This window comes from Chimaeribacter californicus (assembly GCF_002858675.1).
In the GTDB taxonomy this organism is placed as follows: domain Bacteria; phylum Pseudomonadota; class Gammaproteobacteria; order Enterobacterales; family Enterobacteriaceae; genus Chimaeribacter; species Chimaeribacter californicus.
On sequence record NZ_PJZF01000013.1, the window covers coordinates 57,672 to 113,925 of the forward strand.

General features: G+C 57.4%; 57 protein-coding genes, 2 pseudogenes and 1 riboswitch (2 of these 60 only partly in view). Of the genes and pseudogenes, 30 read left to right on the forward strand and 29 right to left on the reverse strand.

The window, feature by feature from the left end; genetic code table 11:
• On the reverse strand, positions 1–803 hold the 5' portion of the coding sequence (gene ilvD, locus CYR55_RS14775) for a dihydroxy-acid dehydratase (RefSeq protein WP_101817111.1). Its footprint begins 1,039 nt before the window's first position; only the first 803 of its 1,842 coding nucleotides appear in the window; it begins with the start codon at positions 801–803; its stop codon lies off the left edge, out of view.
• Between the two features lie 106 nt (positions 804–909).
• On the opposite strand from ilvD, the gene CYR55_RS14780 reads away from it, so the two are divergent.
• On the forward strand, positions 910–1,827 hold the full coding sequence (locus CYR55_RS14780) for a LysR family transcriptional regulator (RefSeq protein ID WP_101817112.1): 918 nt from the start codon (positions 910–912) through the stop codon (positions 1,825–1,827).
• 173 nt (positions 1,828–2,000) lie between these two features.
• Here the strand turns inward: CYR55_RS14780 and CYR55_RS24225 are convergent, their stop codons facing one another.
• From CYR55_RS24225 to CYR55_RS14790, 3 genes and pseudogenes are all read right to left on the reverse strand, one after another.
• On the reverse strand, positions 2,001–2,246 hold the full coding sequence (locus CYR55_RS24225) for an IS3 family transposase (protein WP_420912736.1): 246 nt from the start codon (positions 2,244–2,246) through the stop codon (positions 2,001–2,003).
• Positions 2,204–2,717: pseudogene (locus tag CYR55_RS14785) on the reverse strand (transposase); the annotation flags it as partial. The gene CYR55_RS24225 and the pseudogene CYR55_RS14785, both read right to left, overlap by 43 nt.
• Before the next feature lie 86 nt (positions 2,718–2,803).
• Positions 2,804–3,373, reverse strand: a complete 570-nt coding sequence (locus tag CYR55_RS14790; protein ID WP_101817114.1) for a DUF4142 domain-containing protein — start codon at positions 3,371–3,373, stop codon at positions 2,804–2,806.
• Between the two features lie 375 nt (positions 3,374–3,748).
• On the opposite strand from CYR55_RS14790, the gene CYR55_RS14795 reads away from it, so the two are divergent.
• Positions 3,749–4,063: a DUF6678 family protein gene (locus CYR55_RS14795; RefSeq protein ID WP_101817116.1), complete on the forward strand. Its 315-nt coding sequence runs from the start codon at positions 3,749–3,751 to the stop codon at positions 4,061–4,063.
• Positions 4,064–4,225: 162 nt separating this feature from the next.
• Positions 4,226–4,462 carry a hypothetical protein gene (locus CYR55_RS14800; RefSeq protein ID WP_101817118.1) on the forward strand — a complete coding sequence of 79 codons (237 nt, stop codon included), beginning with the start codon at positions 4,226–4,228 and terminating at the stop codon, positions 4,460–4,462.
• A gap of 169 nt (positions 4,463–4,631) precedes the next feature.
• Here CYR55_RS14800 and CYR55_RS14805 read toward each other — a convergent pair whose 3' ends face one another.
• Both CYR55_RS14805 and CYR55_RS14810 read right to left on the reverse strand, forming a co-directional pair.
• A complete protein-coding gene (locus CYR55_RS14805) occupies positions 4,632–5,105 on the reverse strand; it encodes a hypothetical protein (protein ID WP_101817120.1) in 474 nt (157 codons plus the stop codon).
• 252 nt (positions 5,106–5,357) lie between these two features.
• Positions 5,358–5,606, reverse strand: a pseudogene (locus tag CYR55_RS14810) (MFS transporter); the annotation flags it as partial.
• A 311-nt stretch (positions 5,607–5,917) separates the two neighbouring features.
• Between CYR55_RS14810 and CYR55_RS14815 the strand changes: the two are divergent.
• Positions 5,918–6,937, forward strand: a complete 1,020-nt coding sequence (locus tag CYR55_RS14815; protein ID WP_101817122.1) for an alpha/beta hydrolase — start codon at positions 5,918–5,920, stop codon at positions 6,935–6,937.
• Positions 6,938–7,224: 287 nt separating this feature from the next.
• On the opposite strand, the gene CYR55_RS14820 is transcribed toward CYR55_RS14815, so the two are convergent.
• The 3 genes from CYR55_RS14820 to CYR55_RS14830 form a co-directional block, all read right to left on the reverse strand.
• Positions 7,225–7,770 carry an immunity 42 family protein gene (locus CYR55_RS14820; RefSeq protein ID WP_101817124.1) on the reverse strand — a complete coding sequence of 182 codons (546 nt, stop codon included), beginning with the start codon at positions 7,768–7,770 and terminating at the stop codon, positions 7,225–7,227.
• A gap of 66 nt (positions 7,771–7,836) precedes the next feature.
• Positions 7,837–8,064 carry a hypothetical protein gene (locus CYR55_RS14825; RefSeq protein ID WP_101817127.1) on the reverse strand — a complete coding sequence of 76 codons (228 nt, stop codon included), beginning with the start codon at positions 8,062–8,064 and terminating at the stop codon, positions 7,837–7,839.
• A 281-nt stretch (positions 8,065–8,345) separates the two neighbouring features.
• Positions 8,346–9,704: an esterase-like activity of phytase family protein gene (locus CYR55_RS14830; protein WP_146000990.1), complete on the reverse strand. Its 1,359-nt coding sequence runs from the start codon at positions 9,702–9,704 to the stop codon at positions 8,346–8,348.
• 208 nt (positions 9,705–9,912) lie between these two features.
• Here CYR55_RS14830 and CYR55_RS14835 point away from each other — a divergent pair, with 208 nt between their 5' ends.
• Positions 9,913–10,365, forward strand: coding sequence for an acyltransferase (locus CYR55_RS14835; RefSeq protein WP_101817131.1), 453 nt, complete (start codon positions 9,913–9,915; stop codon positions 10,363–10,365).
• 89 nt (positions 10,366–10,454) lie between these two features.
• On the opposite strand, the gene CYR55_RS14840 is transcribed toward CYR55_RS14835, so the two are convergent.
• The 3 genes from CYR55_RS14840 to CYR55_RS14850 form a co-directional block, all read right to left on the reverse strand.
• Positions 10,455–11,351, reverse strand: a complete 897-nt coding sequence (locus CYR55_RS14840) for a dihydrodipicolinate synthase family protein (RefSeq protein WP_101817134.1) — start codon at positions 11,349–11,351, stop codon at positions 10,455–10,457.
• A gap of 41 nt (positions 11,352–11,392) precedes the next feature.
• Positions 11,393–12,265 carry a 23S rRNA pseudouridine(2604) synthase RluF gene (gene rluF / locus CYR55_RS14845; RefSeq protein ID WP_101817136.1) on the reverse strand — a complete coding sequence of 291 codons (873 nt, stop codon included), beginning with the start codon at positions 12,263–12,265 and terminating at the stop codon, positions 11,393–11,395.
• Positions 12,266–12,373: 108 nt separating this feature from the next.
• Positions 12,374–12,949, reverse strand: a complete 576-nt coding sequence (locus CYR55_RS14850) for a CGNR zinc finger domain-containing protein (protein ID WP_101817138.1) — start codon at positions 12,947–12,949, stop codon at positions 12,374–12,376.
• A 143-nt stretch (positions 12,950–13,092) separates the two neighbouring features.
• On the opposite strand from CYR55_RS14850, the gene CYR55_RS14855 reads away from it, so the two are divergent.
• Together CYR55_RS14855 and CYR55_RS14860 are read left to right on the forward strand one after the other, a co-directional pair.
• A complete protein-coding gene (locus tag CYR55_RS14855) occupies positions 13,093–14,004 on the forward strand; it encodes an alpha/beta fold hydrolase (protein ID WP_101817140.1) in 912 nt (303 codons plus the stop codon).
• 80 nt (positions 14,005–14,084) lie between these two features.
• Positions 14,085–15,074, forward strand: a complete 990-nt coding sequence (locus CYR55_RS14860) for an aldo/keto reductase (RefSeq protein ID WP_101817143.1) — start codon at positions 14,085–14,087, stop codon at positions 15,072–15,074.
• A 26-nt stretch (positions 15,075–15,100) separates the two neighbouring features.
• Here CYR55_RS14860 and CYR55_RS14865 read toward each other — a convergent pair whose 3' ends face one another.
• The gene (locus CYR55_RS14865; protein WP_101817146.1) at positions 15,101–15,565 is read right to left on the reverse strand and encodes a RidA family protein; all 465 of its coding nucleotides are present in this window, start codon (positions 15,563–15,565) and stop codon (positions 15,101–15,103) included.
• A gap of 145 nt (positions 15,566–15,710) precedes the next feature.
• Between CYR55_RS14865 and CYR55_RS14870 the strand changes: the two genes are divergently transcribed.
• A complete protein-coding gene (locus CYR55_RS14870) occupies positions 15,711–16,298 on the forward strand; it encodes a TetR/AcrR family transcriptional regulator (protein WP_101817149.1) in 588 nt (195 codons plus the stop codon).
• Positions 16,299–16,443: 145 nt separating this feature from the next.
• On the opposite strand, the gene CYR55_RS14875 is transcribed toward CYR55_RS14870, so the two are convergent.
• The 11 genes from CYR55_RS14875 to CYR55_RS14925 form a co-directional block, all read right to left on the reverse strand.
• A complete protein-coding gene (locus CYR55_RS14875) occupies positions 16,444–17,598 on the reverse strand; it encodes an alpha-hydroxy acid oxidase (RefSeq protein WP_101817152.1) in 1,155 nt (384 codons plus the stop codon).
• A 117-nt stretch (positions 17,599–17,715) separates the two neighbouring features.
• Positions 17,716–19,500: an ABC transporter permease subunit gene (locus CYR55_RS14880; RefSeq protein WP_101817154.1), complete on the reverse strand. Its 1,785-nt coding sequence runs from the start codon at positions 19,498–19,500 to the stop codon at positions 17,716–17,718.
• Between the two features lie 18 nt (positions 19,501–19,518).
• Positions 19,519–20,850, reverse strand: a complete 1,332-nt coding sequence (locus CYR55_RS14885) for an LLM class flavin-dependent oxidoreductase (protein ID WP_101817156.1) — start codon at positions 20,848–20,850, stop codon at positions 19,519–19,521.
• A 26-nt stretch (positions 20,851–20,876) separates the two neighbouring features.
• Entirely contained in the window at positions 20,877–21,941 is a 1,065-nt protein-coding gene (locus CYR55_RS14890) for an extracellular solute-binding protein (RefSeq protein ID WP_101817159.1), read from the reverse strand.
• 66 nt (positions 21,942–22,007) lie between these two features.
• The gene (locus tag CYR55_RS14895; RefSeq protein ID WP_101817161.1) at positions 22,008–23,099 is read right to left on the reverse strand and encodes an ABC transporter ATP-binding protein; all 1,092 of its coding nucleotides are present in this window, start codon (positions 23,097–23,099) and stop codon (positions 22,008–22,010) included.
• A 543-nt stretch (positions 23,100–23,642) separates the two neighbouring features.
• The gene (locus CYR55_RS14900) at positions 23,643–24,722 is read right to left on the reverse strand and encodes an ABC transporter ATP-binding protein (protein ID WP_101817220.1); all 1,080 of its coding nucleotides are present in this window, start codon (positions 24,720–24,722) and stop codon (positions 23,643–23,645) included.
• 25 nt (positions 24,723–24,747) lie between these two features.
• Positions 24,748–25,587 (reverse strand): carbohydrate ABC transporter permease, encoded by an 840-nt coding sequence (locus tag CYR55_RS14905; RefSeq protein WP_101817163.1) that lies wholly within the window; start codon positions 25,585–25,587, stop codon positions 24,748–24,750.
• Complete coding sequence (locus CYR55_RS14910) at positions 25,577–26,485, reverse strand: carbohydrate ABC transporter permease (protein ID WP_101817165.1); 909 nt, start codon at positions 26,483–26,485, stop codon at positions 25,577–25,579. Before CYR55_RS14910 ends, CYR55_RS14905 begins: the two co-directional genes overlap by 11 nt.
• 9 nt (positions 26,486–26,494) lie before the next feature.
• Positions 26,495–27,736: an extracellular solute-binding protein gene (locus CYR55_RS14915; RefSeq protein ID WP_101817167.1), complete on the reverse strand. Its 1,242-nt coding sequence runs from the start codon at positions 27,734–27,736 to the stop codon at positions 26,495–26,497.
• Positions 27,737–27,820: 84 nt separating this feature from the next.
• The gene (locus CYR55_RS14920) at positions 27,821–28,753 is read right to left on the reverse strand and encodes an ROK family protein (protein WP_101817170.1); all 933 of its coding nucleotides are present in this window, start codon (positions 28,751–28,753) and stop codon (positions 27,821–27,823) included.
• On the reverse strand, positions 28,750–29,769 hold the full coding sequence (locus CYR55_RS14925; RefSeq protein ID WP_101817172.1) for an SIS domain-containing protein: 1,020 nt from the start codon (positions 29,767–29,769) through the stop codon (positions 28,750–28,752). Before CYR55_RS14925 ends, CYR55_RS14920 begins: the two co-directional genes overlap by 4 nt.
• Before the next feature lie 186 nt (positions 29,770–29,955).
• Here CYR55_RS14925 and CYR55_RS14930 point away from each other — a divergent pair, with 186 nt between their 5' ends.
• The 7 genes from CYR55_RS14930 (at position 29,956) to uca (ending at position 38,936) form a co-directional block, all read left to right on the forward strand.
• Complete coding sequence (locus CYR55_RS14930) at positions 29,956–30,717, forward strand: DeoR/GlpR family DNA-binding transcription regulator (RefSeq protein WP_101817175.1); 762 nt, start codon at positions 29,956–29,958, stop codon at positions 30,715–30,717.
• A gap of 224 nt (positions 30,718–30,941) precedes the next feature.
• Positions 30,942–31,041: riboswitch (guanidine-I (ykkC/yxkD leader) on the forward strand.
• 57 nt (positions 31,042–31,098) lie between these two features.
• The gene (locus tag CYR55_RS14935; RefSeq protein ID WP_101817177.1) at positions 31,099–32,157 is read left to right on the forward strand and encodes a putative urea ABC transporter substrate-binding protein; all 1,059 of its coding nucleotides are present in this window, start codon (positions 31,099–31,101) and stop codon (positions 32,155–32,157) included.
• Between the two features lie 24 nt (positions 32,158–32,181).
• Entirely contained in the window at positions 32,182–32,997 is an 816-nt protein-coding gene (locus CYR55_RS14940; protein WP_101817178.1) for an ABC transporter permease, read from the forward strand.
• Entirely contained in the window at positions 32,994–33,773 is a 780-nt protein-coding gene (locus tag CYR55_RS14945; RefSeq protein WP_101817179.1) for an ATP-binding cassette domain-containing protein, read from the forward strand. The genes CYR55_RS14940 and CYR55_RS14945 overlap by 4 nt, the downstream gene beginning before the upstream one ends.
• Before the next feature lie 3 nt (positions 33,774–33,776).
• Positions 33,777–34,505: an urea amidolyase associated protein UAAP1 gene (locus CYR55_RS14950; protein ID WP_101817180.1), complete on the forward strand. Its 729-nt coding sequence runs from the start codon at positions 33,777–33,779 to the stop codon at positions 34,503–34,505.
• 12 nt (positions 34,506–34,517) lie between these two features.
• Positions 34,518–35,153, forward strand: coding sequence for an urea amidolyase associated protein UAAP2 (locus CYR55_RS14955; protein WP_101817181.1), 636 nt, complete (start codon positions 34,518–34,520; stop codon positions 35,151–35,153).
• A gap of 177 nt (positions 35,154–35,330) precedes the next feature.
• Complete coding sequence (gene uca / locus CYR55_RS14960; RefSeq protein ID WP_101817182.1) at positions 35,331–38,936, forward strand: urea carboxylase; 3,606 nt, start codon at positions 35,331–35,333, stop codon at positions 38,934–38,936.
• Positions 38,937–38,978: 42 nt separating this feature from the next.
• Here uca and CYR55_RS14965 read toward each other — a convergent pair whose 3' ends face one another.
• Positions 38,979–39,896: a DMT family transporter gene (locus CYR55_RS14965; protein ID WP_101817183.1), complete on the reverse strand. Its 918-nt coding sequence runs from the start codon at positions 39,894–39,896 to the stop codon at positions 38,979–38,981.
• Between the two features lie 274 nt (positions 39,897–40,170).
• Here CYR55_RS14965 and CYR55_RS14970 point away from each other — a divergent pair, with 274 nt between their 5' ends.
• From CYR55_RS14970 to CYR55_RS14985, 4 genes are all read left to right on the forward strand, one after another.
• Positions 40,171–41,010: a transporter substrate-binding domain-containing protein gene (locus CYR55_RS14970; RefSeq protein WP_101817184.1), complete on the forward strand. Its 840-nt coding sequence runs from the start codon at positions 40,171–40,173 to the stop codon at positions 41,008–41,010.
• Positions 41,011–41,090: 80 nt separating this feature from the next.
• Complete coding sequence (gene pxpB, locus CYR55_RS14975) at positions 41,091–41,720, forward strand: 5-oxoprolinase subunit PxpB (RefSeq protein WP_101817221.1); 630 nt, start codon at positions 41,091–41,093, stop codon at positions 41,718–41,720.
• Positions 41,717–42,703: a 5-oxoprolinase subunit C family protein gene (locus tag CYR55_RS14980; protein ID WP_101817185.1), complete on the forward strand. Its 987-nt coding sequence runs from the start codon at positions 41,717–41,719 to the stop codon at positions 42,701–42,703. The genes pxpB and CYR55_RS14980 overlap by 4 nt, the downstream gene beginning before the upstream one ends.
• Before the next feature lie 12 nt (positions 42,704–42,715).
• The gene (locus CYR55_RS14985) at positions 42,716–43,486 is read left to right on the forward strand and encodes a 5-oxoprolinase subunit PxpA (protein WP_101817186.1); all 771 of its coding nucleotides are present in this window, start codon (positions 42,716–42,718) and stop codon (positions 43,484–43,486) included.
• Positions 43,487–43,541: 55 nt separating this feature from the next.
• Here the strand turns inward: CYR55_RS14985 and CYR55_RS14990 are convergent, their stop codons facing one another.
• The gene (locus CYR55_RS14990; RefSeq protein ID WP_101817187.1) at positions 43,542–44,744 is read right to left on the reverse strand and encodes a pyridoxal phosphate-dependent aminotransferase; all 1,203 of its coding nucleotides are present in this window, start codon (positions 44,742–44,744) and stop codon (positions 43,542–43,544) included.
• A gap of 317 nt (positions 44,745–45,061) precedes the next feature.
• Here CYR55_RS14990 and nac point away from each other — a divergent pair, with 317 nt between their 5' ends.
• From nac to mdtI, 8 genes are all read left to right on the forward strand, one after another.
• Positions 45,062–45,985 carry a nitrogen assimilation transcriptional regulator NAC gene (nac, locus tag CYR55_RS14995; RefSeq protein ID WP_101817188.1) on the forward strand — a complete coding sequence of 308 codons (924 nt, stop codon included), beginning with the start codon at positions 45,062–45,064 and terminating at the stop codon, positions 45,983–45,985.
• A gap of 132 nt (positions 45,986–46,117) precedes the next feature.
• Positions 46,118–46,564 (forward strand): acetyl-CoA carboxylase biotin carboxyl carrier protein, encoded by a 447-nt coding sequence (locus CYR55_RS15000; RefSeq protein WP_101817189.1) that lies wholly within the window; start codon positions 46,118–46,120, stop codon positions 46,562–46,564.
• Positions 46,565–46,688: 124 nt separating this feature from the next.
• On the forward strand, positions 46,689–47,441 hold the full coding sequence (locus tag CYR55_RS15005; RefSeq protein ID WP_101817190.1) for an SDR family oxidoreductase: 753 nt from the start codon (positions 46,689–46,691) through the stop codon (positions 47,439–47,441).
• Between the two features lie 15 nt (positions 47,442–47,456).
• On the forward strand, positions 47,457–48,152 hold the full coding sequence (locus CYR55_RS15010; protein ID WP_101817191.1) for an amino acid ABC transporter permease: 696 nt from the start codon (positions 47,457–47,459) through the stop codon (positions 48,150–48,152).
• A gap of 5 nt (positions 48,153–48,157) precedes the next feature.
• Positions 48,158–48,913, forward strand: a complete 756-nt coding sequence (locus tag CYR55_RS15015) for an amino acid ABC transporter permease (RefSeq protein ID WP_101817192.1) — start codon at positions 48,158–48,160, stop codon at positions 48,911–48,913.
• Positions 48,914–48,922: 9 nt separating this feature from the next.
• A complete protein-coding gene (locus tag CYR55_RS15020; protein ID WP_101817193.1) occupies positions 48,923–49,660 on the forward strand; it encodes an amino acid ABC transporter ATP-binding protein in 738 nt (245 codons plus the stop codon).
• A gap of 450 nt (positions 49,661–50,110) precedes the next feature.
• Entirely contained in the window at positions 50,111–50,461 is a 351-nt protein-coding gene (gene mdtJ, locus CYR55_RS15025; RefSeq protein WP_101817194.1) for a multidrug/spermidine efflux SMR transporter subunit MdtJ, read from the forward strand.
• Complete coding sequence (mdtI, locus tag CYR55_RS15030; protein WP_101817195.1) at positions 50,448–50,777, forward strand: multidrug/spermidine efflux SMR transporter subunit MdtI; 330 nt, start codon at positions 50,448–50,450, stop codon at positions 50,775–50,777. Before mdtJ ends, mdtI begins: the two co-directional genes overlap by 14 nt.
• Positions 50,778–50,853: 76 nt before the next feature.
• Here mdtI and CYR55_RS15035 read toward each other — a convergent pair whose 3' ends face one another.
• Entirely contained in the window at positions 50,854–51,741 is an 888-nt protein-coding gene (locus CYR55_RS15035; RefSeq protein WP_101817222.1) for a LysR family transcriptional regulator, read from the reverse strand.
• A 105-nt stretch (positions 51,742–51,846) separates the two neighbouring features.
• Here CYR55_RS15035 and CYR55_RS15040 point away from each other — a divergent pair, with 105 nt between their 5' ends.
• Positions 51,847–52,716: an SDR family oxidoreductase gene (locus tag CYR55_RS15040; RefSeq protein ID WP_101817196.1), complete on the forward strand. Its 870-nt coding sequence runs from the start codon at positions 51,847–51,849 to the stop codon at positions 52,714–52,716.
• A 45-nt stretch (positions 52,717–52,761) separates the two neighbouring features.
• On the opposite strand, the gene CYR55_RS15045 is transcribed toward CYR55_RS15040, so the two are convergent.
• Positions 52,762–53,181 (reverse strand): MarR family winged helix-turn-helix transcriptional regulator, encoded by a 420-nt coding sequence (locus CYR55_RS15045; RefSeq protein WP_101817197.1) that lies wholly within the window; start codon positions 53,179–53,181, stop codon positions 52,762–52,764.
• Positions 53,182–53,427: 246 nt separating this feature from the next.
• On the opposite strand from CYR55_RS15045, the gene CYR55_RS15050 reads away from it, so the two are divergent.
• A complete protein-coding gene (locus CYR55_RS15050; protein ID WP_101817198.1) occupies positions 53,428–54,855 on the forward strand; it encodes a non-oxidative hydroxyarylic acid decarboxylases subunit C in 1,428 nt (475 codons plus the stop codon).
• Positions 54,856–54,865: 10 nt separating this feature from the next.
• Entirely contained in the window at positions 54,866–55,096 is a 231-nt protein-coding gene (locus tag CYR55_RS15055; protein ID WP_101817199.1) for a non-oxidative hydroxyarylic acid decarboxylases subunit D, read from the forward strand.
• Between the two features lie 147 nt (positions 55,097–55,243).
• On the opposite strand, the gene treA is transcribed toward CYR55_RS15055, so the two are convergent.
• Positions 55,244–56,254, reverse strand: the 3' portion of a protein-coding gene (gene treA, locus CYR55_RS15060; RefSeq protein WP_101817200.1) for an alpha,alpha-trehalase TreA. It continues 660 nt past the right edge of the window; 1,011 of the gene's 1,671 nt are visible here — the last part of the coding sequence; the start codon falls outside the window, past its right edge — the gene reads right to left on this strand; its stop codon occupies positions 55,244–55,246.

Consider the following 56,254-nt stretch of genomic DNA (forward strand, 5'->3'; position numbering starts at 1 on the left):
GCCATCGCATTTTCAAAGGCTTTAAAACCGGCGATTGAACGCGGCAGTACGCGGGTATCGTTTTGCTCATAATAACGGCGGCAGAGATCAACAATATGGCGGCCGGAATCGAGAAAGAGTTGTTTACGCAGCGCATGCGTAGCCAATAACGACCCGTTCCCGGGCAGGGCCAGCCCCATTGCTTCGGTAAGACAATTCATTGAATTGGCGGTAAACATGCCGGAGCAGGAGCCACACGTCGGGCACGCCACATTCTCGACCGCTTTGACTTCTTCATCGGTCATGCTGCTGTCAGCTGCCACGACCATGGCATCGATCAGGTCGAACGCGCGTTTTTCACCCCTTAAGGTCATCTTACCCGACTCCATAGGGCCGCCGGAAACAAAGATGACCGGGATATTCAGGCGCAATGCCGCCATCAACATGCCCGGCGTAATTTTGTCGCAGTTAGATATGCATACCATGGCATCCGCACAATGGGCATTGACCATGTACTCAACGCTGTCGGCAATTAATTCCCGGGAAGGCAGGCTATAAAGCATCCCTTCATGTCCCATGGCAATACCGTCATCGATAGCAATGGTATTAAATTCTTTCGCTACGCCACCGGCTTCTTCAATCTCACGTGCCACCATCTGACCAAGATCTTTAAGGTGCACATGGCCCGGGACAAACTGGGTAAAGGAATTCACCACGGCGATAATCGGTTTATCAAAATCGGCATCCGTCATGCCGGTTGCGCGCCATAAGCTACGGGCGCCTGCCATATTACGGCCATGTGTTGAAGTGCGGGAGCGATACATTTATCAAAAGCCTTAAAAGAACAGATAGGGCCTGATAATAGAATGGACAAAAATCACAGTGAAATATATTCTTCTGTAGCCATTAAGTCGTCAGGGATATTAAAACATGAATGTTCAACAACTGAAACATTTCGTTACTGTTGCGGAGACGCTGCATTTCGGGAAAGCGGCTGAGCGGCTCAATATGACGCAGCCGCCGCTGAGCCAGTCAATAATGGCGCTGGAGAGGGAAATTGGTCATGCCCTGTTTTCACGGACAAAAAGAAAAGTTGAGCTGACGCCTTTTGGTGAGCAGTGGTTATTTCACGTAAAGAATACGTTAAGCAGCCTTAATGCCTTACCGGACATCGCCGACAGGTTAAGTAAAGGCGAGTCCGGCACTCTGTCCCTCTCTTTTATCAGCTATGCGGGATATAATATTCTTCCCCGGATAGTCAGCCATTTCCGGCAGCGTTTCCCCGCGGTAGAACTGGTACTACAGGAAGCCACCAGCGACCTTCAGGTAACCGCCCTGCTTAATGAGAAGATTGACGCCGGCATTATCATACCGCCGGGCGAGGGGAAATTGCCCGCCGCGCTGGAGTACCAAAATATTATGTCGGAGCCGTTGATTGCCGCCGTCCCGCAATCATGGCTGGACGACGGCAAAATCTGGATGACGCAGGGCAAGCTCTGCCCCCGGTTCGTCATCGACTCCCCCCTGATTATTTTCCCTCAGAAAGCGGCCCCCTCGTTTTACGAGCTGGTCATGAATTATTATCAGGAAAACGGCGCACAAGCCAACATCATTCAGGAGGCGATCCAGATGCAAACTATTATCAGTTTAGTCTCATCAGGTATTGGTATTGCTCTGGTGCCGGATTCATTACGTCATCTGGCACGCAGTGGGGTGGTCTATCTTGATTTGCTGGAACATCCGCCGAAACTTGATATCGGTTTTATATGGCGCAAAGATAATAAGTCACCGTTATTAAAAAGACTGCATTCACTGAATGAACAGGGAAATAATTCAGAACTTTTATAAATTCGCAGATCTACACTATTTATATGTGAAATTATCACTATAGTTTATATCAGGCTTGGTTCGCCTGTTTTTCATTTTAGGGACACCAGGTGAGTTTGAAAATTACTCTCTGAAGAGTGCTGAACGCCACGAAATGCTTCAGGAGCAGGTGTTTTAATCCGCAAATTTACTTTTTAATATTTATATAAGCTAATGTATTTAGAATCGCTATGCATAATCCAGACACTTCCGGGCCGTTGGAAATAGTGATGTCCATATTCCGCCGATGACATCTCAGCACCCGAGCCATGCTGACGCTTACTGTTATAAAACATTTCGAAGTAATCAAAAATATCGCGCCGGGCTTCTTCCCGCGTTCCGTAGATCTTTTTCTTTATCCGTTCCGCTTCACCAGCCGCCAGACCCGGTTCACTCCGCACTGCTGACCGCTATCTCGCAGGCTCAGAGGGATCTTGCGATAGCCATAAACGCATCCCGGTTCCAGCCAGAACTGGTTGATCTGTCCCGTCAGTCTCAAATCTGCCTGATGGCGTGGTGAAAACGGCTGCTGAAGCCAGGCGGAAAACCCACCCGGATGAACATCCAGCACCCGACAGAGCAGGCGGACAGGTCGGCAACCATTGTTGTCACGGATAAAGGCGTACCTCGGCCGAACAGCTTTACGAAGTACGCCGCGGCTTTTTTAATATGTCCTGTTCGTCAGTCACCCGCTTCAGTTCCTTCTGAAGACGGTGGATCCCGGCCTGAGCATCTGACGGTTCTTTGTTGGTGGAAGAGGCCGGGCCATACTTCTTTATCCAGGCGTAAAGACTGTGGGTGGAGATATCGAGACGTGTTGCAACGCTGGAAACAGAATGACCACGATCAACCACCTGTTTGACTGCTTCAATTTTAAATTCTTCAGGACAACGCTTACCGCTATGGGCACCTCTCTTTACACCATCTTAAATGGCTCTGAGGTGCGTAGCGATTCAGGTTACATCGACATCTGCTGGGCGGCCTTCAGGTGCTGCTCAACGACCGGGGTATGCGCGTCAGCCAGGGCCTTTACATCCGGATCCTTGATATTCTTGGCGTCACTCTGCAGTTTCGACAGCACCATCTTGTGGTCTTTGGTGCCGGCGTTTTCCATATACATCTTGTCAAATGCGCTGCCGCTCTGCTTCTCTAGTTTGGCTGCCATGGTTTTGTGTTTAGCGTCCGGCTCAGTCGGCAGTGTGACGCCTTTTTGCTGGGCGACCGTCTGTACTTTGGTCAGGGCACTACCGTGGTCTTCGACCATTTTCTGAGCGAAGGCTTTGACGTCGCTGCTTTGGGCCTTGCTCAGCGCGATTTTGGCGGCGGCGATTTCATTGATATTGGCCTGCGCCATGTCTTTCAACGCTTTTTCATCGCCGGAACTGAGTTTGGCGCCCGATGCAGTCTGGCCTGCGGCACTGGTCTGCGCGGCGCTTGCCGGCGTCTGGGCTTGCACGCTGCCAATGCTGAACATCGCTGCCACTGCTGATACGGCCAGCATCCCTTTCAAGGTTTTATTCTTTTGCATGTTGTTCTCCTGACGGTCATAGGTAGGGTAGGGGTTAGGTCATTCCCCGTGCGCAGCCTCGTAGGTAAATGACGGCTGCACTGGTCAGTATAGATGAACGATTTGAGACAGCAGAAATGACGGAAGTGGGGGCTGAAGAACGCGGACCGGACTTAATTGCCGGGCTAAACCTCAGCGATAATCATCCGGCAATAGGGCAGTCAGACGAGTTGCGGCGCGCTTACTCCCTTCACCGGCATTACTACCCGGGAAGAACTCATGCCGAACGTCCGCGTGTCGCACATAGCGGACTGCGCGCCTGCGTCGTGCCAGAGGCGGACGTTGCTAACCTGCGTAATATGTTAATCTGTAGGGAGCGGATCCTGGGAGGTTCGAATGCTCTATAGCTGCATGAATAATACAAAATGGAATGAGATCCGTCAGGCGATGGTTAACATGGCATCGCCTCCTTTATGGAAAACTACCTCTCTTAATGGCTACGAATCCGCAGTTGATGGCGAGTGGTTTTACCATTTCAGTGAAGGTGGCTATTCGGATATCCAGTATCTTGATGTTTTGACAAATTCAATTGAGCAGCACGCGGCAGTTGGAGCACTTCTTCGGGCTATTCATCTCCCGGGCATTGAAATTTCAACCGGTTATAGAATTTTTGGATACACAGATTCGGCCAGCTATGTGGGTTATCTTTAACTGGATAGAATCATTAAGCGGCCCACGGAATTACTTTAATAATAGTGTGAAGTTTAAGTTCGGTTCTCGCTCAACACTACCGAAAAATCAACGTGCGATAGTTAGTATGACTAAATTGCGATTGTCAGTTGATGAGAGGAAAATTTATTTGAGAGCAAAATTATGAAACATGAGCTTTGGACAAATGAAGATGGTTTGGATTTCTTTTGTCTTGCAGGTCCGCAGGGGGACGCTGCTCGTAAATTACTGGAGCCGTGCTACAGATTAGTGTGGACATGTGATGCAGATTCTCACCTTGAAGCAATGACAAGATATTATGCGTTTCGTAATTGGGGCGAATATCAAGCTGATTTCCCTGAACAAGATAGTAAGACCTACAAAGAAATGGGGTGGGAATAAAAAAGCATGGCAGCTATAACATAGGGACTCGGTGTTCTAATGTCTCTATGACGCCCGCTCCTTGCTCAACGCGGACATCACTCTGCGAGCCAGTCCGCTCTATACCAGAAGCAACCACTGACCCCTTCATGATTGCTTGCCGAGATCATCCTTTGAAGACTAAGTGCGTTTAAAGACGATGTGGGCGCGTTGCGAAGAAGACCACTGCTGCTCCGAGAGCGACGATGAGCGTATCTTCAATCAGGCCACTCTTGGTCTGCCCCATCCCTGCCATGGCCTTTTTGCGTGCCGCAAGCGTGACATAGGCAAGCGGCACAGCGGCAGAGATAGCGACCGCTGCCCCGGTTTTTTCTTCTCCGCGGGGTGCCAACGCGGCACCCGCAATCCCTGCACTGGCCACGCGTGCTGACAAGCCCAAAAACACGGTGCGGTCTGGCGCTGACTTCATCTTGTCGCCAACGAGTTCACCCACACCCATCGCTAACGCGCCGTATTTGAATAGCGGCCGGTCCAGCAGCAAGAGACTGCCTGATGTGTCGCGCCCGGTAACGCGTGCTGCAGCGATGGCCGCCATCGGCGTCATGGAACGGCAGCTGGCGACAAGGCCAATTAAGGCAGAATAAACAAAATCGGTTATTTTCATTAGTTATCTCCCGGCTAAATAAAATTTTTTAATTCTTTACGCTTTATTAGGGTGTGAACCAGGAACACGCTGTTTAATTAACGCATTTACACAATCACGTCATTTAAACGCGTTTCCTTTGAGCGCTGAGCCGCATCTTGCAATGCCACAAGGATTTTTGCGGCCGGTGCGCAGCCTCACAGGTGAATGACGACTGCTCTGGCCAGTATAGATGAACGATGTAAGAGAGCTGAAATGACGGAAGTGGGGAGCTGAAGAGAGATCAGCGGCGCGCCGGATAAGCCGGATACTTAACCCGGCGCCGGCGGCAAGGCATCCCGCCATCGCAAGAAGCGCGACGATAAAGGCATGTGTGATATCTGCTCCGCTGTCACTGTTGCCCAACATGCTGTAAAAAATCCCGCCGATGACGGCGACGCTCAGCGCAGTGCTGATTTGTAATGCCGAGCTGGTCACGCCGGCAATCATACCTGAAAACGCTGGCGCAACCCGGCCGGTCACGCCGCCTGGCAGGTAATCACGAACGTCTTGAAGGATTATTGCGGATATCTTCAGCAGAGTGGTTTGCTAACTATGTTCTGGCACCTGTTCTGGGCGAACTGACGCGCTGCCATCCGGCGATTGTGCCCAAGCTATCGCTTGATCAATCTGTCGCGCCTGGATGCCCTCTCAATGTCACCTCAACACGAAGACCACTGAAAAAAATAATAGATAGCTTGCGATATAATAGTTTACAAAGGTTTATTTACGTGACACAGTGGCCCTCATCATATAGCGCACTACTTAATAGCGAACACCACAGGAGCCATGTTATGAAACTGAAACTCATCGCCAGCGCATTGCTGTTAGCTTGTCAGGCCACGACGGCTTTTGCCGCACCCACTGAAAACCTGCCTGCCCCTACGGCCGGAGTAGCCGGCTTTCTGAAAGTGCTGAACAGCGGCAATGGCAAACCGATTGAACAGCTTTCGCCAACCGATGCCCGCGCGGTACTGGCCGGTGCGCAGAAGGGGGCCGTGCTGCCGCCCGCACAGGTCTCAGAGAAAATCATTACGGTACTGGGTAAGCCATTGACGCTCACTGTCGTAAAACCTGCGAACGCCACCGGTACGCTGCCGGTGTTTATGTTCTTCCACGGGGGCGGCTGGGTACTGGGCGATTTTCCGACGCATGAGCGCTTAGTACGCGACCTTGTTAATGAGTCAGGCGCTGCTGCGGTGTTCGTTAATTACGATCCGTCACCGGAAGCCCATTATCCTGTCGCCATCACACAGGCTTATGAAGCAACGAAATGGGTGGCCGGGCACGGTGCGGAAATTGGCGTAGACGGCAAACGTCTTGCCCTGGCAGGCAATAGCGTGGGTGGGAATATGGTGGCTGCTGTGGCGCTACAGGCAAAACAGTTTCATACGCCGGCCATCCGCTATGATGTGATGTTGTGGCCGGTGACCGATGCGCGTTTTGATGACGCGACCTACAACCAGTTTGCGCAAGGCTATTTCCTCACAAGGAACATGATGAAATGGTTCTGGGACAGCTACACCCCTTCTGAGAAAGATCGTAATAACATTCTGGCATCACCCCTGCGTGCGACCACTGAACAGCTGAAAGGGCTGCCGCCGACGCTGATTCAAACGGCGGAACTGGATGTGCTGCGCGATGAGGGAGAGGCCTTTGGCCGCAAGCTTGACGCCGCGGGCGTACCGGTGACGGTGACGCGCTACAACGGGATGATTCATGACTACGGCCTGCTCAATGCCCTCAGTCAGGAGCCCACGGTGCGAACGGCTATTCATCAGGCTTCTTCTGAATTGAAGTCTCACCTTGAGTAATCCCCTCAGCCAGCCATCGGGGCTGGCTTTTTTCTCCCGCGTTGGCCGGCCAGTGGTTGCGCGATCGGCTCTGTGCGCCACACGGGAGAAAAGGGTTTGCGTATATGGTGTGCGAACTTCCGGTCTGTGCCAGAAGCGGACGTTTGCCACATGGTTCAAGCCCATTGAGTGGGAGAAATTCTTGCACATATGAGCTGAATACTGGACGTTACAAACGTCCTTGTTGTGATCTTCTCAGATGAGGGTATAAGTGTTTTAGATACTAAATCCCTGCCCTTTGAACATCATTAACTATTTAAATGTAATAAAGAAGCAGTGTGCTCCCTAAAGCTTGAGATTATTTCATTAATTTCCTTTTTCGCTAGAGTTATATCTTCTATAACAGGATGCTTTATGTCTTGCCAATTGCGTCTCTCGCCACAATCAACTAATTCAGACACTTTACCACCTAATACTCTAACAAAATCTTTATTCGAAACGGCAAAAAAACATGCTCCAGATTCTAAAATTATTGTGGGTGAAGCTTTGAACTTGCCAATACCCTCAGGATATTCATCTTCTGGCGTGGGCTGTGGATAAGCTATTTCATACAGATATTTAAAAGCTTTATCTGTTGGTGCATTAAATATTTCGTCATCGAATGGCATAGCTACAAGAGCATTTTCATGATCAATAACATCATCATAATCAACGAATAAGGTCGATGTGCGGATGTCATTAGGATACATATTGCCGTTCAAAAAGAAATAAAAGAAACCATTCTTTATAGACTCGCCCCACTGCGGAACATGTTCAATCCAGATTGCAAAGCGATAGGGATCACCGAAAATCATAATATTCCTCTTTCGAATCGCTTACCGATTTCGAGAATTTCTGCTCGCAGCACATCAATACTCCCCCTAATTCTTAGTGTTTTTATATAGTAACCACTCATTCCAAACATTTTCTGCATCAATATCGGGATAGCCTCGGCTTTTGATCATGTCTCTGGCAATCTCTGCAGGTAACTCAATAGCAGTAGCATTATCTCGTATTGACTCAACATCCTCTCGGGTCAATTCTCGTCCGGAGTCCATCTCTTTAGCTTCAAGCAGCGCAGCAAGAGCAGGAATAAAAACAATAGCCATGATTTGCCAGACTTCATAAATGATTTAATTTGTTCAATTTTGGCACAGATAACATGTCAATGCATACCCTCAGAGCCACTACATAATTGAAAAAAATTCATATTTAAGTCTGTTCGTGGGGTGCAAATGTCCGCTTTTCGCTCTAAGCGGACGATGTCTGGCCCGTAGCCGCTGTAACCAAACGCCGGGGAATGATCTGTCGATGGCAAAACTGGGCTGCATCCGGCTCTTTTACAAAAAGTGATGCAATTAAGGGATGCAGCCTGGGGTGGGGAGAGCGTTTATTTCAGCGGTGCCGCCAGCGTGATAATCCACAACTCGCTGTCCGACTCAGGTTTCTTCAGCGGCTTTATGCCGATAGTCGTTGCAACCGGCTTATCATCTACCGTAAGCGTCCCCTGTTCGGTCACCCGATAATCCTTACGCTTCTTACCTTCAACCGGATTTTGCATGACCGTTCTCACGCCGAAGTCATTGTCATTGGTGACGGCCAGCGTTTTATTGTCGATCAGCGCCAGACCTTCGGCCTTCTCCTGCTGCCAGCCGAGTTGACGTAAATCGACCACCAGCGTTTTAGCGGCGAGCTTAATGCCGCGCTGCGCCAGCGCTTTCTCGTCGTCAAACTCCGGATACTCGCCAGGCTTATCGAACGCTGTAAGCTCGGTAGCCGGGCTAAGATCCACCTTATAGATAAGATTGCGCATCGCATCGTCTTTGTCGCTGCCTTGTTCAATCAGCAGGATATGCTGATTGTCGAGCGCCACGATATCGCCGATTTTTGCGTCGCTGTTTTTACCGTAAGCGGCGCTGTCGATAGGGTAACCATACATCGCGGTTTTCCCGGTCGCCGGATCGAAGCTCACCAGGCGGGTAAAGCGCGCCTGCTTTTTACTTTTACCGTTGATATCCAGCGTGCTCTGCACCGCGGCGATGATACGCCCGTCCGGCATGCGGGTGAGCCCTTCAAATCCACGATTTGGCTGACGCCATTTGAGAACGTTCGGCAGACCGCCCGCGATGGATTTCTCCCCCTCTGCTGCCTGCGGCCCGTGAATTGTCAGGATCTTGCCGCGCGCATCAACGTTAATCAGGAACGGACCATACTCATCGCACAGCCAATACCCTCCCTTGCCGTCCGGCGTAATGCCTTCCGTATCCAGACCGCGGTTATCGCCATGCAGCACTTTCAACGTATCGTTTAGCGCGATTTCATTGGTTGCTCCGATGACGCCATCCTGCAGCGGCAATCCGTTAATATTGCCCTTATCGTCATGCAACGGTCGGGCGTCCGTGGCCTCCGCTTTGCCGTTCTGCACCCGAATATTCATCAGCAGTGGGGCGAACTCTGGCGTGACGAAAATTTTTGCCTCTCTCTTACCCACATCAGGCGAGTCAGCATTCGGCCCGCGATCGGTGACGGTTGCGAAGGTGAACGCATCCCCCTGCTTGCCGGTAAACAGCAAACCGGAGCCAATCCCCACCGGCAAACCATTTGGAAACGCGCTGGCAAACGCGCCGTTGTAGCTTACGCGTGTACCTTCGGGAAAACTGACGATATAGCGCTCGACCTGCGGCTGCGCCGCGAGCGTTGATGAAGAGAGCGCACAGCCGACAACCAGAGAAATCGCTTTTATTTTCATATTGTTACTATCCATATAGGGGAGCTAACAGCGTAAAGAACAAAAATGACAGAAAAATGAAATCTCCGGGAAATAGTGGCGGTTAACAGATTGATTTCTCCACCGTTGAGAAAGTGGGTGGTAAGAGAATGGCCTGTATGTTGAGATATTGCTCAGACCTTTTTAAGCTACGCTGAACCGAATTATCTTGAGTAAGGACACAACTGATATGAAAGTTATTGAAAGCGGCATTCGTGACGTAGAACAAGGTGAAAATGTGAAAGTAGTCATGCCGGTAAACATCTATGAATGTGAGCTAGGCGATGATGTTTTTATAGGGCCATTTGTAGAGATACAAAAGGGATGCGTTATAGGCGACAGAACCAGAGTGCAGTCCCACACGTTCATCTGTGAGAACGTTACCTTAGGCAATGACTGCTTTATAGGTCATGGCGTAACCTTTGCTAATGACCTTTTCAAAAGTGGTGGTCCTGATGCTTCTGCAGACAGCTGGATACATATTGTATTAGGCAACGCAGTAACAGTGGGCAGTGGAGCAACAATTTTAACAACGAAAATTTGCAGTGGTGCCGTGATTGGTGCAGGCAGCGTGGTTACAAAGCCTGTGCTGGTAAAAGGGGTGTATGCAGGGAACCCGGCCAGACTTTTAAGAAAACTTTAAGCATTACTTTTGCAAATTCTTAGCCCAAACTGATGTTCCTCTTAGGCCGGTAACGTCCGCTATTCGCTCATAGCGGACGCTGAACCGGGCTAACGCAGCCCGAGCGCCTCAACCACCGTGGCGATCTCCGCGCAATACGCTGCGGAGAGCGGTTTCAGCGGGCGGGGTAAGCAGGCGGGGCCGGTCAGCCCTAAAATACCTGCCGCCGCGGCCATCACGCGGATGCTGCCGCCATGCCGGCGGAACAGCGCCCACAACGGCGCAAGGCGCTCCGTGAGGACGGTCACCTGCGCGTTGTCACCCCTGGCAGCAGCCTCGGCGATCGCTTTTGCCGTATGGGGGAACAGCCCGCCACACACCGAGTACCAGACGTCACAGCCCGCATTCAGCCCCAGCCCGGCAAAGGCATCCCCGCTGACCCCGATGGTGACGCTGGCCGGTATCTTTTTACGCAGCTGCTGCACGCGGGCGCTGGCCGCCGCAGGGTCTGCCGGCACGCCGGGGATCTTGATAGAACCGATGCGCGGCAGCGCGGCAATACGGCCATGCAGCTCATCGGAGAAGGTGAAATGGGTGGTGCCGGGGTTGTCATAGACGCAAACCGGCACGGAAACATGACGCGAGACGGTGTCAAACAGCTCGTAAACCTCATCTTCCGTCAGCGTCTGGTAAGACATGGCCGGCAGCAGCAGGCCATCCGCCCCGGCGTGCTGGGCATCGTCCGCCAGATCCAACACCTGGCGGGTGCTGATTGCGCCGACAGAGACCATCATCGGGATCGCCCCGGCCTGCGCTTTTGCCAGCGTTGCCACCCGCTTGCGCTGTTCACGGGTCAGGTAGGCGTAGCTGCCGGTCGAGCCGAGCACACCCAGTGAATCTACTTCCGCACTGACCAGGCGTTCCAGAATGCGCAGGAACGCGGCCTCATCAATGTCGCCGTCCGGCGTGAACGGCGTCAGCGGAAAGGCACTTAACCCTTTGAACATGGCAAATTCCTTCTTTTCAGTGGGCGGGGCGCGGGCGCAGATCAGCGCCCTTTTTTCTTGCGGCCGGGCTGGGCAAAGCGCTTGCGCCCGGCCGGAGCACCGCCGGATTTCTCCGCGCTTTTCGGCGCACCGGTGGCGGGCCTTTTGGCGGCCTGCGGTTTGGCCGGGGCTTTTTTCGCCGGTTTATCTTCGGAAGAGGAGTGCTCAAGCAGTTTGAAGAGGTCGATCAGCTCATCGTCGGTTAAATCGCGCCATTCGCCCAGCGGCAGCCCTTTCAGGCTGATGTTCATAATGCGCGTGCGTTCCAGTTTGGTGACTTCATAGCCAAAATGTTGGCACATGCGGCGGATCTGGCGGTTAAGCCCCTGCACCAGTGTGATGCGGAACACCATCGGGGCTTCTTTTTTCACTTTGCACTTTTTGGTGACCGTGCCGAGCATCGGCACCCCGGCACCCATGCCGCGGATAAACTCATCAGTGACCGGCTTATTCACCGTGACCAGATACTCTTTTTCGTGATCGTTCCCGGCGCGCAGGATCTTATTGACCAGATCGCCGTGGTTGGTCAGCAGAATCAGCCCCTGCGACTCTTTATCCAGCCGCCCGATAGGGAACACGCGTTTGCTGTGGTTCACAAAATCAACGATGTTGTCCTGCTCACCCTCTTCGGTGGTGCTGACGATCCCCACGGGTTTATTCAGCGCGATCAGCACCAGATCTTCTTCATTGCGCGGTTCGATAAGCTGGCCGTTCACTTTCACCACATCCCCGGCCGAGACCTGATCGCCAATGCCCGCCCGTTTGCCGTTGATAAACACCAGCCCTTGTTCGATGTAGCGATCGGCTTCGCGACGGGAGCAGATACCGCTCTCGCTGATGTATTTGTTAAGACGCGTGGTTGAGTGGGTCAGCATGGTTCCTCCGAAAAAAACGGACTATACCTCACCCCCGGCAGGTTGCGAAGCCTGGCCGGGGGGAAATCCGCGCAGGCGGCTGAAGCGCATACAGGCGCGGCCGCCCGCTTATTTTTGCTGTTGCCGGAAGCGGGCCACTTTGGCGCGGTTGCCGCACAGCGCCATGCTGCACCAGCGGCGGCGGTGCGCTTTGGTTTTGTCATAAAACCACAGCGTGCATTCCGGGTGCTCACACTCCCGCACCCGTTCAAAATGCGCGTCTGCCAGCAGGGAGGCCGCCAGTTCCGCCACCGGCCCCAGCTGTTGCGCCGGGGCCTGGCCCGGATACGCGCGCGTGATACGCAGTGCGCCGTCTTCACCGGCCACCAGCTGGTTTACGCCCCCGGCGGCGGCCAGCGCCCGGTTCAGCGGCGTGACGTCCAGCGCGCCGCCGGCTTTTTTCTGCGCCACCAGCGCGCGGATGCTGCTGCGCAACTGCCGCGCTTCATGCAGCAGTTCACCGGCGGGGCCTTTTGCCGCGGTGCCGGTAGCCAGCCCGGCCTGTGCCAGCCAGCGGCGCACATCCTCATCGGACTGCCAGACGTCATGGGGCGCGCCCCCGGCCTGAGCCACGGTGTTTATGAAATCCAGCGCCGGGTGGTCGGCCAGAAACCAGGGGCCGGTGGTAGTGGGTGAAAGAGACATGGGGTTCCTCGGAGAGAAGCGAATACAGTGACTGTAACGGATAATGTAACCGTTTAAAAGAGTGTTGACAGGTTACGAGATATCGCCATACTGAAAATGTAACCTGTAAAACGCATTTTAACCGTTACTCTCTGGAGCCGCTTATGACCACGCCTGATGACTTCCCTGTTCGTTACCGGTTTGCCGACGCTGATGGCGTCCGGGTGTTTTACCGTGAAGCCGGTAACCCGGCTAACCCCACGCTGCTGTTGCTGCACGGTTTCCCCAGTTCGTCGCACCAGTTCCGTGACCTGATCCCGCTGCTGGCAGACCGTTTTCATCTGGTGGCGCCTGACCTGCCCGGATTTGGTTTCACCGAGGTGCCGGAAGCGCGCCACTACCGCTACCGGTTCGATTCGCTGGCGGAGACGCTCGCGGCGTTTGTGGATGTGCTGGGGCTGGAGCGCTATGCGCTGTATGTGTTTGATTACGGTGCGCCGGTGGGGCTGCGGCTGGCGCTGAAATACCCGGAACGGGTGACCGGGCTTATCTCCCAGAACGGCAATGCCTACCTGGAAGGTCTGGGCGAGGCGTGGGCACCGGTGCGTGCCTACTGGGCCGAGCCCTCAGACGAGAACCGGCAGGCGATGAGCGAGGGGATGCTGACGCTGGAGGCCACGCGGTGGCAATACCTGCATGGCGTAAAAGACCCGGAGCGCGTGGCCCCGGAGGGGTACTACCTCGATACGCTGCTGATGGAACGCCCCGGCAACCAGGCGATTCAGCTGGATCTGTTCCTGGATTACGCCAACAACCTCACCCGCTACCCGGAGTTCCAGGCGTTTTTCCGCCAGACCCAGCTGCCTATGCTTATTATCTGGGGCGAGCATGACCCGTTCTTTATCCCACCCGGCGCGCACGCCTACCAACGGGACAACCCCAACGCGGTGGTGGAACTGCTGGACACCGGCCACTTTGCGCTGGAAACCCATGTGCATCATATCGCTGCCCGCATCCGCGCCGTGATCGGCAGCGCGATCACAAACCCGCGCACCGGAATCCAAAATGCGCCGTAATCCGCTATGGTGTGTGAAGGGCGAAAAACACGCCGTTTCACACCAGGCCGGGTTGCGGCCGTTACTTGGGAGAATGAGCGTTGAAACAGAGAACATTCGGCAACACCACGCGCAGTGTGTCAGAAGTGGGCTTCGGGGCCTGGGCGATAGGCGGCACCTGGGGCGAAGTCTCCCATGCGGATGCCAAACAGGCGCTGAACGCCGCGCTGGACGCCGGGATCACCTTTATCGACACTGCGGACGTCTATGGCGATGGCCGCTCGGAGAAGATCATCGCGGAAGTGCTGCGCGAACGGGGTGGGGCATCACCGTTCATCGCCACCAAACTTGGGCGGCGGCTCGACCCGCATGTGGCCGCGGGTTACAACAACGCGCAGCAGCTCAACGACTTTGTGGATCGCTCACGCGAGAATTTGCAAATCGAGACGCTGGATATGGTGCAACTGCACTGCCCGCCGACCGAGGTCTATTACCAGCCGGAGGTGTTCGGCATCATGGATGAGATGGTGGCCGCCGGGAAAATCCGCGCGTATGGCGTCTCGGTGGAGAAAGTGGAGGAGGGGCTGAAGGCGATTGAGTTCCCGAACGTCTCCTCGGTGCAGATTATCTATAACCTGTTCCGCCAGCGCCCGGCGGAGCTGTTTTTCCGCGAGGCGCAACGGCGTAACGTCGCCATTATTGCGCGGGTGCCGCTCGCCTCCGGCCTGCTCACCGGCAAAATGCGCGCCGACACCGCATTCTCCGCAGACGATCACCGCGCCTTTAACCGCAACGGTGAAGCCTTTGATAAAGGGGAAACCTTCTCCGGGGTGCCGTTTGAGGTGGCGCTGGAGGCGGTGGAGGCTGTCCGCCGTTATGTGCCGGGTGACGCGACGATGGCGGAGTTCGCCCTGCGCTGGATCCTGATGGAACAGGCGGTGACGGTGGTGATCCCCGGTGCGAAAAACGCCCAGCAGGCCGCCACCAACGCCCGCGCCAGCACGCTCCCGGCGCTGGATGAGCCGACCCTGGCCGCCCTGCGCGACCTCTACCAGACGCAAATTGCCCCCTGGGTGCATCAGCGCTGGTAACCCGTCCCGCCAGAAGGCAACGCGCGTTAGGCTGAGGTGCTGGGCGCGTTGCCTTCGGGTATCCGGGCAATCACTTTGATTTCAAAATCGAAACCGGCAAGCCAGGTGACGCCTACCGCTGTCCAGTTAGGGTAGGGCGGTTGCGCAAAGATCGCCTGCTTGACCGCCATGATCGTGGCAAACTGATTTTCCGGGTCAGTATGGAACGTGGTCACATCAATCAAATCATCAAACCCGCACCCCGCCGCCTTGAGGGTCGCCCCGAGGTTGTCAAATGCCAGCCTGACCTGCGCCGCAAAATCGGGTTCCGGTGAGCCGTCCTCCCGGCTGCCGACCTGGCCGGAGACAAACAGCAAATCACCGGATCGAATGGCCGCCGAGTAGCCGTGCTCTTCGTACAATTTATGGCGGTTCGCCGGGAAAATGGCATGGCGGTTCGCTGGAAAAATAGCCTGGCGATTCGCCGGGAAAATCGTTTCACGTTCAGTCATGGGTCACCTCATTTTTGCGGGTACAGGGCGGATGCGTAAAACACGCCATTCATTTAATATACAGGGCGTATGTCAAATTAATCACAGATACGGCGCGTATGTCAAATTAATATACGCGGCGTATATGAAATAAGGAGGAGCGGGGATGGCAGTCGGGCGTCGTGCGGAAATGATGGAAGAGAACCGGAATAAACTTATCGCGGCGGCGCGTAAGGCCTTTGCGGAAAAGGGATTTGCCGCCGCGTCGATGGATGAGCTGACGGCCAGCGCAGGGCTGACCCGTGGCGCGCTGTACCATAATTTCGGTGATAAACGCGGGTTGCTGGCCGCGGTGGTGGCGCAGGTGGACGGCGAAATGGCACAGCGGGCAAAAGAGATGGCCGGTGCGGCAGAAGAGGGCTGGGATCGTTTACTGGCGGAAGGGATTGCCTATATAAAAATGGCCTGTGAACCCGAGGTGCAGCGCATCGTGCTGCTGGACGGCCCGGCCTTTTTGGGTGATCCCTCCGGCTGGCCCAGCCAGAACGCCTGTTTTAATGCCACCAGCAGCACGGTGGCGGCGCTGATTGAAAAGGGCGTACTGAAGCAGGTTGATGTGGAAGCAGCCGCCCGGTTGCTTAACGGTGCGGCGCTGAATGCGGCCTTGTGGGTGGCGGCGGCTGAACAACCCGATATCACCCTGCCCAAAGCCATCGAGGCCTTTGTGCTGATGGCCGGGGGCCTGCGCCGCTGACGGCCATCGGTGTAGCGGGCAGTGGTCATTCACCGGCACAAGGGCCGCGCATTATTGCCGGTGCCCCCTGTGTCAGGCAGCCGGGATGCCAGTAACGGGTGAGGAAATACCGGGGCAGCCAGAGGTTATTTCGCTCCGTGCACCTTTACCCTGCTGGGTCACTACGGTGGCATAGCAGGCTCACCTGTCTGAGTTCCTGTAGCGAACGGCATCCTAATTGCGCGACGGTCCGGTCGATCTCCTCTATAAGCGTATGTAGTGTTGAATCGACACGCGGTTCCCCGCCACAGGCCACGGCATAAAGCAGGGGGCGCCCGAGCAGAACCGCATCCGCGCCCAGGGCCAGCGCCTTCACCACATCGGTGCCGCGTCGGAAGCCGCTGTCAATCATCAGCGTAAAGTCTGGCCCTGCCGCGTGGCGGGCCGCCTCCAGAATCAGCATGGGGCTGATGCAGCCGTCCAGCTGCCGGCCGCCATGATTGGAAAGCACCACGCCATCTGCCCCGGTCTGCTTAGCCGCGATGACATCTTCAACGTGGGTTATGCCTTTTACGTAGAGCGTGCCCGGCCACAGGTCGCGTATCCACGCCAGCGTCTCCCAGCTCAATGTCCTGTCCATTTGGCTGGCGAAATAGGCCGCCGCACCCATGCCTTTTTGGTATTCCGGCGGCAGATAGCGCGTTAAGTTGCCGAAGCCCGGCATACCGTGCGGAATCAAGGTACGGCATAGCCAGCCGGGATGGCAGGCGATATCGAACAGGGAGGTGTACGAGAGCTTCATCGGGCGGCGATAATGCGCCTTATCGCGCTCCCGGTTGCCGAAATGTACCGCATCCACAGAGAGCACCAGCGCCTCGCAGCCTGCCCTGAGCGCCCGTTGCAGCAGATCCCGGGTGACGTCGCGATCCTTCAGAACATAGAGCTGAAACCAGCGCGGCCCGCTGGAGGCCGCTGCCACGTCTTCAATAGACGCGGTTGATACTGTGCTCTGAATATGGCCGATGCCGTGTTTTGCGGCCGCGCGCGCCAGCATCAAATCCGCCTGATGGCGCAACATGCCGTTGTAACCGGTGGGGGCCACCAGCAGCGGCGCGTTCAGCTGGCTGGTGCCCAGCCGGCAACGGAGGTCGCGCCGGCTGGCATCTTTCAGCACTGACGGGGCAAACTGCCAGCGGTCAAACACCGCCAGATTGTGCGCCAGCGTTTTCTCATCATCCGCGCCGCCATCGACGTAACTGAACGCGAACGCCGGCAGCGCGCGCTGCGCCTGGCGGCGCAGTTCCTGCCAGTTATGCATCATGGCGGCGCAGCCCCCTATACCCGTTAGCTAGGCTGCATAGCCCTCTGACCGTTATCGCTTGCGCCAACCTGCGAAACGTGGCGGCCAAATCGGCGCGGCGCTGTTTTTCACTTATCATCATTGACCTTCGTGGGGGAGGGGCTTATTACGCGGTTTTACCAGCTGCATCGCGGAGAACAGCACAATCACCACCAGCAAGACGACGGTAGAGGCCGCGGCCAGCGTCGGGCTGACCTGCAGCAAAATGTCATCCCACATCTGTTTAGGGATCGTGGTTTTCATGCCGCCGCCCATAAAAAGTGCCACCGTCAGTTCTTCGAACGACGTCAGAAAACCGATCACAAATGCCGCCGCTAAACCGCCTTTGATTGAGGGCAGCGTGACGCGCCACATCACCTGCCATTTCCCGGCACCGAGCGTTGCGGCGGCATGATCGAGCCGCCAGTCGTGCCCCTGAAACGTGGTAAGCAGGATGATGAACACCATGGGCAGCGCAATCACCACATGACCAATGGCAATACCGGTATTGGTCGCCACCAGGCCAAGCTGGGCCGCGAAGTAAAACAGGGCGATGGCTATCACAATCGACGGAATCATCATCGGCAGCAGGAAGAGAAAGAACAGCACGCCGCGCGCCCGGCTCTGTGAGCGCGACACACTAAACGCCGCCAGCGTGCCGAGCAGGCAGGTGACTAACCCGACCACGATGCCGATACCGAACGAGCGCAGGGTGGCGCCCACCCACAGCGGCGAATCCAGCCACACTTCAAACCATTTCAGGCTGAAGCCTTGCGGCGGAAACGTCAGGAAACTGGCGCTGGTGAAGGACATCGGGATCACCGCCAGCACCGGGAAGAGCAGCACAAAAATGATCAGGCAGGCGTAAACCGTCAGCAGATTGATGCGCAGCAGGCGGCCCAGCGTGCGGTCATACCCCGCCATCACCCGCGAGGAGATCGTCGCCAGACTGTTGACCAGCCACAACCCGATGCGGCGCAACACGCGGCTGTGTGAAGAGCGCGTCTGGTGGCTTTCCCCCGCCAGCGATGACAACCCAAAGATCAGGTTATAAAGAATACAGCTGATCAGGGCCGCCAGTACCAGCACCACCGCCAGCGCACTGCCCAGCTGCCAGTTCTGGAGTTCGTTAATCTGCATGATGATCATCTGGCCAAGCATCATTTCATGTGGGCTGCCGAGGAAGGTCGGCGTGATAAAGAAACCGAGGCTGCTGATAAACACCAGTAACCCTGCCGCAGCCACACCGCGCATCGACTGCGTGAAGAACACGCGCCAGAACGCCTGTGCCCGGTCGGCCCCCAGCGTCGCCGCCGCCAGGGTTAAACCGCGATCGAGCTGGTTCATCACCGGCAGCATGGTCACCACGGCCAGCGGCAGCAGGGTATGCACCATAGCAAAAATAACGACACCGCGATTAAACAGCAGATGAAGGTCGTGAAACCCTACCGCCTGCAGAATGTTTTCGGCAAAGCCGTTGCGGCCCAGCAGAATTAACCAGGTGAAATTTTTTACCAGCGTGCTGCTCCAGAAAGAGAGCAACACAAACAGCGACAGGATTTGCTGGCTGCGCTTCGGCAGGCCCGCCAGCCAGTACGCCAGCGGGTAGCCCAGCAGCAGACACCAGGCGGTGGTCCAGAAGGCGATGTTAAAAGTGTTGAGAAGCACCCGGTTATACACGCCCGGGCCAAAGAACCGGGCAAACGCGGCAAACGACAGCGCACCGCTGCGATCAAACAGGCTCAGGCTGAAGATGCGCAGGGTGGGCCAGATGAGGAACAACAACAGGAACAGCACGCCGGGCAGCGCCAGCCATAATGCGCCCAGCCGCGGCAGGTGCAGCATTCTTTGCTCTTTCTTGCTGATTTCAACCAGGCTGGTCACAAAGGATTCCTCCAGAGGTTAACGGCTGTGGCGGTTAACCGGACGCGCTAACCCCAGATTTTCACGGAGTGTGCTGCCGGTGTATTCCGTGCGATAGATGCCGCGACGCTGCATCTCCGGTACCACGTGCGTGATGAAATCAGACAGATCGTCCGGAACGACATGGAAGCTCATCATGAAGCCATCTGCCGCGTCGCTCTCCATCCACTCCATCATGTGATCGGTGATCTGGTTTGCCGTGCCGCACAGCGTCACTTTGCCGCGCTCGTAGCTGGCGTAGAGCTGGCGCAGCGTGAGTTTCTGTTCCCGGATCAAGCCGGCGATCTGGTTAAAGTAAGCCTGGTGAAAATTGGCTTTTGCCGGGATCATCTCCACAGGGACGGGTTCATCAAGCGGCAGTGCGCTGAGATCGGTTTCCAGATCGGCGCTGAGGCGCATACGGCCCACATCCGGATGAATCAGACGCTGTAATTCCTGATATTTATCCTGCGCTTCAGCCTCGCTCTCACCCACCATCACCGACAGGCCCGCCATGATTTTCAATTCACTCTGGTCACGGCCAAACTGCGCCATACGGCCTTTCAGGTCTTTATAGAATTTTTTGCCCGCCTCCAGCGTCGGATCAGACGCGAACACGACTTCCGCGGTTTCGGCCGCGAAGTTTTTCCCGGTTTCGGAGGAGCCCGCCTGAATAATCACCGGGCGACCCTGCGGCGTGCGGCGGATGTTCAGCCCGCCGTATACTTTAAAATATTTGCCGTTGTGATCGGTGATGTGATATTTGCCCGGATCGTAATAGGTCACCGATTCCTGATCATAAAGAAACGCATCGTCTTCCCAGGTATCCCACAGGCTTTCGACCACCTGGTAGAATTCACGCGCTTTAACGTACCGTTCATCGTGCGGCGGTAATTTATCCAGCCCGTAGTTGCGCGCGGCGTAATCGTTGGCGGAGGTCACAATATTCCAGCCTGCCCGGCCATGAGAAAGATGGTCGAGCGACGCGAACAGGCGCGCGATGTTATAGGGCTCGTAAAAACTGGTGGAGGCCGTTGCGCCAAGGCCGATATGTTTTGTCGTGCCGGCAAGGGCGGAAAGCAAGGTAATAGGTTCGAAGCGGTTATTGTATTCCGGGTTACGGCTGTGAACGTGCAGGTTGTCAGTGCGTGTTGCCGGCGTATCCGCAATAAAGAAGAGATCAAATAACCCCTGCTCGGCAAGTTGGGCCACTGAGCGGTAGTAGTCAATATTCGTTGCCGCATCCAGAGGCGCGCTGCTTTTCAGCCAGCATGCCGGATGATCGCCGTGCGGCTGGGCCAGCAGGCCCAGGTGAATTTGTCGATGAGTCATGGTTCAATTCCTGAATTGATGATGAATCAGCCCTCAAGGAGCCACTCCTGAAAACGTTCGTTGACGGCGTCGTAGTTTTTCGACCACCACACTTCATCACGACGTTGCAGACCTTCGAGGTTTTTTGGATAGGTGGTAAGCAGTTCAGCCTTGCTCTGCTCGATTTTCTGCAAAGCATTGGCGTTGCTTGGGCCGTTACTGGTCATCGCGGAATAGACCGCCTGACGATCCGGATGCATACAGAAGCGCACAAACGCCTGCGCCTGTTTGAGCTTTGGCGTACCGGCAACAATCGACCAGCCATCCACGCTGTAGGTGCCTTGCCAGTCAATCTTCACCGGTGCCCCCGCCTTAATCGCGGCGATGGCGCGCGCATTCCAGGTGTCGGACATATCCACTTCGCCGCTCTGCAGCAATTGGGTGTTTTGCGCCCCGTTGGACCACCATACGGACACTGACTGGCGGATCTTGCTCATCGACTTCATGGCACGTTCAATATCCAGCGGGTAGAGGTCTTTGGGTGCCACGCCATCGGCCAGCAGCGCCATCTCCAGCGTGCCGCTCGGCGAGCGGTACAGTGCGCGACGTCCGGGGAATTTCTCGGTATCCCAGTAATCTGCCCAGCCTTTCGGTGCTTCGCCTTTGAATCTGTCAGTACGGTAGGCCATCACCGTTCCCCACACTGAGAAACCGAACCAGTTCCCGGTCAGCATGCCCGGCAAAATGTCTTTACTGTCAGTGATATCCAGCGGGGCGATGTAGTTTTTATCCTGCGTCAGGCGCTGTACGTTGTCCGGCGTGACCATGGCCAGATCCCAGATGTGCGAACCCGCATCTACCGCGACTTTGAACTGGGTCACCGGCTCGGATTCATGTGCCACATTGGTGATACGGATGCCGGTCTCTTTCTCGAAAGGATCGTAAAAAGCGGCGCGCAACGCGGGCGCAATCGCCCCGCCGTTGTCGGCGATAATCAGGGTGTTGTCCGCCGAGAAGGCGCGGGGGATCCACAACGACGGCGCTGACAGCGCTGCCCCGGTCACGGCAACGGTTTTAATAAAATCTCGCCGGCTGGCGGGTTTCTTGAACATGACTCGTGACTCCGTATGCTGTTGAAAAAGTAGAGGGTCAAACGAAACGTGCTGGTATTGCAGGGGTTAGCCAGGGATAAGGCGGGCATGTGAGGGCTGCCAGTGCAGGAACACGCGCTCACCTAACTGCCGCGGTGTGTTACCGGTGCTTTGCCGCGCCGTCATTAAGGCTCCGCTGGCAAGTTTGATGAGCAAACGGGTTTCCGAGCCGACATAAATCGTCTCTACCACTTCGCCATGCAGGTAGCCGCTGTGCTCGGTGAGTTCGATATGCTCCGGGCGGATCACCATAACCGCATGCTGATGATCACGCCCGGTGGGCGGCGCAGGCAGCGGCAGTTGTCCGTCCGGGCACATCAGGTGGCCGCCGGCGGTAATCTGGCCGCTGAGCTTATTCGAGATGCCGATGAAATCGGCGACAAAGGCGGTGCGGGGGCTTTCGTAGATCTCAACCGGGGTACCAATTTGCTCAATACGCCCGGCGTTCATCAGGCAGACACGGTCGGAAAGCGCCAGCGCCTCTTCCTGATCGTGCGTCACAAAAATGATGGTGGCACCGGTTTCGCGGTGGATGCGTTTGATCTCCACCTGCATGTTCTCGCGCAGCTGGCGATCCAGCGCCGAAAGGGATTCATCCATCAAAATCAGCGAGGGCTGATACACCAGGCAGCGCGCCAGGGCGACCCGCTGTTGTTGCCCGCCCGAGAGTTCACGCGGGAAACGGTGCCCGAAGCCGGCAAGCCCGACCATGTCCAGCGCGCGGGCCACTTGCGTACGGATTTCCGCTGCATTAACCCGGCGCATCTGCAGCGGGAACGCGATGTTTTCTTCCACGGTGAGGTGAGGAAAAAGTGCGTAGTTCTGGAACACCACGCCAATATCACGCTGGTGGGTAGGGGCCCAGGTTTTATTAATGCCATCAATGAACAGTTCACCCCCGCCCGGCTCTGTTAATCCGCAGATCAATTGCAACAGCGTGGTTTTACCGGAACCTGAAGGCCCCAGCAGCGTCAATAGTTCACCGGTATGCACGTTAAGATCGACCGGGTGTAAGGCCGTGGTTGCACCATATTTTTTCATTAACCCTTCGGTGCGCATTTTTATTTCAGGCACAACGGCAGATGAATGGGTTTCATCCTTATGAGAGAAATAAGGCATTTAGCACTCCTGGCGCAGGTGATGAAAAATGTATTTATTACTTGCGAATGAAACTGACTACTTATAATTATCCTTACACCCAATCCTGAATTTTAATTTTGGGTTAACTATTGTTTTTTCCCTGAATTCACTATGCATGCGCAACATTGGCGCTTGCAACAATTAAATATATTCTCTGACCCTCGGAAAAATCTATCCAATGATTTACGGTGGTTTTTCAAAAGGATGGGTGATTTTTGCGTATTAAAATAGGGCATATTTTAAAATATATGTGATTCAGGGGGATTATATTCCCCCTCTGATTAATCGCGATAAATAAACGTGCGCACTAAAAAAAGGCAATATGCGTTCTTTGATGATGCAGGGCATGTCAACATAGTGCAGTCATGTCAACATAGTGCAGCTCTGTCAATGTAGTGCAGCCCTGTCACGTGATAAGGAGAGTTAATAACGTGATGAAACTTGATTATAATACTTACTTATAATAGTGGTTACACTCTATTTATAATGCCCGGCGGCGTTAATAAGCAGTGCATCCGGCAGTTACGACAGCCGCTTGCCGCTCTCTTTATCAAACAGATGCAAATGCGTGACATCAATGGCTAATGCCAGGGGATCGCCCGGCTGAGCCGTAATACGCCCGGCGAACTGCACATGCAACGGCAAGCCCTGCCAGTCAAGATGCAGTAAGCTGGATTCACCGGTTATCTCAACAATTTTCACCGTGGTCTGTAAGGCGGGCGCATCGGCCAGAGCAAAATGGTGAGGGCGGATGCCCACTGACACGGACTTATTTCCCTGACGTGCAGCGGCGTCATGCCACGCCTCCGGCAGCGGTAAACAATACCCGCCAATCACCACGCTCCGGATGCCGTTCTGCTCCGTCAGCGTGCCTTCGAGCAGGTTCATCGGGGGAGAGCCAATAAAACGGGCGACGAAGGTATCGACAGGGCGATCGTAAATCTCTAACGGACTGCCCTGTTGAACAATCACCCCTTCGCGCATCACCACAATCTGGTCGGCCAGGGTCATCGCTTCCACCTGGTCATGGGTAACGTACACCATGGTCGTTTTGAACCGCTGGTGAAGGGATTTGATCTCCGCCCGCAACTCCATGCGCAATTGCGCATCCAGGTTAGAAAGCGGCTCATCGAACAGGAAAACCTTAGGGTTTCTCACCATGGCCCGGCCCATCGCCACGCGCTGACGCTGGCCGCCGGATAACGCGCGGGGATAACGGCCCAGCAATTTATCTATCCCGAGAATGCCCGCAATACGCGTGATTTTGCTTTGTTGCTCCTCGCGCTTAATTTTTTTGGCCTGCATATGAAATGCCAGGTTTTCGGCCACGGTGAGGTGGGGGTAGAGCGCGTAACTTTGGAATACCATGGCGATATCACGGTCGGCAGGATCGCGATCGTTGATCTGCTGGTTATCCATCAGAATGGCCCCGTCAGTGACGCTGTCTAACCCTGCCAGCAACCTGAGCAGGGTGGACTTCCCGCAGCCGGACGGGCCAACGAGCACCGTAAAGCTCCCGTCAGGGATGGTCAGATCGAGCGGCTGCAACACCACATTTTTGCCATAACGGCGTGAAACTTTTACCAGTTCAACTCTTGCCATAATCATTGTTCCCCAAAATGTCGCGCTAACCTTTGCTGCCGCCGCTGGCCAGCCCACTGACCAACGATTTTTGTAACCAGATGGCGATGAGGAGCGGCGGTAATGAAGCCAGGATCCCCACTGCCGCAATCAACCCATCATCCGTGGCTCGCCCGGCGGTGAATCCGGCAATGGTCACCGGCAGCGTTTGTGCCGTGATATTGCTGGTATACAACAGGGCATAGAAAAACTCGTCCCAGGCCATCAGCCAGCCGAACAGGGCCGACGCGCCCAGCACGGGTTTCGCCAGCGGCAGGGTGATGCGCAGCAACACCTGCCAGAAACGCAGGCCATCCAGCCGTGCCGCCTGCTCTATGTCCTGCGGCAAGGTGTCAAACTGGTTCTTCAACATCCAGGTCAGGAACGGGAGTATCAGCGAGCAATACACCAGAATCAGGCCGATATGGGTGTTAAGCAGGTTCAGCTGTTGCAACACAAAGTAGAGCGGGAGCACGAAGGCGACCGGCGGCACCATGTAAATCGCCAGACAGGTGAACAACCAGCCATCGCGGCCGCGATAACGGGAAAAACTGAACGCCGCAGGCACCGCCAGCAGCAGCGACACCGCGGTTGCACCACAGGCCACCAGCAAACTGTTGAGCAAAGCCTTTAAGAACAGCTGGCCCGGCTGACCGGGTGCCAGGGATAACAGGCTGACATAGCGGGAAAAATCCCAGTGCTGCGGCAGCCACCTGAGGGGGATGCGGGTCAGGTCAGCGGTTGAGCTGACGCTCATTAAAAACAGCCAGGCCATCGGTGCAAGGATAGTGAGCGCAATGAATAACGCGGCCGCATAGCGCAAAACAGTGTGAATGTTACGTTTCACTGGCGTTACTCCGCTGGCGTTGACGCAGCAGCATCAACATGTAAAGGGCGATCAGCACGCTGCACATCAGCGTCATCAGGATGGCGTACGCCGCCCCGCTGCCCGCACGCAAATAACTGAATGACTCCTGATAGACGAAGAAACTCAGCGTCTTGGTGCTGTCCACCGGGCCGCCGCGCGTCATGACATAAATGATGTCGAACACTTTAAAGGCGTCGATGGTGCGTAACACCAGGGCCACACTGAGCGGCCCGGCAATCGCGGGCAGGGTGATTGCCCGGAATCGCCGCATCGGGGAGGCCCCATCAAGCCGGGCCGCCTCATAAAGGTCTTCGGGAATGGATTGCATCGCCGCCAGCACCAGCAAGGTGATCAAGGGATAGTTCTTCCAGATATCCGCCAGCATGACCGCGTTGAGCGCAGAGTCGGGCGTACCCAGCCAGCTGCGGTAATGATCCAGTATCCCCAGCTGCGTCAGCAGCGCATTGATACTGCCGTAATCGGGGTTGAAATTGAGCCGCCACATCATCGCATTGACGATGGTCGGCAGCGCCCACGGCAGGATCACCAGCACGCGCAGGATATTGCGGCCATAAAACCGCTGGTTGAGCAGCAGCGCGACCAACACCCCGATGACGCCTTCAATCAGTACCGACACCACGGTGAAATATAACGTCCTGCCCACCGAGGCCAGGAAATCGGGATCGGTCAGGGCGAAAAGATAGTTATCGATGCCGACCGGGTTGACACTTTCAGCGCCGGCGATCAGCGCGGCATCCGTAAAGCTGAGCCATATCGTGCGGAGCAATGGCCAGCCGGTAAGCAGAAACATCATCACCAGCATGGGTGCCAGCAGCACCCATGCCTGACGATGCTCACGTTGTTGCAAACTGAGCATGAACTTTCCTTACCGCAGGCGTGCCGCGCTTTTTGTCATTTCCTGCATCCCCGCTTCCGGCGTTGTCTGCCCCATCAGGATCTGCTGGAGACGCTGTTGCAGCATATTCGACAGCTGTGAGTAAGCGGGAATAATCGGGCGCATCAACATCACGTTGAGCGCCTTGTCTGCCGCATCAATCAAGGCTTCCTGGCCCTGGCGCACCGCCGGATCCTGATAGGATGATTTCCAGATAGGCAAGCTCAGGCGGGCATAGTTATTCTGGACGGGTTGTGAGGTCAGATAGGTAATATAATTCCAGGCTTGCTCAGGGTGGGCGCTGGCCTGCGTTACGCCCAGGCCCATGGAGCCGTTCATGGAGGCCACGTCCCCCGGTGATTCGCCGGGTGCCGGCATAATGCCGATGTCACCGGCGACCTTGCTCTGTTTAGGATCGTTGGCAAGGTTGTACATATAGGTCCAGTTAAGGGCAAAGGCGGCATCGCCGTTGGAGAACACCTTGCGGACATCCTCTTCCAGATACTCATTGGAGTTAGGGTTGGTCACCCCTTTATCCAGCGACGCTTTCATAAAGGTCACGGCTTTCAGTGCGCCCGGCGAGGTAAAGGTCAGCTTGCCATCCTGATAAAACCCGCCCTTAAACGCAGAAACCATGGTCGTGTAATCACAAATCAACGCTTCCGCCTGTGACCAGCTCCAGACAAGGGGGTACTTAACAATGCCTTTCTGCTTCAGGATCGCCGAGTCTTCTATCACCTGCGCCCAGCTGGTGGGCGGTGTGGTAATACCCGCTTTTGCCAGCATGGCTTTGTTGTAATAAAGATATTTGGTATCAAGGATCCACGGCATCCCGTACTGTTTGTCTTTCCAGGTCACCGTATTGAGCGCCCCGGTGAATATTTTGCTCTTAATCTCCGGCGTAAAGTCTGCAGAGACATCTTTCAACATATTGAAGCGGCTGAATTCTGCCGGCCACATATCATCGAATAACACCACATCATAGCCATGGCTCCCCGCGCCCCGGGCGGCAACAATCTTGTCGTGCAGTGCCTCGTAAGGCACAAATTCCAGGTTTATGTGCACGTCTGGGTGCTGCTTCTCGTAATCAGCGGTCATCGCGCGGATATCGCTCTCACTGTACGCAGACTGTGACATAAAGAGTGCGCTGAGCTCCGTTTTGGCGCTGGCATAGCCGGAAATCAGCAGTGCGGCCAGACATCCGCTGAACTGCAGGGTGACGCGTCTTTTCATTCTGACTCTCCAAATACAGGTGAAGTAGTGGCCGGTGAAGAGGAACTTCATCAGCCCTGGCCGCACGATGACGTGCAATAAAGGTTACGGATGAGGAAGCCTGATCGTCGGCAGTAACGCCGCGCCCAGTGCGCCCGCCACATCGCCGAGGGAAGACGACATAATGTTTTCCGGCAGGCGGTAGCCGGGTGCCCTTTGCAGGGCGGCGTCTAAGCCGTGGCTAAACAGCGGTAACAGCGCAGCGGCACTTCCGCTTAATACCGTGAGATCGGGCCCATAGAGCGTCAGCAGGGTAGACAGCCCGCGGCCGACGCGTTCGCCATACTCGTGCAACAGCGCGGCGATGCGCGGCTCCGTTGCCGATTTTTCTTTCAATACCTCAACCGTCAGCTGGGGCCAGTCGAGCGCCGGCATCACCTGCCGCAACGCCTCTTGCAGCCAGCTGCGTGATGCCTCCTGTTCCCAGCAACCCGTCACGCCGCAGTAACAACGCTGCCCGTTGCCTGACACCGGGATATGCCCCGCTTCAGGATGGCGGTCATCAGCGGTACGGAAGGGGTGCCCGTTGTCCAGCAGTGCAACGCCGATGCCGGTACCGAGCGTGACCATCAACATGCGCTTGCTCCCCACCCCAGCACCGGCGTGATACTCCCCTAATGCCGCGACCACCGCATCGTTATCAATGGCTGCGGGCACATTGAGGCGCTGCTGCATCTCGTCGAGTAAGGGGAAAAAAGAGAAACAGGCGAGCGTGTCATCATTTTCAATCACGCCGCTGCGGTTATTAACCGGCCCGCTTGCGCCAATCCCCAGCGACACGATCTGCCCATCCGCCGGGCAAAGTTGCTGTAACCGGTTTACCAGCTCACCGCTGCGTTGGGTTTTGGGTAACGCCTCAAACGATGCCGTAGGCAGCGTCAGGCCAGCCACTTCACGCAGCCCCTCCAGCAGAATAAGCCGGGTGCCGGTGCCCCCCATATCAATGCCGGCGCGCAGCAGGCGAACTGGCGTAGTCATAGGGTTACCGTGATTTTTTTGCCGAAAAGAAACTCTCCCGGCACCATGCCGTTACCCCTGGCCAACACAACGGTCAGTTGCTGGACATACAGCATGGCGTAGAGTAACCGCACCAGCTCATCATCGTCAGGCGTCGGCAGCAGTTCACTACCGGCGTAAGCGTGGGGGCCAACGGAAATGACCTGCGTGCCGTTACGTTGCAAATCTTCTGCCAACTGAATTAACGTCGGCTCGCTGCCGTCACCAAACAGCAACGCCGTCATCTGTTCGCCGGAGGTCTCCATCGGGCCATGCCGGAACTCGCCGCCAATAAACCCTTCCGCACTGACTTTTGAGGACTCCTTGGTAATCAACGCCCCGGTCATCGCGGTGGCTGCATCGGCACCGATACCAATCATCGTTAATTTGGGTTGGGTACGAAGGAAGAAGCCGTCAGCAACCGGCTTGATGAGCGGTGGGTGTGCCAGCCACTCAGCGATGGGTGTGAGATGTGACGCCAGTTTATCCACCAGGGGTTGATCGCGCTCACCGGACAAAATGGCCAGGATGCGATAGGCGGCAACCAGCGTATTGAGGTAACTTTTGGCGCTGACCGTCGCTTCATCGCCACTGCGCAACTCCACCAGAATATCGGCCCGCTTAGCCAGTATGCTGTTGATATCATTGGTCACGGCAATCAGCGTGCGCGGTGTGGTGATGATATCGAGCAGTTTTACCACCTCCCCGCTCATGCCCGATTGCGAAGTCACCCACAGGAGGCTGTCAGCGGTGATCAAATCGGGCATATCGAGCAGGCGACCGGCATCAATGCGCCAGACCGGCAAACCCCGGGCAATCAGTGCCCGTTCAACCGGGATCAGCGCATAGTCCGAGGAGCCCATCCCGGCCAGGATGATCCGGTCATACTGCTGTAAATCCAGGTCATGAAGTTCAGCAGGGAGCGTGTAGTTCAGCTGCTCGCGCAGGGCGTCGGGTTGCTGAAGAATATCTTTCTCATAAGCACTAAGAACGGACATGGGTCATTCCTGATTGATGAAATATGCTTCAACATACACTGCACGAATTTGTGCAGTCAATGCATGGTTTCATTCAAAAAACTTATGACAGCGAAAATAAGCGCGGCATGGCTGCACGCTTTTAGTGACTTTTGAGCGAAAAAAGGGATACTATGCACACATTCGTGTATTAAATGGAGTTGACAGATGACCGCCGCGGAGCGACGTAAACAGATCCTTGCGATGACTAACGAGAAGGGATACCTCAATGCCGCCGAGCTGTCGGCCCATTTTGGGGTAGACAGCTCCACGATCCGGCGCGACCTCTCCCTGCTTGAGAAGAGCGGGCACGTTATGCGTACGCATGGCGGCCTGTTGCCCGTGGAGACATCCAGCCACGCAGACACGCCTTACAGTGTGCGGCGGCAGATGAACGGTGGGGCGAAACGCGCCATTGGCGAGTATGCCGCCAGCCTGGTTCAGGATGGGCAATCTTTAATTCTGGATAATGGCTCCAGCGTATTTGAGCTGGCCCTGGCGCTTAAAGACAGGAAGAATCTGACGGTCTTAACCAATGATATTTATACCGCGTTTACGCTCAGCCATTACCCCGGGATTACCCTGCATGTGACAGGCGGCGTCATGCTGGATAACGTCTATACCCTGGTGGGCCAGGATACCCTCAATAAAATCGACAGCATGCACGTTGACTGGGCATTTTTAGGCGCTGAAGGTGTTCATCATGAACGGGGTTTAACCAACATCAACACCGTGGAAATTCCCGTGAAACAGGCGATGATCCGGGCAGCGGATAAAACCGTCGTGCTGGCTGACAGCAGTAAAATAGGGTATCGCGCCCTGTCACACGTGTGTGATTTAGACGAGATTGCGCTCATTATTTCTGATAATAGCCAGCCGATTAAGCAACGTGCGCACTATGGCGATAAGCTGCATATCGTGCCGCTATAACCTCCCCGGCGGCGGCCTGTGACTTCCCCTTCAGCGGTTGCCCCCGCCCAACCGGGCGGGGGAGCCGTCAGGCCGCATTTTAATGCAGTGCACCATGTTAACTCCCCGTTTTAGTGAAACCCCCCTCCCGGTAACGCCTTATTTGCCGCCTGATTAAGGAAAAAATTGTGGCATGGCCTTTGCTTGATAATTTTAAAGCAGCGCAACATACAATTTGTGATTGACCAATAGCTGGCTAGGGTTCCGGTTCACGCAGGTGAATGTCTGGTCCGAGAGCCGGCGACCTCCACAGAGGTTACACGGCGGGACAAAAACCCGGGAGACAGCAGCACCCTATGGTGTCGCGCTGCTCCCGTTTTTTTGTGCCAAACCGAGGTCAACATGAAATCTTCATCATTAATGCGTTCCTTTATCCTGTCTGTTGCGCTGATTACCAGTTTTCCCTCCTTAGCGGCGGCTAAAAAAGAATTCAATATCTGCTGGACGATCTATGCCGGATGGATGCCGTGGGGCACCCTCAGCAACGAGAAAATCATCGATAAATGGGCCGACAAATACGGCATCAAGATAAATATCGTGCAGCTCAACGATTACATCGAATCCATTAACCAGTACACGGCCGGCCAGTTTGATGGCTGCACGATGACCAACATGGACGCCCTGACCATCCCGGCGGCCGGCGGCGTCGACAGCACCGCGCTGCTCACAGGCAGCTACTCCGAGGGTAACGATGGCGTGGTGCTTAAGGGCGCAGGCAAAACCCTTTCAGACCTGAAAGGCATGAACGTGTATTTACCGGCGCTCTCGGTTTCGCACTACCTGCTGGTGCGCGGGCTGGAAAAAGCCGGGCTGGCGGAGAAGGACGTGAAGGTGGTCAACACGTCCGATGCCGATATCGTCTCTGCCTTTAACACCGGCAGCGTCCGGGCCGCGGTTGCCTGGAACCCGCAGTTGTCGGTAATCAAAAGCGTGCCGGACACCACGGAAGTCTTCAGCTCTGCTCAGGTACCGGGCGAACTGATTGACATGATGGTAGTGAATACCCAAACCCTGAAAGAAAACCCCGCACTCGGCAAAGCCCTGACCGGCGCCTGGTTTGAAATCATGGCCAAAATGCAGGCGGGTGACACGCGGCTGTTAAGTGCCATGGCAGCGGACTCAGGCACTGACCTTGCGGGCTATCAGGCGCAGCTGAAGACCACCCACCTTTTCTGGACGCCGGCCGAGATGATGACGTTTATCACGGCCAAAGATCTGCCGGACGTCATGCAGCGCGTGGCTCAGTTCTCCTATGACAAAGGCTTGCTGGGCGAGGGCGCACCGGGTGCTGACTTCATTGGCATGACCTTCCCCGGCAATGTGACGCTGGGCGATCAGGGCAATATAAAACTGCGGTTCGACAGCAGCTTCCTGAAGATGGCTGTCGCGGGTCAGCTTTAATTCATGACCACGGGAGCCCATGCCATGAGATATATCAACCGGCACCCCCGGAAGGGGGCGCAAATTATGCTGATGCTACTGCCTTTCGTGCTGATCATCGCGGCCTGGTTCATTGGGTCGGCCGTCCGGCTTGAGGCTAACCCGCATGACAAATTGCTGCCGGGCCTGACGCAGATGGCAGATGCCGTAGAGAGAATGGCGTTCACGCCGGACAGACGCAGCGGTGACTACCTGTTATGGGCAGACACGGCGGCCAGCCTGCTCCGCTTGCTGGCCGGCCTGGCCCTCTCTTCGTTGCTGGGATTAAGCATCGGCATTATTGCCGGCGTCTTCCCGGTTTACCGTGCCGCGCTGTCGCCGCTGATGACGGTGGTATCGATGATCCCGCCGCTGGCGATTCTGCCCATGCTGTTTATCGTATTCGGCCTGGATGAGCTGTCCAAGATCGTACTTATCGTGATTGGGATCACGCCGATGCTGGCCCGGGATCTGGAACAACGGGCACGGGAGATCCCACAGGAGCTGTTTATCAAAGCGCAGACGCTGGGTGCCAACAGCTGGACGCTGATTTTACGCATCGTATTGCCGCAACTGCTCTCCCGGCTGATTACCTCGGTACGGCTGTTGCTGGGTTCCGCCTGGTTATTTCTTATCTCTGCAGAAGCGATATCCGCCACGGCCGGTCTCGGTTACCGCATTTTTCTCGTGCGCCGGTATATGGCGATGGACGTGATTATCCCTTACGTCATCTGGATCACGCTGCTGGCCTGGCTGATGGATGTTGCGCTGCGGAAGCTGCACAACCTCTGTTTCCCCTGGGCCGAAGGGGAGCGGAAATGAGCTTTATTACGATAAAAAACATCTGGCAGGAGTATGGCGACCACGTTGTGCTGGAGCGGATCAATTTACAGGTACAGGCGGGGGAGTTCTGCTCCATGGTGGGGGCCTCCGGCTGTGGGAAATCCACCTTCCTGCGCCTGCTGCTGGGCCAGGAGCGTGCGACGCGCGGCGAAATCCTGCTCGACGGCGTCCCGCTGAACGCGGAGCCGGACAGGAGCCGGGGCGTGGTTTTCCAGCGCTATTCCGTCTTTCCCCACCTGAACGTGCTGGACAACGTGGCAGTAGGCTTTGAACTGCCCGCTTCGCCCCTTTTCGGCCGGCTGTTCGGGCAACGTAAACGGGCGGCGCGCGAACGGGCTGCCGGGATGCTGGAGAAAGTGGGGTTAAGCCATGTGCTTTCCCACTACCCGGCGCAGCTTTCAGGCGGCATGCAGCAACGCCTGGCGATTGCCCAGGCCTTCGTGATGCAGCCGCGCGTTCTGTTACTGGACGAACCTTTCGGCGCGCTCGATCCCGGCATCCGCAAGGATATGCATGCCCTCCTGCTACAGCTCTGGGGCGAAACGAAAATGACGGTATTTATGGTCACGCACGACCTGCCTGAAGGGTTCAATCTGGGCACCCGCCTGCTGGTGTTCGACAAGCTGCGGCACGACCCGCAGGCACCCAATGCGTACGGCGCGGGCATCACCTACGACATTCCGCTCAATGAAACCCGGCTGTCGGAGATGCTCGCCGCCCGCGCTGACCACCATCTACATTCCCTGAGGAGTTAACACATGCAACCCACGCTTCATACCGGCCCTGCTCTGCGTGAAGAACATCTTCCCGGCGGCGGCCACTATTCCTTTATTTTACGGCGCGGGCAGATCCTGCGCATGACGGACATTGAAGGCGGCGCCAACGTCAGCATGATGATGCTCAATGCCCATGAAAAAAGTGAACGCCTGAACCTGCCGGACACCCTGAAAGGCCAGCACACCGCCCGCCTGACCACCGGCCACTGCTTCTACTCCGACATGGGGCGCGTGCTGGCCGGGATTGTGGCGGACAGCTGCGGCTGGCACGACCCGTTTGGCGGGGTGCTGAATGCGCAGGAAACCCGTGAAAAGTATGGGGAAGGGCGCTATCAGGAGCAGCGTAACCATTTTTACCGTAACGGCACGGATAACCTGCTGGTGGAAATGGGCAAGTGGGACATGCGGCTAGAGGATTTGCTGATGGTCATCAACTTTTTCAGCAAGGTGACCGTGGATGACAGCGGCAACTTCGCCTTTTACCATGGCCACTCCGGCCCCGGCAGCTATGTTGAGCTCTTTGCGATGATGGACACCCTGATCGTTCTCACGGCGTTGCCGCACCCGCTCGACCCCGCCACGCAGTATGCGCCCCTGCCGGTTCACCTGAGCTGGTATCAGGCTGACGATGAGCAGGCCGCCATTCAGCGGCTGCATTCCCGCCCGGAAAATCAGCGGGCTTTTGCGAATACCGCGCTCTGGGCCAGGTAAAAGGAGATCATGATGAGTCTGACCGTTAGCCCGTTAAATCCGGCGGAAGCCCTGTTCCGCCATACCATCCCGGCCGGGGAACCCTACCTGTTTGAGGTGAAAAAGGGCCAGACCGTACGCCTGCATGACCTCGAAGGGAATCAGGCGATCGATACGCTGTTCTATAACGCTGATGAGCCGCGTGAGCGTTACGACCCGCAGCGCACCCTGCGCCGTCAGGGCAATGCCTACCTGACCACCGGCAGCGTGTTGTACTCCAATCTCGGCAACCCGCTGCTGACCATCACGGCCGATACCTGCGGCAGGCACGATACGCTCGGCGGTGCCTGCTCCCAGGAGAGCAATACCGTGCGCTACGACCAGGATAAGCGCTATATGCACAGCTGCCGGGATAATTTTCTCTGTGCCTCGCTGCATGATGGCCGGCTGCAAAAGCGCGACATCGGCGCCAACATTAACTTTTTCATGAACGTGCCGGTCACGCCGGAAGGCGGCCTGACGTTTGCGGACGGCATTTCTGCACCGGGCAAATATGTTGAATTGCTCGCGCACGGTAACGTCATTGTGTTGATCTCCAACTGCCCGCAGCTCAATAACCCCTGTAACGGCTGGAACCCGACCCCTGCTGAAGTCCTGGTCTGGGGCTGACCCCTTCAGGACGGTGGGGAAGATTTTTTAGCCGGTTTTCAGGGCGCGGGCCTGTACCCGGCATATAGGCATCAACACCGGGCAGTGGTTTACTTTTCCTTGCTCATGCCCCCCTGTGGACGACCTCAGGGCGAATCAATTTTTGCGGGACGACCCGCCAAAATATGAGTGCGCTCCATGTTCAGCAAACTTCTTATTGCCAACCGCGGTGCGATCGCCTGCCGCATCCTCCGGACCCTGCGCGGGATGCAGGTACCCGGCGTTGCCGTCTATTCCGAAGCGGATCTCAGCAGCCTGCATGTGCGTGAAGCCGATGAGGCTATCAGCCTCGGTGAAGGGCCGGCGGCACAGACGTATCTGGTTATCGAAAAAATCATCGGGGCCGCAAAGCGCAGCGGCGCTGAGGCGATCCACCCGGGTTATGGCTTCCTCTCGGAAAATGCCGCCTTTGCCGAAGCCTGTGAAGCGGCGGGCCTGGTATTTATTGGCCCCACGCCTGCGCAGTTACGCACCTTTGGCCTCAAGCACACCGCCCGTGCGCTGGCTAAAAACCAGGGCGTGCCGATGCTGGAAGGCACCGGTCTTCTGGCTGACAGCCGTGAAGCCTGCCTCGCAGCAGAAACCGTAGGCTATCCGGTTATGCTCAAAAGTACCGCCGGCGGTGGGGGTATCGGGATGCGGGTATGCCATAACGCCGCAGAACTGACGGAGGCTTTTGCCGCCGTACAACGCCTGGGCCAGAATAACTTCAGTGATGACGGCGTATTCCTGGAAAAATACATTTCCCGCGCCCGCCATCTTGAAGTGCAAATTTTTGGGGACGGCAACGGGGCGGTGATCGCACTGGGTGTGCGTGACTGTTCGGTTCAGCGCCGGAATCAGAAAGTCATCGAGGAAACGCCTGCGCCCAATCTGCCTGAGGGCATGGCAGAAGCGCTGTGTGACGCCGCCATCGCGCTCGGCAAGGCGGTAAATTATCGCAGTGCCGGCACCGTCGAGTTTGTTTACGACAGCGCGGCAGAGACGTTTTATTTTCTGGAAGTGAACACCCGCCTGCAGGTTGAGCATGGCGTCACGGAGCAGGTCTGGGGTGTTGATCTGGTTCGCTGGATGATTGAACTGGCCGCGAATGCCTTACCGCCGCTTGATACGCTTTTCAACGGGTTGACGCCTCATGGCCATGCGATACAGGCGCGCCTTTACGCGGAAGACCCGGGCCGCAACTTTCAGCCTTCACCCGGCCTGCTCACCGAGGTGGCCTTCCCGGATGCTGACGGCAAAACGTTACGCGTTGATCGCTGGATTGAAGCCGGTTGTGAGGTTCCCCCCTTTTTCGACCCCATGCTCGCGAAAATCATCGCCTGGCACCCAAGCCGCGACGCGGCGATTGAAGGCCTGTCCGCGGCACTGGCCGGCACCCGGTTATATGGTGTGGAAACCAACCGCCAGTATCTGCAGCAGATCCTCGCCTATGCGCCTTTCAGTGAGGGCATTGCCTGGACACGCTGCCTGGAGCAGCTGAGCTATCGGGCCTTAACGGTGGAGGTGCTGTCGGCGGGGACGCAAACCACCCTGCAGGACTACCCAGGGCGGCTGGGATATTGGGCGGTGGGGGTGCCGCCCTCGGGGCCGATGGACGATCGCGCATTGCGTTTGGGCAACCGGCTGCTGGGCAACCCGGAAGGGGAGGTGGCGCTGGAAATCACGCTCACCGGCCCCGTGCTGAAGTTCAATACCCGCACCCTGGCGGTGATCAGCGGGGCACCGGTGGCGGCTTCGCTGGACGGGGAACGGGTCGCCATGCACCGTGTCTTCGCGATCCCGGCAGGCGGGACGTTACACATCGGTGCGGTGGAGGGCGCGGGCGTCAGAAGTTATCTCTGCCTGCACGGCGGCATTAAGGTGCCCGGGTATCTCGGCAGCAAAAGTACCTTTACGCTGGGCCAGTTTGGCGGGCATGCCGGGCGGGCATTGCGCAGCGGTGATGTGCTGCACCTGTCAGACGCGGGGGACGGCCAGCCAGGCGCCGCGCTTTCCCCGGCACTGTACCCCCCGCTGCCTGCCGTGCGCACCCTCAGGGTTATTTACGGGCCGCACGGCGCGCCTGAATTCTTCGCTGAAGAGTATATAAAGACGTTCTTTGCCACCGACTGGGAAGTGCATTTCAACTCCAGCCGGACGGGCGTGCGGCTGATTGGCCCCAAACCGGTCTGGGCGCGTGAGAGCGGCGGCGAGGCGGGCCTGCACCCTTCAAACATCCATGATAATCCTTACGCGGTCGGTGCCGTGGATTTTACCGGGGATATGCCGGTGATCCTCGGGCCGGACGGCCCCAGCCTGGGCGGGTTTGTCTGCCCGGTGACGGTGATTGAGGCCGATCTCTGGCAACTCGGCCAGCTTAACGCCGGTGATAAGGTGCGCTTTGTCCCGGTGGATCTCACCACGGCACGCCAGCTGGCCAAAGGCCGTCGGGAAGAGCTGGCGTCATTAACAGCAGTTGAGACACCGTGGCAGCCGGCACCGCTGGTCTCCCCCATCATCATGACGCAGGGTGAGGCCGATAAACGCCTTATTGCCCGGCTCTCCGGGGATACGCATGTCCTGCTTGAAGCGGGCGAGGCTGAACTGGATCTGGTGCTGCGTTTTCGTATTCACGCCCTGATGCAGGCGCTGGAAGCGGCCTCGCTTGAGGGCATCATCGACATCACGCCCGGCATCCGTTCCCTCCAGGTGCATTATCAGCCCGAGACACGGCCGCTGAGCACGTTACTTGATGAGATTTTCCGGCAGTGGGAAACGGTCTGCATGACCGACGATTTGCAGGTGCCCACACGCATTGTGCATTTGCCGCTGTCATGGGACGACCCCGCCTGCCGTACCGCCATCGAAAAATACATGACCACCGTGCGGCGGGATGCGCCCTGGTGCCCAAGTAACCTCGAGTTTATCCGCCGCATAAACGATTTGCCCGATGAGCAGGCTGTCTGGAACACGGTATTTGATGCCAGCTATCTGGTGCTGGGGCTGGGGGATGTTTACCTGGGCGCACCGGTGGCCACGCCCCTGGATCCACGCCACCGGCTGGTGACAACCAAATACAACCCGGCACGCACCTGGACGGCAGAAAACTCGGTGGGCATTGGCGGAGCGTATCTTTGCGTTTATGGCATGGAGGGGCCGGGCGGCTACCAGTTTGTCGGCCGTACGCTTCAGATGTGGAACCGTTATCACGAGGTTGCGGATTTTGCGGGCAAACCCTGGCTGTTGCGCTTCTTTGACCAGCTGCGTTTTTATCCGGTGTCGGCCGAGGAGCTGCTGGCGATCCGCCGTGATTTCCCGCTCGGGCGTTATCCGCTGCGTATTGAGCACAGCACCCTTTGCCTGTCGGATTATCAGCAGTTCCTCTCACGTGAAGCCGACAGTATTGCGGCCTTCCGGGACGGTCAGCAGAAGGCATTCAACGCCGAACGCGAACGGTGGATAGCCAGCGGGCAGGCGCATTTTGACAGTCAGGAGGTGCAGGCTGAGCCGGAGGAGGAAGTACCGCTGGCCGCCGGCCAGCTGGGTGTGGAAAGCCCTGTCTCCGGCAACGTATGGCAGGTACAGGTGCTGCCGGGCCGTAAAGTCCGTGCCGGTGAGGTGCTCATGATCCTCGAGTCCATGAAAATGGAGATCCCGCTCACCGCCCCCTGTGACGGCATTGTCCAGCAGATCGGTATCCAGCCAGGTGCGCCTGTCCGCGCCGGGCAGCGTGTGATGGTGATCACCGGGGAGAAGATCTGAGGACAGCCACGTCGGGGCGCCGGGGCACCCGGCGCATTGGCGTCACGACGAGCGCATCACCTGCGCCCGTCGCTGGCGCTGCTCGCTCCAGACGGCAAAGATGCCCGCCAGCGCCACAATGGACGCCCCTGCCAGGGTGGACGGGCCGGGCAAGCTGTCAAGGAACAGGTAGCCAATCACCATCGACCACACCAGCGTGGTGTAGTCGAACGGCGCGAGCAGCGAGGCATCAGTGTAACGCAGGCTGAGGGTAATCAGGATTTGTGCCATACCGCCAAAAAATCCACAGCCCATTAACAGCAACAACTGTAAGGGCGTCGGCATCACCCAGCCAAAACAGAGGGTAAACAGCCCAATCATCATGGTCATCAGCGAAAAATAAAAAACGATCGCGCCGGGCTTTTCAATGCCGTTAAGGAAGCGGATCTGCACATTCGAGGTCGCTGAACACAGCGCGGCGACCAGGGCAAACAGCGCGCCCAGGCCCGCACCTGCGCCGGCACCCTGGGCGGCAAATAAAGCGCTGCCGGCGGTCAAATTCGCGGAAAGCATGATGATAATCCCCGAAAAACCCACCACCACCGCCAGCCAGCGGGAGATGCGCACAGTCTCTTTCAACAACAGGGCCGCCATGATCACGGTAAATAACGGGGCGGCGTAACTGATGGCGGTGGCATCGGCCAGAGAAAGATAAACCAGCGCCATATAGTTAAAATACATGCCGCCGGTGCCGGAAAAGCCCCGGATTAAATGGCCGCCGATATTTTTTGTTTTAAGGCTCTCCATCATGTTGCCCTGAATCTTCAGCCAGATGAGCAAGGGCATCAGGGCGACAAAGGATCGGAAGAAAATCACCTCACCGGTGGGGATAGCCCCCTGCAACCCTTTGACACAGGCCAGCATAAGTGTTGCACAGAGGGCCGAGAGTATTTTTAGTGAAATCCCTATTCTGGCATTCATTCTTTTACCTGCAGGTTTACCGGGGGGCGCAGCGGGCGCGCTTTACCGGGGTACCTTATGGCGCAGCCGCGTGTCAGGGTTAAGATAATTTCGTTCTGCCCGGATAGTTTTTGCTTATCACCGCCGGTCATATAAATCCCCTATCTCCCGACACGGTTTCCCTCTTACCGGTAAAAAAGCGACGTCGTTATAGTCAGAAAACCGCCTGATACCGCGTTTAGGTAAACACTCACCACCGCCGCTGCGGCAGACCGATACTCATGGGGAATTCAGAATGACAATCAAGAAATACTCGTCTCTTGCGCTGGCCTTGCCCGCCCTGCTGGCCTTCTCATCGGCACAGGCGGATTTACTCTCTGAGGTGAAAGCACGCGGGGAATTGAAATGTGCCGTCTACTCTGACGTGCCGCCGTTCTCCTCACCCGACCCCCAAACCCGCCAGCTGGTGGGCATGGATGTCGATTTGTGCCACGCGCTGGGCCGGCAGATGGGGGTGAAAACCACGCTGATGCCCACCTCCGTCGAAGCGCGTATCGCGGTAATCGCCACCGGGCGGGCGGATGTGCTGATCGCCAACCTGGCGTACACCAAAACACGCGGTAAACAGATTCAGTTCAGCGACCCGTACTATGTGGCGAAAGAGATGCTGCTGGTGAAACAACCGAACGCGGATAAAACTCTGGCAGATTTCAAAGGGAAGCGCATCAGTGCCACCAAAGGCACCACCTCTGAGCAGTCCATCCACCTCAAGGGCGGCAAAGCGGTAACCTTCCAGGATTCCGCATCCGCCTTCCTGGCGTTGGAGCAGAACAAAGCCGTGGGCTTCGTCACCAACACCATGACCGCCATAAAAATGATCAACCAGGCGAAAAAAGGGGGGGTCGCCCTGGCGATGGTCAAAGAGCCGATGGCGCTGGAGCCGATTGGCATCGGCATGAAGCGTGATGAACCGGCTCTGCTGGCCAGCGTCAATACCAGCCTGAAAGCGATGGATGATAACGGCACCATCGACAAAATCTGGGCAACCTGGATCGGGCCGGACACCGAATACCGCATGGTGCGTGAGGAGCGCGTGCAACCGCTCGCCAGCCTGAACTTTGAACCGCTGGAATAATCATGGTGCTGTCACGCGCGGATTCCCGCGCCCTCACCGTGTTGCCTGTACACGACAAGGAGGGCATCCGGCTCTCCACCATGGGCAGCCGCGCCTGGCTGGCAGAAACCACCGGCGCGTTTGACCTGCACGCGCAGCGCCGCATCTGGTCGCTGGCGCGGGCGCTGTCACACTATGATGACGTGGAGTCGCTGATCCCGGGCGTCACCAACCTGTTGGTGTTATTGCGCACCACACCGGCCGATCCTGATGCCATTGAATATCGCCTGCATCAGCTGTGGCAGCAGGCGCAGGCCGTGGAGGCGCAAGGCAAGCTGATTGACATCCCGGTCTGCTACGGCGGTGAGCACGCCTGCGACCTGGAGGCCGTATGCCGCCATACCGGCTTCAGCGCGCAGGAAGTGGTCCGCCGCCATTATCAGGGGGCGTACACGGTATGCGCGCTCGGCAGCGCACCGGGATTTGGCTATCTCCATGGCCTTGACCCGTTGCTTGCCACGCCACGTAAACAAGTGCCGTCGTTACATATGCTAAAAGGCACCGTCACCATTGGCGGGCCACAGGCGGGTGTCTCGGTGCTGACCGGGCCGAATGGCTGGAATGCAATCGGTTATGCCGAGATTACGGTATTTGATCCCTGGGCTGACAGCCCGGCGCTGATGGCACCGGGTGACAGGGTTCGCTTCGTGCCGGAGAGGATTGAGCTGTGATTGAGATTGAACAGAGCGCGGCCCTGAATACCGTCCAGGATTTGGGGCGTCCCGCCTTTCGCCACCTGGGGGTATCAGTGAGCGGGGTCATGGACCCGCTGGCGCTGCGTGCCGGCAATATCCTGCTGGGCAACGATGAAAATGCCGCCGCGATTGAAGTGCAGATGTTCCCGTTCCGCGTGCGGTTTGCGGCCGATACCTCCATATCCCTTACCGGTGCCGACTGCCGCGCCCGGCTGGACGGCGTTGAACTGCCGGCATGGTGGGGCTGTGCGGTAAAACGGGGCCAGGTGCTGGAGATGCGTTACCCGCGCCACGGCGCGCGCGGCTACCTGTGCGTGGCAGGCGGTATTGATGTGCCGCCGGTGCTGGGCTCGCGCAGTACCGCACTGCGCGGCAGCTTCGGCGGGTTTGATGGGCGTCCGTTACAGCGCGGAGACCGGCTTGCCACCGGCATCGCCACCGCGCCGCCGCTGTCGCCCGGCGGCATCGGTATTGAACCGCCGGAGCAGGCGATGCCTCAGGCATTTACACGCAACAGCGCTGGGCTGGTCACCGTCCGTGCCATTCCGTCGGGAGAGTATCCGCTGTTTGCCGCTGATGCCGGACGCTTCTGGCAACAGCCCTGGCAGGTCTCCCGGCAGAGTAACCGCACCGGCTACCGTCTGGCCGGTGCGCCGATCTTCCCGGCGAAAACGGTGGAGATGCGCTCCTATGGCCTGATCCCGGGCATTGTGCAGGTGCCGCCCGCCGGGGAGCCGATTATTCAACTCAGTGATGCCAATACCGCAGGCGGTTACCCGAAGATCGCCTGTGTTATCGAAGAGGATTTGTGGCGGCTGGGCCAGGTGCAACCCGGCCAGTCAATTCAGCTGGTCAGGAGTGACGCGCAGGGCGCGATTGCCGCTCGCCAGGCGATTGACCACTGGATTGCAACCGTGCGTGACAGCGTCTCACTGTTCTCATCTGTAGCCAATTTTTAACAGGACAACCGCATGAAAATTGACATAAATTCTGATATGGGCGAAGGGTTTGGGGTGTATCAGCTGTGTGATGACGCCGCCCTGATGAAGAGGGTGTCATCAGCCAATATCGCCTGCGGCTTTCATGCGGGTGACCCGGCGATCATGACGCGTATGGTGCGGCTGGCGAAAGCGCATGGCGTCGGCATCGGTGCCCATCCCGGGTTCCCGGATCGGCAGGGTTTTGGCCGCAAAGCGCTGCCTTTCAGCGCGGATGAGATCTGCCAGCAGGTCATCTACCAACTCGGGGCGCTGCGTGCCATTGCTCAGGTGGAAGGCACACGGGTAGCGCATGTCAGTTTCCATGCAGCGATGGGCACGATGATTAACCGCGACGCGGCGTTGGCCTCACAGGTCATGCAGGCGATTGCACGTATTGATCCGATGCTCATTATCTTCTCACAGCCCGATACCCTGATTGAACGCGCCGCCGCCGCTGCGGGCTTGCCTGCCATGACGCTATTTCTCGCTGACCGGGCCTACGATGCCAACGGCGGGCTGGTACCGCGTGGCGTGGCGGGGGCGGTTATCACCGGGGAGCAGGCAGTGCGGGCGCGGGTCCGCCAGTTTTTGCAGCACGGCACCGTAACCACCCTTGAAGGTGAGTTACTGCCGATCCGCGCACGCTCTATCCTGATCCACAGTGATACGCCGGGCTCGGTCGAACTGGCTGGCGTGGTACGCAGTGAAATTGATGCCAACGGCGATTGCATTGCCCCCGCCGCTGACGTGCTGGCGCAGTAATAAAGCAGGAATAAAAAGGGGACCGCCCGGCCCCCTCTCTTCCCCCACGGTACCCTTAACGGCAACCCGCGCAGAAGGCGGCGATCCGGTCACAACCGGTGTGCAGCCGTTCCATGCTGGTGGCGTAAGAGAGCCGGAAATAGGGGCTCATGCCGTACGCCGCGCCCGGTACCGTCACCACATGCTGCTCTTCAATCAGCGCCATCACGAAATCCGCGTCATTGTTGATTTTACGCCCCGCCGCGCTGGTTTTCCCGATAACGTCTGCGATATTCACAAACAGATAAAACGCGCCCTGCGGGGTATGGCAACGCACACCGGGGATCGCGGCCAGCCGTTCCAGCACGTAATCACGCCGCTCGCGGTAAATGGCCGCCCGTGCTTTCAGCAGATCCTGCGGGCCATCCAGTACCGCGACTGCCGCCGCCTGCGTCAGCGTGGTGACGCCCCCGCTGTTCTGGGTGTTCACATTGCTCATCGCGTTGATTAACGGGGCCGGGCCGCCACAAAATCCCAGCCGCCAGCCGGTCATGGAATAGGCTTTCGACACGCCGTTAACCGTCAGGACACGGTTGTAGAGGCGCGGTTCAACCTGCGCCAGCGTCCAGAACGTTATGTCGTCATAGATCAGGTGTTCGTAGATATCGTCAGTCAGTATCCAGACGTGCTCATGGCGCAGCATCACCTCCGCCATGGCACGCAGCTCATCAAGGCCGGCCACCGAACCGGTAGGATTGCTGGGATAGTTAATCAGCAGCCATTTGGTCTTCTGGGTGATAGCGGCCTCGAGATCGGCGGGCAGCGGCTTGAAGCCGTGTTCCTCGTGGCAGGCCACCGGCACCGGCGTCCCCCCGGCAAATTTCACGATATCCGCATAGCTTATCCAGGAAGGAGTCGGGATCACTACCTCATCGCCGGGATTGAGGGTTGCCATCATGGCATTAAAGATAATCTGCTTGGCCCCGCCGGCGGTGAGGATCTGGCTGATGTCATAATGCAGTTCATTATCACGCAGGAATTTGCGCTGAATGGCCGCCCGTAAAGCGGGCGTGCCGTCCGTGGGCGGGTAACGCGTATCGCCTGCGCGTGCGGCGGCATAGGCGGCCTCTGTGGCGTGTTCCGGCGTCGGAAAATCCGGCTCGCCGGTGGAAAGCCCGACAACATCGACGCCCTGCGCGGCGAGATCGCGCGCTTTTTGCGTCATGGCAACGGAGGCAGAAACAGAAACATGGGTTAAGCGATCGGCAATATCAGGCATGGCGCACTCATTCCAGGTGGCTGGTCAGAAAGCCGCGGGCGAAAGCCTCTGCGGCAGCAAGGTTCAGACCGAGAATAGGGCGGGGGCGGCGGGGGCAGATAATAACGCTTTCCTGTGGTGACATAACCCAATGCAATAGGTCATGCCGGGCGCTGCACAGGTTTGGTGCAGCCCGCGCCGGTTTACCCGGCCCTGTTCCGCTTTACCTGGCATAGAGTAAAGAGAACACCGCGCTAAGCGGCTGTATCTGCCGGTCAGCGCGTTCTGGCACCGATCTTGCGTGTGATAAAGACATGTTATGACACGAGAACCCGCCCATGAACCTTCGTCGCCTGAAATACTTCATTAAAATTGTGGATGTGGGCAGTCTGACGCAGGCCGCTGACATCCTGCATATTGCCCAGCCGGCGTTGAGCCAGCAGTTAGCAACGCTGGAGGGCGAAGTCAACCAGCAGCTGTTGATCCGCACCAAGCGCGGCGTGACGCCCACCGAGGCAGGCAACATCCTCTATGCCCATGCCCAGGCGATTTTGCGCCAGTGCGATCAGGCGCAAAGTGCGATTGACGGTGCGGGGCGGGCGCTTTCCGGCCATGTTTCCGTGGGGCTGGCACCCGGCACCGCCGCCCAGCAACTCGCGCTGCCGCTGATGGCGGAAGTCCAGCGGCGGCATCCCGGCATCGTGCTCTACTTCAATGAAAACTTCGGCACTACGCTCAGCGAACTGATCATGAATGGGCGGATGGATATGGCAGTGATCTACGATAACCGCAATATTCATGGCCTGCGTTTCATCCCGCTAATGAAAGAAGAGCTGTATTTTGTCTGCCCCAATGCGCTGGGCAAACCCCAGCATGAAATCCGCCTGGCCGACGTGGCAGGCTATGACCTGTTCATGCCGCGCATCTATAACATCATGCGCAAAGTGGCTGATGATGCGTTCATCCATGCCGGGCTGACCTACCGCGTGAAGTGCGAAATCGAATCCCAGACCACCCTCAACGCCGCGCTGGCCGCCGGCATGGGCTGCACCATCATGCCGGAATCGGCGGCACGCGGCATGCTGAAAGCCGCGGATGCCTGGATGGCGAAAATCATCGCCCCGGAGGTGCTGACCTCGCTCTCGTTCTGCATGTCCGATCACCTGCCGCTGTCGCAACCGGCGGAGGCGGTAAAAGATATTCTGTTGCAGCTGATGGCCCGCCGCACCGTCGATAACCGCCCGCTCACGCTGGTGGGCTGATAAGCGCGGCTTATTACCGTAAAGCGAAAGCCTCTTATGGCAGGGATGCTGCCCCGCGTTAGAGTCACTGCTCCGGCGCGTGGGCGATATGGGCCCAGCGCGCCTTAACTGCTGGCCCGCAACGGATGGGATATGGAAAAGAACGCACTCGCCCTCGATCACATTCGCCAGCTGGCGAAAAAAATGCATGCGTCGGGGCTGCACGAAATCGAACTGCACAATAGCCACTGGTCACTGACACTGCGCTACCCGGTGCGCCCCGCCGGTACGCCGCTGCCCCATTGTACGTCGCCCAATTGTACGCCGCCCGGCAACAATGCCCCCCCTGAATTCACACCGCTCCCTGCGCCGATGCCGGGCAGGGTGGTGCTGCGCCATCCCCAACAGGATGCGGCCTGGGTCCAGCCGGGCCAGAGGGTAAAACAGCATGAGCTGCTGGCGCTGCTCAAAGTCGGTGCGCTTTACCTGCCGCTGCGCAGCCCGGTTGGGGGCGTGATAGCGCGTATTACGGTGGAACAGGATCAGGCGGTGGAATTTGGCAGCCCTGTCATGCTGATCGCGGCGATAGCCGGAGCGTGATAAGTCAGCCTTATTGCCTCAGTGCGTTTATGTCTTATACCCGCCGGGCAGAACTGCATAGAGTCAAAAAACAGGCATTAACCGACCGCGCGACCTGTCGCGCAATATACCGAGGAGAGGCGAGATGCCATTTTCAGATTACAGAGTGGCGCTGGTGACCGGCGCATCCGCCGGGATGGGCGAAGCGATTGTGGAGCGCCTGTGCCGGGAAGGTATCACCGTACATGCGGTGGCGCGGCGTAAAGATCAGCTGGCGGCGCTGGCTGACCGTACCGGCTGCATCCCGCATGCGCTTGACGTCGCGGATTTACCCGCGCTGACTGCCCTGTGCCGCGATATGCAGGTGGATATTCTGGTGAACAATGCCGGGGTGTCCCATCCCGGGTCGATTCTTGAGGCCGATGAGGACGTGGTAAACACCCAGGTGGATGTCAACCTGCGGGCGGTGCTGCACCTGTGCCGCCTGTTGGTGCCGGGCATGGTGGCGCGCGATTGCGGCCACGTCATCAACATCACTTCCATCGCGGCGATCTATAACTTCAACGGCAATTCGGTCTATCACGCCACCAAAGCGGGCGTCCACGCGCTATCGCGTCAGTTGCGCGTCGACTGCTACGGCAAACGGGTCCGCGTTACTGAGATCTGCCCCGGCCGGGTTGCCACTGACATTTTCGGCAATGTGTCGGGGGACCATGAAGAGGCGCGACGCCGTTTTATTGACGGCTTTGAGCTGCCGCAGGCAACGGATATCGCCGATTGCGTGGCCTTTGCCCTGTCCGCCCCGATCGCCGTCAATATCGGCAATATCGAAATCACGCCCACCCTTCAGGTACCGGGTGGCCTCTCCACCCTGCGCCCCGGTGATAGCCTGAACTGACCAGGAGGATTGACCATGGCACTCGATTTCAGCACCGTGATGAGCGGCCACTATGGCCAGATGATCATTGACGGCACGGTGGTCACGCTGGAACTGGCGTTGGGTGCCTGGCTGCTGGCCATGTTCATTGCGCTGATCCTGGTGGTTATCCGCCTGACTCACAGCCGCAGCGCACAGTGGCTGGTGTCGGCGTACGTTTCCTATCACCGCAATGTGCCGACGCTGATTCAGCTGATGATGTGGTACTTCGCGATCCCGACGCTGCTGCCGGATGCGGTACAGATGTGGGTGAATGAATTCAACGCGGAGTTTCTGTTTTCGCTGTTTGCCCTGGGGTTGTGCCAGGCGGCCTACTTTTCAGAGGATATCCGCAGCGGCCTGCGGGCGATCCCGGAGGGCCAGACTGAAGCCGCCCGCGCGCTGGGCATGGGGTATGTGCGATCAATGCGGCTGGTGATTCTGCCGCAGGGCATACGCAATGCGCTGCCGTCCGTGATTAACCACAGCGTGTTACTGTTCAAAAATACCAGCCTGGCGATGGTGATTGGGGTGGCCGATCTCACCTACGTCACGCGTGACATTGAAAACCAGACCTTCCGCACCTTTGAAGCCTATGTGATCGCCACTGTGGGTTATCTGGCCTTCTCCTTACTGTTGATGGGCGCAGGGGCATTGCTGGCGCGCCACTTTCAGCGTGCCTATGCGAGGTAACCACCATGTTTGATATGTTCACCATTTTGCATGACAACGGCCTGTTGCTGTTGATGGGGCAATACCCCAGCGGCCCGCTCGGCGGCGTGCTCTGTACGTTGCTGATTTCTGTGCTGGCGGTGCTGCTGGCCTTTCCGGTGGGGGTGCTGCTGGGGCTGGCGCGGTTGTCGCCGTGGCGCTGGCTGAGCTGGCCCGCCGCCTGCTGGGTCTACCTGTTGCGCGGCATCCCGCTGATGATGGTGGTGTTCTGGACTTATTTCTGCGTGCCTTTGCTGATCGGCCATACCATCAGCGGCTTCACCACCATGCTCTGCACGCTGGTGATTTATGAGAGCGCCTATATCGCGGAAATTGTGCGCGGCGGTATTCAGGCGTTGCCGTCAGGCCAGTATGAGGCGTCACGTGCGCTGGGCATGGGCCACATGAAAACCCTGCGCCTGGTGATTTTACCGCAGGCGCTGTTCAACACGCTGCCCAGCCTGGTGAGCCAGCTGGTCTCCATCATCAAAGACAGCACGCTGGGTTATGTGATCAACGTGCCGGAACTGACCTACGCCGCCAATCAGGTGAGTAACCAGTTGCTGACCAAGCCGTTTCAGGTGTTCGCTATCGTGGCGCTGAGCTACTACATCATCTGCTACAGCCTGACCTGGCTGGCGAACCGACTTGAGGCGCACATTGCCCATAAACGCCGTAATGAACGCCCCGAAGCGGGCGGCACCGCCGCACCGTTGGTGCTCAGCAAAACGCAACCCCAATAAGGAGCAGCCATGCGCCCGATGATTATGTTTAACCAGGTCAATAAGTGGTACGGCGACTATCAGGCGCTTACCAACGTCAGTGCCGAGATCAAAACCGGCGAAGTGGTGGTGGTGTGCGGGCCGTCCGGCTCCGGCAAATCGACGCTGATCCGCACGGTCAACCGGCTGGAGCCGATTGAGCAGGGCGAAATTCTGTTCGATGGCCTGGACATTCACGGCAGCAGCACGCGCCTGAATCAGTTGCGCACCCGCATTGGCTTTGTTTTCCAGAACTTCAACCTGTTCCCGCACCTTTCGGTGATGGAGAACATTATGATGTCGCCGGTGAAAGTGCTGGGTGAGAAGCGTTCAGCGGCGCGGCAACATGCAGGTATGCTGCTGGAACGGGTGGGCTTGTCACATAAAGCCAATGCCTACCCGGCGCAGCTTTCCGGCGGGCAACAGCAGCGCGTCGCCATTGCCCGTGCGCTGGCGATGAAACCGCCGGTGATGCTGTTTGACGAACCCACTTCCGCGCTGGACCCGGAAATGGTAGGCGAGGTGCTTAACGTGATGCGCGGCCTGGCGCAGGAAGGCATGACCATGATGTGCGTGACGCACGAAATGAATTTCGCCCGCGACGTCGCCGATACCATCTGGTTTATGGATCAGGGGCAGATCCTGGAAAAATCCACGCCGGACGCCTTCTTCCGGGCGCCGCAGCACGCCCGCGCCCGCCGCTTCCTCAGTGACCTGCTGGTACATTAAAGGCGCTGCACCTGATGGCGGGATATAAAACCCGCCTTCCTATTTAACGTTTTAGCGTCAGGATTTAGCGTTAGCGGGGACGCGGGCAGCGGGCATCATGCGCCCTAATCATTAGGTAAAGAAATGCAAATGCCGGCAAAATAGATTTTGCTTATGGCAGAATCCATACACCCACAACAACTGAGGACAATTATTCATCCACACCGAGGAAAAGCAACAACGTGGATAAGTTGTAAAATTATGGACAAAATGTTCACCCCTGGCCTGTTTACCCCTGCTCTCCTCTTTTCTGATTCCTGCGGCCTGCTCTGCGATCGGCACTGGCGTTTTGCCCTGTAGCCCCGTTCTCTCCTTTCTGATTTCTTTTATTTCATTTTCGCGCAGCGTTTGACGCCCTGTTTTGCGTCATGGCCTGCGTGCGTCACGATGATGTCTCTCAGGAGAGAACGTATGCGGTATTGGATGTTATTAACGTTTGCCATTGCGGCGGAGATTATCGGCACCCTGTCGATGAAGTGGGCGGGTATTGAGGGCGGCCATGCAGGCTATGTTTTTATGCTGGTGATGATTGCGCTCTCCTATATTTTCCTCTCTTTTGCCGTGAAGCGGATTGCGCTGGGTGTGGCGTACGCCATGTGGGAAGGGATCGGCATTCTGTTTATTACGCTGTTCAGCGTCACGCTGTTTGACGAAACCCTGTCTGCGATGAAAATTGCCGGGTTACTGACGCTGATTGCGGGCATCGTGCTGATTAAATCCGGCATGCAGGCACGTAAGGAGCTGCGCCATGGCCACATTTGAGGGGATGCATATTGCCTGGCTGGCCCTGGCCACCGGGCTTGAGATCGCCGGGAATATCCTGCTGAAATACGCTGACGGTTTCCGCCGCCCGCTCTATGGCCTCTGTTCGCTGGCCGCCGTGCTGGCCGCGTTCAGCGCCCTGGCACAGGCGGTAAAAGGGATCGATTTATCGGTCGCCTATGCCTTATGGGGCGGGTTTGGCCTGGCGGCGACGGTGGCCGCGGGCTGGATTTTATTCGGGCAACGGTTAAGCCGCCGCGGCTGGCTAGGGATGGGGCTGTTGGCCACCGGTATGGTACTGATCAAATTTGCGTAAGGGGCAACCTGTTGCTGCCTGGGGCATCCCCCTCTCATCACCTGCGGGGCGGGATGCCAAACAGCCTCCGCCTGCGTCACCCGATGAAGTGAGCCAGCTCTTCAGCGGTGCCCCGGGGGAAGTTTTTCTTCAGGTAGGCGAGGAAAGCGGAGACCCGCGGGCTAAGCAAGCGGCGCGAGGGGTAGAGTACCCATAGCGCCGCTGCCGGGCCTTCACTGTCACCCCATTTAACCAGCCGGCCGGACGCCAGATCGTTAAATACCAGAGACAACGGCAGGCAGGCCACACCGGCATTCAGCCTGACGGCATCACGCACCATAACCATCGAAGAGAGCGAAAGCACTGGGTTAACGGCGAGGGTTAAGGGCCCCGCCGGGGTCATGACCGTCCAGTGGCTTTGCTGCCCGGTTGCCCCGCGGATGACCACCGGGACACTCACGCCCTCAGCCGGCGGCGCCCGCTCTGGGCTGGCCACCACCACCTGCGGGTCATGCAGAAACGTCCGGCCAATCAAAGTTTCATCCTCTTTGGGGTTGACCCGGATCACCAGATCGTATCCTTCGTCGATCATATCGACTTCACGATCATCGGTGGTGACCTCCAGCTGCACATCGGGATAGTCCCGCAGAAAGCCTGCGGCGAGTTTCCCCATGGCCGCCTGCGCAAACAGCAGGGGAGCACTGATCCGCAACCGGCCCCGTGGGGTGCTGCCGCCGGAGGCTATCGCGGAGGCGGCTTCTTCAAGCTCAGTCAGCAACTGCCCGGTACGCCCGTGCAGCGCCTGCCCTTCCTCCGTCAGCCGGAGGGTACGGCCGCGCTCAAACAACCGCACACCAAGGCTTGTCTCTAATTCTGTGACGCGCCGTGACAACGTCGCCTTGGGGCGCCCGGTGGCGCGGGCCGCCTTGCCGAACCCGCCATGCCGGGCAACGAGGTTAAAATCGTTAAGTGCCAGAAGGTCCATCTGTTCCACCAGTGAGACGCCATGTCTGATTATAGCGGCTATTCGCCTGTATTTGGATCAGGGATACTCAGGGCGTCGATAACGATAACCTTCTGGAGAAATACCATGACTATTCTCGTCACAGGTGCAACGGGCCGCGTTGGCCACCATGTCGTTGAACAACTCGTTAACCGCGGCGCGGCCGTCCGGGTGCTCACCCGCGATCCCGCGAAGGCGCGGTTTCCGGCAGGCGCAGAGGTCGTGCAGGGGGACATGCTGGACATTGCTGCGTTACGCGCCGCCTTCGCTGGTGTGAGCGCGCTGTTCCTGCTCAATGCGGTCACGGGTGACGAATTCACCCAGGCGATCATCACCCTGAACATCGCACGTGAATGTGGCGTCCGGCGGGTTGTCTATCTCTCGGTGCTGCATGCCGATCGTTTCGTGAATGTGCCCCATTTTGCGGTGAAGGCGGGGGCTGAGCGGATGATCGAACAGATGGGGTTCAGCGCCACGGTGCTGCGCCCGGCCTACTTTATGGATAACGATCACCAGATTAAGGACGTCATCACCCAGCACGGCGTCTACCCGATGCCCATCGGCACGAAAGGGATAGCCATGGTTGACGTACGGGACATCGCGGAGGTCGCGGCGATTGAGCTTATCCGGCGTGACCAGGCGCAGGGTGATCTTCCGTCCGGCGTGATTAACCTGGTGGGGCCAGACACCCTGACCGGGCCGGGCGTCGCCGCGCTCTGGTCTGAAGTACTGGGCCGCCCGGTCACGTATGGCGGAGATGACCCCAGCGGCTTCGAACAGAATCTGGCGGCGTTTATGCCAACCTGGATGGCCTATGAAATGCGTCTGATGGCCGAACGCTTTGTCAGTGACGGGCTGATCCCGGAAGCGGGCGACACCGGCCGCCTGACCGCCCTGCTGGGACGTCCGCTGCACACCTATCGTGAGTTTGCGGCCGGCGTGCTTTCTGCGGGCTGATGCGTGACGGAATACGGCCCGTCATCGCCATATTGCCGGGCCGGGTTACCTCTTTTCGGCCAGCAGGGTTTGCAGCAGCGTCACCAGCTCCTGTTGCTGTGGCGTATTTAGCCGGGCAAGGAAGACGGAATCCACCGCGTCCGCCACCGGGCGGGCCTGCTCAAGCACGGTCGCCCCTTTTGGCGTCAGGGTAATCAGGCGGCGACGCCGGTCAGTCTCACCCGGCGCCCGGTGAACCAGCCCTTTTTGCTCCATCCTGACCAGCAGCTCCGCCAGGGTGGCTTTGGTCATCAGCGCATCCCCCATTAACGCCATCTGCTCAATCGCGGGTTTTTCCGCCACCGCACACAGCACCGAATATTGCTGCTTCGTCAGCTCAGGCAGGGATTTTTGCCATAGCGCGGTATGCTCCTGAAACAGCTGCCGCATCAGGTGAAAGGGGATATTGCCAAGGTGATTTTTCATGTAGGGATACCGGTGCCGGCCTGTAAAAGCGCAAGAATACCTTATTCCGTAACTCTACCGGAACCGCCACGTCCGGTGCCCGCTGAAACATTCGTATGCGAACTTTTTTACTGGCCTGATATTGTCAGCGTCGCAATTCGGCGTTAGGTTAATTATATAGTTCGCACACGAACATATTAATCTCAATGTTGCGCAAGCGCAGCGCGAACCTGTTTCATCGCCGTGCGCTAACCAGGAGGCATCACCATGGCATTTGATGATTTACGCAGTTTTCTTAAGGCACTGGACGAGCAAGGGCAGCTGTTGCACATCGACGAAGAAGTCAACGCCGAGCCGGACATCGCCGCCGCTGCCAACGCCACCGGCCGCATTGGCGAAGGGGCACCGGCCCTGTCATTCACCCGCATTAAAGGGTTTAACCATGCCCACGTGGTGATGAACACCCTCGGTTCGTGGCAAAACCACGCCATTTCACTCGGCCTTCCGCCCAATACGCCGGTTAAACAGCAGGTGGATGAGTTTATCCGCCGCTGGGATAACTTCCCCGTCGCGCCTGAGCGCCGGGACAACCCCGGCTGGGCAGAAAATAGCGTAGACCATGATGAGATCAACCTGTTTGATATCCTGCCGCTGTTCCGGCTCAACGACGGCGACGGCGGGTTTTATCTGGATAAAGCCTGTGTGGTGTCCCGCGACCCGCTGGATCCTGACCACTTCGGCAAGCAGAACGTCGGCATTTACCGGATGGAGGTCAAAGGCAAACGCAAACTCGGCCTGCAACCGGTACCGATGCATGACATCGCGTTGCATCTGCATAAAGCGGAAGAGCGGGGCGAGGATTTGCCGATTGCCATTACGCTCGGCAACGATCCGATCATTACCCTGATGGGGGCCACGCCGCTGAAATACGATCAGTCAGAGTATGAGATGGCCGGGGCGCTGCGTGGAAGCGCTTACCCGATCGCCACGGCACCGCTTACCGGCTTTGACGTGCCCTGGGGTTCTGAGGTGATCCTGGAAGGGGTGATCGAAGGGCGCAAGCGTGAAATTGAAGGCCCCTTTGGTGAATTTACCGGCCACTACTCCGGCGGCCGCAACATGACGGTGGTGCGCATCGATAAGGTCTCTTTCCGCAGTAAGCCGATTTTTGAGTCGCTCTATCTCGGCATGCCCTGGACGGAAATCGATTATCTGATCGGCCCCGCCACCTGTGTGCCGCTCTACCAGCAGCTGAAAGCGGAATTCCCTGAAGTGCAGGCGGTGAATGCGATGTACACGCACGGGCTGCTGGCGATTATCTCCACCAAAAAACGCTATGGCGGGTTCGCGCGCGCCGTGGGTTTACGGGCGATGACCACTCCCCATGGGCTGGGTTACGTGAAAATGGTGATCATGGTGGATGAGGATGTCGATCCGTTCGACCTGCCGCAGGTGATGTGGGCGCTCTCTTCCAAAGTGAACCCGGCCGGCGATCTGGTGCAGTTGCCCAATATGTCGGTACTGGAACTTGACCCCGGCTCAAGCCCGGCGGGGATCACCGACAAACTGATTATTGATGCCACCACGCCTGTCTCCCCGGATAACCGCGGCCACTACAGCCAGCCGGTAAAAGATCTGCCGGAAACCGCGCAATGGGTAGAGAAACTGACGGCCATGTTGGCCAACCGCAAATAAGGAGAAGCACATGATCTGTCCCCGCTGTGCCGATGAGCACATTGAAACCATGGCCACCTCGCCTGTTCGGGGCGTCTGGACAGTCTATCAGTGTCAGCGTTGCCTCTATACCTGGCGCGATACCGAACCGGCGCGCCGTACGCAGCGCGAACACTATCCCGACGCCTTCCGCATGACGCAGGAAGACATTGATAACGCGCCGGAAGTGCCTGCCATTCCGCCGCTGCTGACCAGCCGCTGAACAACGCCGGGGTGATTATCCAGGCGTGACTGATCCACAGGGACGGCCGAAAAAGCGCAGGGCTGGCCTGACACCGCTGTAAAAAGGAAGGCATAACCAGGAAGCAGGGCGATAAAACGCCCGGCCGCAGGGCCGGGCAGCCCAGGGCTACGGTGCTTTTTTCATATCGCTGACATTGTTACAGGTAATGCCTTTCGGGCAGTACTTATCCATCAGCTTCAGCGTGACGCCGTTCGTCCAGCCAAAACCATCCTGCAACGGATATTCACCGCCGCCGCCGCCGCCAAGATTCCCTTCAATCACATATTTTTCCACCAGCTTGTGCTCACGGTCATAAGTGGCCTGAACGTTATCCAGGAAGCGCATACCGATCTCTTTTGCCAGCGTCTGTTTGCCGTAGTGATCCAACCCTTCAACCGCCACCCACTGTAGCGGCGCCCAGCCGTTAGGGGCGTCCCATTGCTGGCCGTTGTGCACATTGGTGGTGGCCAGGCCCCCGGCTTTCACCAGCTGTTTCTCCACCGCATCGGCCGTTTTCGCGGCTTGATCGTCGCTGGCGGCCTGCATATAGAGCGGGAACAGCGCGGCGGCAGTTAACTGGGTGCGCACGCTGCTGCGTTTCCAGTCATAGTCGGCATACCAGCCGCCTTGCGCATTCCACAGTGTGCGGTTGATGGCAGCCTGACGTTTTTCTGCCATCTCGGCATAGCGCTGGCTGTCGCTCTGGTTGCCCGCGGCTTGACTGGCACGCGACAGCGTTTTTTCCAGGTGGAACAGCAGGGCGTTCAGATCCACCGGCACAATGTCGGTGGTGCGGATAGTGGAGATATCTTTCGGATCGTCAAACCAGCGGGAGCTGAAATCCCAGCCGGAGGCCGCCCCGGCACGCAGATCGCGGTAAAGCTCCGCTTTGTTGCGCGAGGTGGCTTTGTCTGCCGTGGCGATGTCATCCATATAGGATTCGGTACGCGGCACGTCGCGCGCATCCCAATAGCGGTTCAGCACCGTGCCGTCTTTCAGTTTAACCACACGTTTGCTGGCGCTGCCCGCCGCCACGCTTTGCGCATCCGCCATCCAGTATTGGTACTCTTTTTGTAACTGCGGCAGGTACTTCACGTAGATGCTGTCACCGCTATGCTGCGCCAGCACATCCACCAT

Coding starts and splice junctions, on each gene's coding strand:
- CYR55_RS14780 (WP_101817112.1), top strand. CDS start 910: ATGAATGTTCAACAACTGAAACATTTCGTTACTGTTGCGGAGACGCTG.
- CYR55_RS14790 (WP_101817114.1), bottom strand. CDS start 3,373: ATGCAAAAGAATAAAACCTTGAAAGGGATGCTGGCCGTATCAGCAGTG.
- CYR55_RS14795 (WP_101817116.1), top strand. CDS start 3,749: ATGCTCTATAGCTGCATGAATAATACAAAATGGAATGAGATCCGTCAG.
- CYR55_RS14800 (WP_101817118.1), top strand. CDS start 4,226: ATGAAACATGAGCTTTGGACAAATGAAGATGGTTTGGATTTCTTTTGT.
- CYR55_RS14805 (WP_101817120.1), bottom strand. CDS start 5,105: ATGAAAATAACCGATTTTGTTTATTCTGCCTTAATTGGCCTTGTCGCC.
- CYR55_RS14815 (WP_101817122.1), top strand. CDS start 5,918: ATGAAACTGAAACTCATCGCCAGCGCATTGCTGTTAGCTTGTCAGGCC.
- CYR55_RS14820 (WP_101817124.1), bottom strand. CDS start 7,770: ATGATTTTCGGTGATCCCTATCGCTTTGCAATCTGGATTGAACATGTT.
- CYR55_RS14825 (WP_101817127.1), bottom strand. CDS start 8,064: ATGGCTATTGTTTTTATTCCTGCTCTTGCTGCGCTGCTTGAAGCTAAA.
- CYR55_RS14830 (WP_146000990.1), bottom strand. CDS start 9,704: ATGAAAATAAAAGCGATTTCTCTGGTTGTCGGCTGTGCGCTCTCTTCA.
- CYR55_RS14835 (WP_101817131.1), top strand. CDS start 9,913: ATGAAAGTTATTGAAAGCGGCATTCGTGACGTAGAACAAGGTGAAAAT.
- CYR55_RS14840 (WP_101817134.1), bottom strand. CDS start 11,351: ATGTTCAAAGGGTTAAGTGCCTTTCCGCTGACGCCGTTCACGCCGGAC.
- rluF (WP_101817136.1), bottom strand. CDS start 12,265: ATGCTGACCCACTCAACCACGCGTCTTAACAAATACATCAGCGAGAGC.
- CYR55_RS14850 (WP_101817138.1), bottom strand. CDS start 12,949: ATGTCTCTTTCACCCACTACCACCGGCCCCTGGTTTCTGGCCGACCAC.
- CYR55_RS14855 (WP_101817140.1), top strand. CDS start 13,093: ATGACCACGCCTGATGACTTCCCTGTTCGTTACCGGTTTGCCGACGCT.
- CYR55_RS14865 (WP_101817146.1), bottom strand. CDS start 15,565: ATGACTGAACGTGAAACGATTTTCCCGGCGAATCGCCAGGCTATTTTT.
- CYR55_RS14870 (WP_101817149.1), top strand. CDS start 15,711: ATGGCAGTCGGGCGTCGTGCGGAAATGATGGAAGAGAACCGGAATAAA.
- CYR55_RS14875 (WP_101817152.1), bottom strand. CDS start 17,598: ATGATGCATAACTGGCAGGAACTGCGCCGCCAGGCGCAGCGCGCGCTG.
- CYR55_RS14885 (WP_101817156.1), bottom strand. CDS start 20,850: ATGACTCATCGACAAATTCACCTGGGCCTGCTGGCCCAGCCGCACGGC.
- CYR55_RS14890 (WP_101817159.1), bottom strand. CDS start 21,941: ATGTTCAAGAAACCCGCCAGCCGGCGAGATTTTATTAAAACCGTTGCC.
- CYR55_RS14895 (WP_101817161.1), bottom strand. CDS start 23,099: ATGCCTTATTTCTCTCATAAGGATGAAACCCATTCATCTGCCGTTGTG.
- CYR55_RS14900 (WP_101817220.1), bottom strand. CDS start 24,722: ATGGCAAGAGTTGAACTGGTAAAAGTTTCACGCCGTTATGGCAAAAAT.
- CYR55_RS14910 (WP_101817165.1), bottom strand. CDS start 26,485: ATGCTCAGTTTGCAACAACGTGAGCATCGTCAGGCATGGGTGCTGCTG.
- CYR55_RS14915 (WP_101817167.1), bottom strand. CDS start 27,736: ATGAAAAGACGCGTCACCCTGCAGTTCAGCGGATGTCTGGCCGCACTG.
- CYR55_RS14920 (WP_101817170.1), bottom strand. CDS start 28,753: ATGACTACGCCAGTTCGCCTGCTGCGCGCCGGCATTGATATGGGGGGC.
- CYR55_RS14925 (WP_101817172.1), bottom strand. CDS start 29,769: ATGTCCGTTCTTAGTGCTTATGAGAAAGATATTCTTCAGCAACCCGAC.
- CYR55_RS14930 (WP_101817175.1), top strand. CDS start 29,956: ATGACCGCCGCGGAGCGACGTAAACAGATCCTTGCGATGACTAACGAG.
- CYR55_RS14935 (WP_101817177.1), top strand. CDS start 31,099: ATGAAATCTTCATCATTAATGCGTTCCTTTATCCTGTCTGTTGCGCTG.
- CYR55_RS14940 (WP_101817178.1), top strand. CDS start 32,182: ATGAGATATATCAACCGGCACCCCCGGAAGGGGGCGCAAATTATGCTG.
- CYR55_RS14945 (WP_101817179.1), top strand. CDS start 32,994: ATGAGCTTTATTACGATAAAAAACATCTGGCAGGAGTATGGCGACCAC.
- CYR55_RS14950 (WP_101817180.1), top strand. CDS start 33,777: ATGCAACCCACGCTTCATACCGGCCCTGCTCTGCGTGAAGAACATCTT.
- CYR55_RS14955 (WP_101817181.1), top strand. CDS start 34,518: ATGAGTCTGACCGTTAGCCCGTTAAATCCGGCGGAAGCCCTGTTCCGC.
- uca (WP_101817182.1), top strand. CDS start 35,331: ATGTTCAGCAAACTTCTTATTGCCAACCGCGGTGCGATCGCCTGCCGC.
- CYR55_RS14965 (WP_101817183.1), bottom strand. CDS start 39,896: ATGAATGCCAGAATAGGGATTTCACTAAAAATACTCTCGGCCCTCTGT.
- CYR55_RS14970 (WP_101817184.1), top strand. CDS start 40,171: ATGACAATCAAGAAATACTCGTCTCTTGCGCTGGCCTTGCCCGCCCTG.
- pxpB (WP_101817221.1), top strand. CDS start 41,091: ATGGGCAGCCGCGCCTGGCTGGCAGAAACCACCGGCGCGTTTGACCTG.
- CYR55_RS14985 (WP_101817186.1), top strand. CDS start 42,716: ATGAAAATTGACATAAATTCTGATATGGGCGAAGGGTTTGGGGTGTAT.
- CYR55_RS14990 (WP_101817187.1), bottom strand. CDS start 44,744: ATGCCTGATATTGCCGATCGCTTAACCCATGTTTCTGTTTCTGCCTCC.
- nac (WP_101817188.1), top strand. CDS start 45,062: ATGAACCTTCGTCGCCTGAAATACTTCATTAAAATTGTGGATGTGGGC.
- CYR55_RS15000 (WP_101817189.1), top strand. CDS start 46,118: ATGGAAAAGAACGCACTCGCCCTCGATCACATTCGCCAGCTGGCGAAA.
- CYR55_RS15005 (WP_101817190.1), top strand. CDS start 46,689: ATGCCATTTTCAGATTACAGAGTGGCGCTGGTGACCGGCGCATCCGCC.
- CYR55_RS15010 (WP_101817191.1), top strand. CDS start 47,457: ATGGCACTCGATTTCAGCACCGTGATGAGCGGCCACTATGGCCAGATG.
- CYR55_RS15015 (WP_101817192.1), top strand. CDS start 48,158: ATGTTTGATATGTTCACCATTTTGCATGACAACGGCCTGTTGCTGTTG.
- CYR55_RS15020 (WP_101817193.1), top strand. CDS start 48,923: ATGCGCCCGATGATTATGTTTAACCAGGTCAATAAGTGGTACGGCGAC.
- mdtJ (WP_101817194.1), top strand. CDS start 50,111: ATGCGGTATTGGATGTTATTAACGTTTGCCATTGCGGCGGAGATTATC.
- mdtI (WP_101817195.1), top strand. CDS start 50,448: ATGGCCACATTTGAGGGGATGCATATTGCCTGGCTGGCCCTGGCCACC.
- CYR55_RS15035 (WP_101817222.1), bottom strand. CDS start 51,741: ATGGACCTTCTGGCACTTAACGATTTTAACCTCGTTGCCCGGCATGGC.
- CYR55_RS15040 (WP_101817196.1), top strand. CDS start 51,847: ATGACTATTCTCGTCACAGGTGCAACGGGCCGCGTTGGCCACCATGTC.
- CYR55_RS15045 (WP_101817197.1), bottom strand. CDS start 53,181: ATGAAAAATCACCTTGGCAATATCCCCTTTCACCTGATGCGGCAGCTG.
- CYR55_RS15050 (WP_101817198.1), top strand. CDS start 53,428: ATGGCATTTGATGATTTACGCAGTTTTCTTAAGGCACTGGACGAGCAA.
- CYR55_RS15055 (WP_101817199.1), top strand. CDS start 54,866: ATGATCTGTCCCCGCTGTGCCGATGAGCACATTGAAACCATGGCCACC.